The 57671-nt window shown below is 46.8% G+C and carries 41 protein-coding genes (1 of these 41 running past the window's edge); 22 read left to right on the top strand and 19 right to left on the bottom strand.

What is annotated here, in order from left to right; all coding sequences use genetic code 11:
- Together ACXAH1_RS08600 and ACXAH1_RS08595 are read right to left on the bottom strand one after the other, a co-directional pair.
- Positions 1 to 216, bottom strand: the 5' end (the start) of a protein-coding gene (locus ACXAH1_RS08600) for an efflux RND transporter periplasmic adaptor subunit (RefSeq protein ID WP_475195962.1). The gene continues 1053 nt to the left of window position 1, outside the view; the window shows 216 of its 1269 coding nt (coding positions 1-216); its start codon is at positions 214 to 216; the stop codon falls past the left edge of the window.
- Positions 217 to 573: 357 nt separating this feature from the next.
- A complete protein-coding gene (locus tag ACXAH1_RS08595) occupies positions 574 to 876 on the bottom strand; it encodes a hypothetical protein (RefSeq protein ID WP_138544918.1) in 303 nt (100 codons plus the stop codon).
- 138 nt (positions 877 to 1014) lie between these two features.
- On the opposite strand from ACXAH1_RS08595, the gene nhaR reads away from it, so the two are divergent.
- Positions 1015 to 1929, top strand: coding sequence for a transcriptional activator NhaR (gene nhaR, locus ACXAH1_RS08590; RefSeq protein ID WP_253050091.1), 915 nt, complete (start codon positions 1015 to 1017; stop codon positions 1927 to 1929).
- Complete coding sequence (locus ACXAH1_RS08585; protein WP_138551187.1) at positions 1926 to 2201, top strand: Rdx family protein; 276 nt, start codon at positions 1926 to 1928, stop codon at positions 2199 to 2201. Before nhaR ends, ACXAH1_RS08585 begins: the two co-directional genes overlap by 4 nt.
- A 93-nt stretch (positions 2202 to 2294) precedes the next feature.
- Here the strand turns inward: ACXAH1_RS08585 and ACXAH1_RS08580 are convergent, their stop codons facing one another.
- Both ACXAH1_RS08580 and ACXAH1_RS08575 read right to left on the bottom strand, forming a co-directional pair.
- Positions 2295 to 4322, bottom strand: a complete 2028-nt coding sequence (locus ACXAH1_RS08580) for a methyl-accepting chemotaxis protein (protein WP_475195953.1) — start codon at positions 4320 to 4322, stop codon at positions 2295 to 2297.
- Positions 4323 to 4483: 161 nt separating this feature from the next.
- Complete coding sequence (locus tag ACXAH1_RS08575) at positions 4484 to 5410, bottom strand: hypothetical protein (protein ID WP_475195951.1); 927 nt, start codon at positions 5408 to 5410, stop codon at positions 4484 to 4486.
- A gap of 112 nt (positions 5411 to 5522) precedes the next feature.
- On the opposite strand from ACXAH1_RS08575, the gene ACXAH1_RS08570 reads away from it, so the two are divergent.
- The gene (locus tag ACXAH1_RS08570) at positions 5523 to 6356 is read left to right on the top strand and encodes a hypothetical protein (protein ID WP_475195949.1); all 834 of its coding nucleotides are present in this window, start codon (positions 5523 to 5525) and stop codon (positions 6354 to 6356) included.
- Here ACXAH1_RS08570 and ACXAH1_RS08565 read toward each other — a convergent pair.
- The 4 genes from ACXAH1_RS08565 to ACXAH1_RS08550 form a co-directional block, all read right to left on the bottom strand.
- Positions 6308 to 8440 carry an EAL domain-containing protein gene (locus ACXAH1_RS08565; protein ID WP_475195947.1) on the bottom strand — a complete coding sequence of 711 codons (2133 nt, stop codon included), beginning with the start codon at positions 8438 to 8440 and terminating at the stop codon, positions 6308 to 6310. The genes ACXAH1_RS08570 and ACXAH1_RS08565 overlap by 49 nt on opposite strands.
- Positions 8441 to 8523: 83 nt before the next feature.
- Positions 8524 to 9426: a CheR family methyltransferase gene (locus ACXAH1_RS08560; protein WP_475195944.1), complete on the bottom strand. Its 903-nt coding sequence runs from the start codon at positions 9424 to 9426 to the stop codon at positions 8524 to 8526.
- Positions 9404 to 13558, bottom strand: a complete 4155-nt coding sequence (locus ACXAH1_RS08555) for a response regulator (protein ID WP_475195942.1) — start codon at positions 13556 to 13558, stop codon at positions 9404 to 9406. Before ACXAH1_RS08555 ends, ACXAH1_RS08560 begins: the two co-directional genes overlap by 23 nt.
- Before the next feature lie 100 nt (positions 13559 to 13658).
- The gene (locus ACXAH1_RS08550) at positions 13659 to 14624 is read right to left on the bottom strand and encodes a LysR family transcriptional regulator (RefSeq protein ID WP_475195939.1); all 966 of its coding nucleotides are present in this window, start codon (positions 14622 to 14624) and stop codon (positions 13659 to 13661) included.
- A gap of 60 nt (positions 14625 to 14684) precedes the next feature.
- Here ACXAH1_RS08550 and ACXAH1_RS08545 point away from each other — a divergent pair, with 60 nt between their 5' ends.
- Positions 14685 to 15149 (top strand): OsmC family protein, encoded by a 465-nt coding sequence (locus tag ACXAH1_RS08545; protein ID WP_475195937.1) that lies wholly within the window; start codon positions 14685 to 14687, stop codon positions 15147 to 15149.
- On the opposite strand, the gene ACXAH1_RS08540 is transcribed toward ACXAH1_RS08545, so the two are convergent.
- A complete protein-coding gene (locus ACXAH1_RS08540) occupies positions 15137 to 16324 on the bottom strand; it encodes a sensor histidine kinase (protein ID WP_475195934.1) in 1188 nt (395 codons plus the stop codon). The genes ACXAH1_RS08545 and ACXAH1_RS08540 overlap by 13 nt on opposite strands.
- Positions 16321 to 17001 carry a response regulator transcription factor gene (locus ACXAH1_RS08535; RefSeq protein WP_475195932.1) on the bottom strand — a complete coding sequence of 227 codons (681 nt, stop codon included), beginning with the start codon at positions 16999 to 17001 and terminating at the stop codon, positions 16321 to 16323. Before ACXAH1_RS08535 ends, ACXAH1_RS08540 begins: the two co-directional genes overlap by 4 nt.
- A 71-nt stretch (positions 17002 to 17072) precedes the next feature.
- Here ACXAH1_RS08535 and ACXAH1_RS08530 point away from each other — a divergent pair, with 71 nt between their 5' ends.
- The gene (locus ACXAH1_RS08530; protein ID WP_475195929.1) at positions 17073 to 18809 is read left to right on the top strand and encodes an amidohydrolase; all 1737 of its coding nucleotides are present in this window, start codon (positions 17073 to 17075) and stop codon (positions 18807 to 18809) included.
- A 30-nt stretch (positions 18810 to 18839) separates the two neighbouring features.
- On the opposite strand, the gene ACXAH1_RS08525 is transcribed toward ACXAH1_RS08530, so the two are convergent.
- The 4 genes from ACXAH1_RS08525 to ACXAH1_RS08510 form a co-directional block, all read right to left on the bottom strand.
- A complete protein-coding gene (locus ACXAH1_RS08525) occupies positions 18840 to 21419 on the bottom strand; it encodes a family 20 glycosylhydrolase (protein WP_475195924.1) in 2580 nt (859 codons plus the stop codon).
- Positions 21416 to 22291, bottom strand: a complete 876-nt coding sequence (locus tag ACXAH1_RS08520; protein WP_475195921.1) for an ROK family protein — start codon at positions 22289 to 22291, stop codon at positions 21416 to 21418. Before ACXAH1_RS08520 ends, ACXAH1_RS08525 begins: the two co-directional genes overlap by 4 nt.
- On the bottom strand, positions 22288 to 23550 hold the full coding sequence (locus ACXAH1_RS08515) for an MFS transporter (protein ID WP_475195919.1): 1263 nt from the start codon (positions 23548 to 23550) through the stop codon (positions 22288 to 22290). The genes ACXAH1_RS08520 and ACXAH1_RS08515 overlap by 4 nt, the downstream gene beginning before the upstream one ends.
- Positions 23551 to 24135: 585 nt before the next feature.
- Positions 24136 to 27108 (bottom strand): TonB-dependent receptor, encoded by a 2973-nt coding sequence (locus ACXAH1_RS08510; RefSeq protein ID WP_475195914.1) that lies wholly within the window; start codon positions 27106 to 27108, stop codon positions 24136 to 24138.
- Between the two features lie 377 nt (positions 27109 to 27485).
- Between ACXAH1_RS08510 and ACXAH1_RS08505 the strand changes: the two genes are divergently transcribed.
- Entirely contained in the window at positions 27486 to 28352 is an 867-nt protein-coding gene (locus ACXAH1_RS08505; protein ID WP_475195912.1) for a helix-turn-helix domain-containing protein, read from the top strand.
- A gap of 75 nt (positions 28353 to 28427) precedes the next feature.
- Positions 28428 to 29216: a penicillin-binding transpeptidase domain-containing protein gene (locus ACXAH1_RS08500; protein WP_475195905.1), complete on the top strand. Its 789-nt coding sequence runs from the start codon at positions 28428 to 28430 to the stop codon at positions 29214 to 29216.
- A gap of 54 nt (positions 29217 to 29270) precedes the next feature.
- Here the strand turns inward: ACXAH1_RS08500 and ACXAH1_RS08495 are convergent, their stop codons facing one another.
- Positions 29271 to 31772 (bottom strand): ABC transporter permease, encoded by a 2502-nt coding sequence (locus tag ACXAH1_RS08495; RefSeq protein WP_475195903.1) that lies wholly within the window; start codon positions 31770 to 31772, stop codon positions 29271 to 29273.
- Positions 31762 to 32481: an ABC transporter ATP-binding protein gene (locus ACXAH1_RS08490; RefSeq protein ID WP_138551167.1), complete on the bottom strand. Its 720-nt coding sequence runs from the start codon at positions 32479 to 32481 to the stop codon at positions 31762 to 31764. The genes ACXAH1_RS08495 and ACXAH1_RS08490 overlap by 11 nt, the downstream gene beginning before the upstream one ends.
- Between ACXAH1_RS08490 and ACXAH1_RS08485 the strand changes: the two genes are divergently transcribed.
- The 8 genes from ACXAH1_RS08485 to ACXAH1_RS08450 all read left to right on the top strand — a co-directional run bounded on the left by ACXAH1_RS08485 (position 32480) and on the right by ACXAH1_RS08450 (position 46484).
- The gene (locus tag ACXAH1_RS08485; protein WP_475195897.1) at positions 32480 to 33112 is read left to right on the top strand and encodes an arylesterase; all 633 of its coding nucleotides are present in this window, start codon (positions 32480 to 32482) and stop codon (positions 33110 to 33112) included. The two genes, ACXAH1_RS08490 and ACXAH1_RS08485, sit on opposite strands and share 2 nt — an antisense overlap.
- Before the next feature lie 379 nt (positions 33113 to 33491).
- Positions 33492 to 36857, top strand: coding sequence for a M4 family metallopeptidase (locus tag ACXAH1_RS08480; protein WP_475195894.1), 3366 nt, complete (start codon positions 33492 to 33494; stop codon positions 36855 to 36857).
- Between the two features lie 80 nt (positions 36858 to 36937).
- On the top strand, positions 36938 to 38965 hold the full coding sequence (locus ACXAH1_RS08475) for a Hint domain-containing protein (RefSeq protein WP_475195891.1): 2028 nt from the start codon (positions 36938 to 36940) through the stop codon (positions 38963 to 38965).
- A gap of 54 nt (positions 38966 to 39019) precedes the next feature.
- Positions 39020 to 40267 (top strand): hypothetical protein, encoded by a 1248-nt coding sequence (locus ACXAH1_RS08470; RefSeq protein ID WP_253050036.1) that lies wholly within the window; start codon positions 39020 to 39022, stop codon positions 40265 to 40267.
- 10 nt (positions 40268 to 40277) lie between these two features.
- Entirely contained in the window at positions 40278 to 41150 is an 873-nt protein-coding gene (locus ACXAH1_RS08465) for a GEVED domain-containing protein (protein ID WP_253050033.1), read from the top strand.
- A gap of 11 nt (positions 41151 to 41161) precedes the next feature.
- Positions 41162 to 42640, top strand: coding sequence for an internalin (locus ACXAH1_RS08460; RefSeq protein WP_475195883.1), 1479 nt, complete (start codon positions 41162 to 41164; stop codon positions 42638 to 42640).
- 60 nt (positions 42641 to 42700) lie between these two features.
- Positions 42701 to 43768 (top strand): hypothetical protein, encoded by a 1068-nt coding sequence (locus ACXAH1_RS08455; RefSeq protein ID WP_475195879.1) that lies wholly within the window; start codon positions 42701 to 42703, stop codon positions 43766 to 43768.
- A gap of 187 nt (positions 43769 to 43955) precedes the next feature.
- Entirely contained in the window at positions 43956 to 46484 is a 2529-nt protein-coding gene (locus ACXAH1_RS08450; protein ID WP_475195876.1) for a TonB-dependent receptor plug domain-containing protein, read from the top strand.
- A 132-nt stretch (positions 46485 to 46616) separates the two neighbouring features.
- Here the strand turns inward: ACXAH1_RS08450 and ACXAH1_RS08445 are convergent, their stop codons facing one another.
- Positions 46617 to 47480 carry a hypothetical protein gene (locus ACXAH1_RS08445; RefSeq protein WP_475195872.1) on the bottom strand — a complete coding sequence of 288 codons (864 nt, stop codon included), beginning with the start codon at positions 47478 to 47480 and terminating at the stop codon, positions 46617 to 46619.
- Positions 47481 to 48194: 714 nt separating this feature from the next.
- Between ACXAH1_RS08445 and ACXAH1_RS08440 the strand changes: the two genes are divergently transcribed.
- From ACXAH1_RS08440 to ACXAH1_RS08410, 7 genes are all read left to right on the top strand, one after another.
- Entirely contained in the window at positions 48195 to 48917 is a 723-nt protein-coding gene (locus tag ACXAH1_RS08440) for a hypothetical protein (protein ID WP_475195866.1), read from the top strand.
- An 11-nt stretch (positions 48918 to 48928) separates the two neighbouring features.
- The gene (locus ACXAH1_RS08435) at positions 48929 to 49663 is read left to right on the top strand and encodes a zinc-dependent metalloprotease family protein (protein ID WP_253050015.1); all 735 of its coding nucleotides are present in this window, start codon (positions 48929 to 48931) and stop codon (positions 49661 to 49663) included.
- 603 nt (positions 49664 to 50266) lie between these two features.
- Entirely contained in the window at positions 50267 to 51064 is a 798-nt protein-coding gene (locus ACXAH1_RS08430; RefSeq protein WP_475195856.1) for a dermatopontin-like protein, read from the top strand.
- A gap of 544 nt (positions 51065 to 51608) precedes the next feature.
- Complete coding sequence (locus ACXAH1_RS08425; protein WP_475195853.1) at positions 51609 to 52187, top strand: TetR/AcrR family transcriptional regulator; 579 nt, start codon at positions 51609 to 51611, stop codon at positions 52185 to 52187.
- 95 nt (positions 52188 to 52282) lie between these two features.
- Positions 52283 to 52879, top strand: coding sequence for a hypothetical protein (locus ACXAH1_RS08420; protein WP_475195849.1), 597 nt, complete (start codon positions 52283 to 52285; stop codon positions 52877 to 52879).
- Between the two features lie 4 nt (positions 52880 to 52883).
- Complete coding sequence (locus ACXAH1_RS08415) at positions 52884 to 53774, top strand: sterol desaturase family protein (protein ID WP_475195846.1); 891 nt, start codon at positions 52884 to 52886, stop codon at positions 53772 to 53774.
- A 475-nt stretch (positions 53775 to 54249) separates the two neighbouring features.
- A complete protein-coding gene (locus ACXAH1_RS08410) occupies positions 54250 to 55779 on the top strand; it encodes a basic secretory protein-like protein (RefSeq protein ID WP_475195843.1) in 1530 nt (509 codons plus the stop codon).
- A gap of 161 nt (positions 55780 to 55940) precedes the next feature.
- Here the strand turns inward: ACXAH1_RS08410 and ACXAH1_RS08405 are convergent, their stop codons facing one another.
- Together ACXAH1_RS08405 and ACXAH1_RS08400 are read right to left on the bottom strand one after the other, a co-directional pair.
- Positions 55941 to 56300 carry a hypothetical protein gene (locus tag ACXAH1_RS08405; RefSeq protein WP_475195841.1) on the bottom strand — a complete coding sequence of 120 codons (360 nt, stop codon included), beginning with the start codon at positions 56298 to 56300 and terminating at the stop codon, positions 55941 to 55943.
- 107 nt (positions 56301 to 56407) lie between these two features.
- Positions 56408 to 56740, bottom strand: coding sequence for a hypothetical protein (locus ACXAH1_RS08400; RefSeq protein ID WP_475195836.1), 333 nt, complete (start codon positions 56738 to 56740; stop codon positions 56408 to 56410).
- Positions 56741 to 57671: the final 931 nt, after the last annotated feature.

Raw genomic sequence — 57671 nt, 5'->3', positions numbered from 1 at the left:
GACTGAAATATCTCTGACAAATTCACCACGGCGCACTTGTGCGACATGAATATTGTCCATTCTGACAGCGCTCTCACCACTTGCCCATGCAAGTATTTGAGGAACAATAAAATATAATGAAATAATTGCACCAGCGATGATCAGGAAATAGCGTTTATAGTTGTGTTTTTTTTCTAACTGGCTGTCCTGAGCGCTGGTATCATCGATATACTGCATCTACTACGTCCTTGAAAATAAAAAGTGTTGATCAATACCGAGTCTGAAAATAGCAAAAATCAAACTAAATGTCACCAACAATAAACATTTTATTAATATTTTCCTTGTGTGAAAATTTATTTTGGGAACATTATTTACCTTATATGGTTAATTTATACACCGAGTGTTGGACCTTAAGGTCTGGGATGTCGCAAGAAGTGCATTAGTGATGGGGTAAAGCGCGGCCTCCATGCCGCCGCAAGTGCTTGGGAATAACTGTAAATACTGCATAATCGTAATCTAACCTGGACGCCACCTCCTATTTTGCACAGTTAGGGTCAAATAATTTATCTACTTTATTAGAAATACTGTTCAGTCCTATGCGGCTCTGTTGAACTGGCGTGCTAGCAGCAGCTCACTGTCACGTAAAGCACGTTTGATCACCTGCATCATGTTCTTACCTTTGGCCCTGACAGAGACATTCGGCAATCCGGGTAACAACACTTCCACCTTACAAATCGTCAGCATACCGTGACGCTGGCAAGGCTGCTCATCCACATCTATCCGCACTTTGCGGATGTGGGCCGCATAGCGCATAAATTTGTTAGTTGCCAATCTGGAGAGTTGCGACTTAGTCGCCTCTGCAATGCGCTTTCCCGTTGCTCTGAAATTCAGTTTCATAGTGCTATCAACCTTTTGAACAAAGCCAGTCAACAAATTGAAGTTGAACTCATATTGTTGCGTCGTTGAGGTTAATCTACTAATGTATTTAAAAAGAAAAAAGCTGATAAATTCTTAGCAAAACGTCGAATATTACGAATGATTACGAACATAAATTATAACCACCTGTACTATTTCTGGCAGGTAAGCCGTCATGGCAGTATTGCTGCGGCAAGTAAGATACTGCACCTGACACCTCAGACCATCAGTGCTCAGATCACCAGTCTTGAGCAACGGCTTGGCAAACAGCTGTTTTTAAGAGAAGGACGAGGGCTGAGACTGACCGAATACGGGCAACTAACACAGCAGTATGCAGATGACATGTTCGCCATTGCCGAGGAGTGGCTGGAAACGACCAAAGGTGATCTTGCATCGATTAACCGAACGCTGAAAGTGGGTATTTCAGATGCTCTGCCAAAGTCACTGGTATCAAAGTGGCTCGCGCCTTTGATTGACAATGAACGGATTTCAAATCTCCACTGTATTGATGGGCAACAAGCCGAGTTGCTGGCGCAAATGGCCACACATAAACTGGATCTGGTGCTGGCAGACAAGCCGTTAGATGGCGATACCCCATTTAAACTCTTTTGCCATGAGATAGGGAAAAGTCAGATCGGCTTTTATGGCGCGAAACACACTCAGGCCATAAGCAGCGATAACTTTCCAGCCGCACTTGCCGAGACACCCATTATTTTACCTGCGAAGAACAGCCCGGTGACCAGTGCAATTCAGTACTGGCTCAATGAGCAAAAAATCGAGATTTCGGTTGCTGGACATGTAGATGACAGTGCACTAATGAAAGCGCTTGGCCAACAAGGTTTTGGTGTTTTCCCAGCACCTTTGTCTGTACGTGACGAAATTGAACGTCACTACGATGTGAGTTTTATCGGCGCAATCGCCAACGTTTACCAGAACTATTATGCCTTCACACCAGACAGGCTCATCAAAGATTCTATTTACTCGGAGTTTGTTCAGCATGCCCGGGGGATTGACGATAGCAAGGAATTGACGTGAATAAACCTAAAATAGCCATTCACTATTGTGTCCTGTGTCAGTGGTTGCTGCGCAGTGGCTGGCTTGCCCAGGAGCTGTTATCTACCTTCTCTGACGAGCTGGCAGAGGTCGCACTGGTTCCGGCCAGTAAGGGAGTCTTTAAAATTTATTACAATGACACCTTGATTTGGTGTCGCGAGCGCGATGGCGGATTTCCTGAAGCAAAAATATTAAAACGTCGGGTACGAGACCAGCTTGATCCTGAGCGTTCAATGGGCCACATTGATACTTAGGTTATCCTGACTCCGACGCCTTAATGGGGTGTTTAATCCGCTTACCGGCAGATTTAATTTCACGGAGTAGCGATGTTTTAATACCGCTTGATATTAAAGCTTAAAGCGTTCAACTAACTGGGTTAGCCTGGCCGCAAAGCCGCTCAGTGACTCGCTGTCTTCGGCCATAAACCCCATTTCCTGAGAGTTACGAGAAGCTGTTTCCTGCACCTCTTTCATCAGGTCTGCAATACGCTCACAGTGTTCAGCCTGATGATTTGCAGCATCCAAAACCTGCTCACTCAACACCGTCGCCTGCTCAATCGCGTCACTGACTTGTGACATATTACTTGCCAGAACTTCACTTTGCTCTGCGCACTCCTGTACATCTTGTTGTCCGCTTTGAATTAAAGTCGCAGTCGAGTGGGTATCAGCTTGTAATGTCGCAATCATTTTATTGATTTCCTGAGTCGCATTTTGTGTGCGAATGGCCAGCTGTCTCACTTCATCTGCCACCACCGCAAAGCCCCTTCCCTGCTCACCTGCTCTGGCTGCCTCAATTGCAGCATTGAGCGCCAATAAATTCGTTTGCTCAGCGATAGCGACAATGGTGTCCAGGATTTGGCCAATACTCTCGCTGTGACTTCTTAATCCGTCCATCGCACTGACCGACTCAGCCATCCTGCTATTCAGAGACATAATCTTCTGCTTGTTTTGCACGACACTTTGCGCTGTTTCATGGTTCAACGACTGGGCCCGCTTAAGCCCGGCTACGCCATGATCAGACTGTTCTGAAACATCAACGGCACTGCGGGCAATATTCGATGCAATACTGAGCGCATTGCCGGTACGCTCTACCTGGGCCGTCGCTCGACTGGTGAGTGTCTGACTGCGTTCCAAAGATGTGCCAGCGAGACCCTTTAATTCATGTACCTGAGTGTCTATCTCTTCAAGTAAGCCACTCAGATTTTGTTTTACCTGATTAATGTTGTCAGTCAGCGTGCCAAACTCATCATCCTGACGCTTAACTATTTGTCGTGAAAAATCGCCACTCGCAATGTATCTGAGCATCTTGTTTACAGCAGCCAGCGGCGTCAACATAGCGCGGCTGGTGGAAATGGCAATCCCGATTGCAAGCGCTGCAAATACTAATACTAATAGTACGGCCGCATTTTTAGCCTGCTCGATAATCAGATCGGACTCCTGCTGATATAGATCAAACTGGCTTTGTGCATGACTTTGAATGCTGTCAATCTGAGAAAACAGCGCCTGAAATGCTTGCTCTGCTTGCTGGTAGCTCTGTATCGCCATTTTTTGCCCTTCATGACGACGGGCCAGAGCCTGATACAAAATCCCCGGTGATTTTAGCTGCTGAGTTATTTTACCCCATGCTGGCTCAAACTGCTGGAACAGAGGTTCTACTGGCAACCCGGCAGACTGGCGTTTTAGATAAGTAAAGTTGTCACTGATGTTGTCTACTATAAAACCGACATCTTCACGATGAGTAGCAAGGCTGTCAGGCCCAATCTGTGCAAGCGATTGCACATTATTCTCCAGTGTAAACAACAAGTCATCTATCCTGATCCCAGTGCCAGCTACCTCATCTCTTAACCGGCTATCGGATGTTTCAACCAGTTCAATATCCAACATAGCCGAGCCTGCTATGTTCCTTTGCTTAAAGAATTCTGCCACCCCTTGCTGAATATGGGTTGTCGCCTGAAACTGACTCAGTCGTGCTGTAAATAGAGACTCTGATATTTGCTGTAACTCTAAGCGGATCCGATTTACTTCTCGCAAAGGTTGTGTCAGCCGTTGATTGTCTTCAGCACGCGCTTCTAAGTCAGCCAGTAACAATTGAGCCCTATCTTCTGCCTGACTAAATGCCGACTTTACTTGCCTGACACTACTTTCATCGTCCGCACTGTAGGTTTTTGAAACCAGGTTGCGAATTCTTAGCTGTTGTTGCTGAAATTGTTCTGCGGCATGCAAGATAGGCTGGGCGGTATCGGTTACTTTGTGATTGGCATGCTGAATTTCCAGCAGTGCCCAATATGCAAGCCCACAGGCAATGACCAGCAACATACCAATGCCCCCGAAGCCCAGGGTAATTTTGTGTTTAATGGAAAGCCGCAACGGCAACATGGCTATACCTTCCTCTGCTGCCGTCTCCTTTTTCCAGGCGGCAACGCTAAATAATCAAGTTGTTTAATAAAATGTATAACACAAACATAGGAGAAATTGTTGTATTTAGAAACAAAATAACTGATTTTCGTTGCGAAATCACACCAATTCGCGTTACCTGACTACTTGTTGGCATCTTTGCGTATTTGCTCAAGCAAGTCTTCGTCTCCAATCATGCGTTGCATCAGATTGTATACTTGACTGTCGATATCATTGTTGTAGAGCTTCAATATGTCGTTGGCCAGTTGCCGTTTTAAACCCGGATACTGTTCGTCATTGGCTTGATAGTATTGCGCCATCAGACCTTCCGCAGCCGTTGCGCGCATGTAATCGTTACTTTCCTTTTCGACAATATCAAGTAGAGAGCGGGCGATACGCCCGTCTACGACCGGTGTTTGTGCTACCACGTCTAATGCCTGAACGCGCAATTTATCGTCGTACTGACCGCGACTGATTTTGATAACTGCATCTACAGTATCGTAGCTCATAGTGTCCATTTGCGTACGATTAAGTACATACATATTCATCTGCAACTGACCCATAGCGGACAGACGATCAATCACAGGTAAACTCTCATCCAGTACCTTTTGTTGTAACTGTTTAGACAGTTTATCTGCGTACTCAGGGTCAGTCTTTAGGCGCATTTCATAATCATCAGGCAGGTCTTCGTAAAAACCATAGACGGGATTGCTTTCGCGATGTTCAGCTCTCTCTTGCTGCTCTTTCTCCTCCAGGATAGCTAATACCGATTCTTCAAGAGATTGAGCGGCCCCTGGCGCTGAAAACGCGCGATTCTCCAGCTCCAACACACGCTCCTGCAAATAGCGTACTTGTTCTTTCAACTGCTGAATGTGCTGCTGACCTTGTTCAAATGCTTCCGCTCGGTCAGCTGTCAACAGCTCGTTTTGCGGCGTAAGTTGTTCCCGTTCTCCTGATAAGGACAGCTGCGTGAGGCCTTGCTCTGGCGATTGAGTAAAGTGGCTGTAGAGCGCAATGCACAGCGCACTGATTGAAAAAGTAAACGACAGTGTGGTTTTTAATTGTGACATATATTTCCTCTCAAGCCTCGCAATCTACACAAAAAGCATTGCATTTGCATCGAGAATACTGTTAAAAGTTGTACCTCCACAAAACAGGTCGGCAAAGTAACAAGGATTCAGGATGGTAGCCCGCTGGAACACGATCAACATAAGTGCCTTAATCATCGCATTGGCAATGCTCGACCTGCTTTTAACCCTGCTCGGCGTTTGGTCTGTACAAGGAGAAACACGCGTTTGGGTTGTGAGTTTCGAGGCGCTGACTTTGCTCTTACTACTGTCCAACTGCTTAATAATAAGACAATCAATCTATCAACATCAATACGCTAGCAGTTGTCGACTATTTGCAAATATGGCCGTTTTATCCATTTTGTTTTGTCTGGCCGGCGACCTGGTTAATTTCAACCTGACACAAAGTTACTTTCAACACGGCACAGTAGTAAAACATGATTACCTGGCAGATTCTGTGTGGTTTTTTATGCCCGGCTATCTGTTCTTATTTTTGGCGTGCTGGCGTTTGTTGAACTACTCGGGTGTTCATGTGGTTTACTTTATGCTTGCAGCGCTGATCACTGCACTACTGGCATTGTGCAGTTACCTGTCTATGCACCTGCCTGGCAGTGGCTGGTATGTTACGCTCCTAACCGGTAGCTACGCCGTGTTTATTGCTCAGGCCGCCCTGCTGGGTTTTTGCCTGTTGATCCGTTCCAACCTGCCAAAAGTGCCCAGATTCAGCCTGGCGTTTGGTATGATTCTCGCTACATTGGCCGACGCACTCATCGGACAATTTTGGATTTTTGGCAACGAGGGGCAAGGTTACTATCCACAGATCAGAGCAATTAATTGGGTACTTTATATCACTTCACAGGCTATCGTTATTCATTTGCCCACCATTGCACTGGCACAGGCTCACAGTTCAAGCCGTACCTGCGCAGCAGATGCGGGTTTTGCAAAATAATAGCCCTGAATATAGTCACATTTTTGCTCCAAAAGAAAGGCCAGCTGCTGCTCTGTTTCGACCCCTTCTGCCACCACTTTTAAACGCATATTGTGAGCCAGGCTGATAATGGCCCGCACCACCATTTCGCACTTTTCATCTTCTCCCAGCTTGCGAACAAACTCGCGATCTATTTTAAGTGTGTCGATTGGCAGATGTACCAGATAACTAAACGATGAATAACCCGTGCCAAAGTCATCTATCGCTACGGCAATCCCCAGGCGTTGAAAGGCATTAAGAATTTCAATTGCCTGTTGGGGGTTTTGTATCATCATCCCTTCCGTTACCTCTACTTCGATGGCATCAGCCGGTAGCTGATACTTTTGCAGCAAATAAAATACCATTTCGGGCAACTCCTCTCGCTGCAGTTGCTCCATCGACAAATTAACCGCAATGCAGGGCGGGTTGAGCATTTCGGTTCGCCATTTTTTTGCCTGCAAGCAGGCCTGTTCAACAACCCACTCACCTACTTTATTGATCAGCCCCATTTCCTCCAGCTTGGGAATAAAAACATCCGGACCCACCCGATTGCCGTCGGCGGGAAACCAGCGTAGCAGAGCTTCTACCTTGTTGACTTTGTTATTTGCAATGTCCCACTGCGGCTGATAGTGCAACTCAAACTCCTGGTGCTCGATGGCCGCCCGTAGCTTTTGTTCCAGCTCAAGAGATTCCAAAGCTTGCAAATGCAGTTCTTCGGTGAAGAACTGAAAGTTCTGTCCTCCCTGCTTTTTAGCCCGATACATTGCCAGTTCAACGGCTCTGAGTACACTGACGCTGTCTTCACCTGCACCTGGGAAACGTGCTATACCAATGCTCGGGCCAATGTAAATTTCGTTACCCCGAATATGGTAAGCACCCGATAAATGACTGAGCAAATGCTCAGCAAGTACAGCCTCGTTTCTGACATGCTGCTCAATAAAATTCTCCAGCAGAATCACAAATTCATCGCCGCCTATCCGAGCAACAATATCACCATCACTGACCGTTTTTACAATCCGGTGGCCCACTTCCTGAAGTAAAATATCACCCACCTCATGACCAAACTGGTCGTTGATCTGCTTAAAATGGTCTAAATCGAGATGCAAAAGTGAAAATTCCCGACCATGCCTGAGGCTACGTTTAATCGCCTGCTGCAAGTGCTTTTCGAAAGTACTGCGATTGACCAGACCTGTCAGAGTATCAAACTGAGATAAACGACTCAGCTGCTCTTCAATACTGCGCTTTTGGCTAATATCCTGAAATGCGATAACCACACCAAACAAAGTATTGTTTTCATAGATGGGCGTGGCAATAAACTCAGCTGGAAACATGCGTTTTTCGTTATCCTTGAATAACCCGTATGAATCCCGGTAGGTATACCCCTTGGTACAGTGCTCAAATATTTTGCAATTTTCCCAGTTTGCAATCCCAGCAAGCGATGTAGATAAACAGATGAACTCCGCAATATCAGCGCCCACCAACATATTTTCATTTAAGCCCAGTATTTTTTCGGTCGCCGGATTGGTATAAGTGATACGACCCTGTGTATCGACTCCTAAGATCCCCTCACCAATCGACTTTAATAACAGACGGTTTTTGTTTTCAAGTTCCTGAATATCATGAAAAGATTGTAAAAGCTTCGTTCTTTGCTGTTCCAGTTCAAGAAAAACCTGCACTTTGCTGTATAAGGTGTGGGCATTGATGGGTTTAAACAAATAATCGACCGCCCCCACCTCATACCCCTTAAACTCCAGCGCTTCGGTATGATCTGCGGCAGTGATAAAGATAATTGGCGTATGCTTGGTCTCATCATTCATGCGCAGCAAAGCGGCCGTTTCAAATCCATCAATGCCTGGCATCATCACATCCAGCAGAATAACCGCATACTTGTGCCGTAATACCAGCGACAATACCTCATGACCCGACTCGGCAGAATGAAAATTGGCACGCATATCTGCAAGGATTTTTTTCACCACTCGATGGTTTTCGGGCCTGTCATCAACAATTAAAATCGTTGGTTTGGTGCAATCGTCTTTATGCACCTGATTTCGCTTCAGTGCTTCCATAAATCATCCTGGTTTGTTTCATTCCAGCTTCTTTAAGCTTAGTACAAAAATCGCATCTTCCAGCCCGAACCTTAGATATTACCCTAAGTCTTTAGTCCTAGTTTGGGGCCTGGTACTTTACGATAAAGCGTTGCAGCATTGTCCAGTAACTGCCACCGATCACTGGTGTCCAGATAATCGAGATTTTCAAGCCGCCCCAATCCTAAAAAGCCACTATGGTGAAGGCTTTGATCAAACAAATCGACAACCCGCATTTTTAGAGTATTATCAAAATAAATCATCACATTACGGCAAAGTATCAACTGCATTTCTCCGAACACCCCATCGCAGACCAAATTATGATTGGCAAACACGATATTTCGAGCCAGCTCCATTCGAATCTTGCTGCTGTGGTACTGAGTCGAAAAGTACTCATGAAATGGCGTATCTTGTGATATGGCCAGCTGATTATAGTTTTGTTCTCCCTGCTGCATGATTTCTTCAGTAAAAATACCTACTTTAGCTTTTTCCAAGATACGGTCATTAAAGTCGGTCGCATAGATTTTTGCCCTGTCATATAGGCCATGTGCCTTTAGCAATATAGCAAGAGAATATACTTCCTCACCCGTGGCACAGCCGGCATGCCAAATTTTAAAGTAAGGGAAAGTCTCTAATACGGGGAGTACATGTTGCTCCAAAGACTGAAAAAAGACAGGATCTCGGAAAAACTCCGTCACACTGACCGACAGCTCCTGAATCAGTTTGTGCATGTACCCTTTTTCATATAACACTTTGGGGATTAAGTGAGAAAAATAGGGCACGTCGTCCATGAGCATACAGTTTTGCAGTCGCCGGATCAGCGTACTGCGAGCATACTGTGAAAAATCGTAGCCACTGCGCTGGTATAGTACATCCAGCAGAATGTCGACTTCTAACAGTTGCTCTGGGGTTAGCCTTCTCTCAGGATCTTTGCCCTGCGTGAGGTTAATGGAGTCTGTCACTTGCATTTTGCGTTTCGTATAGCCAGATTTTCATCATAGAAATCAATACATTGATATCAACCGGCTTAGCAAGGTAATCACTGGCTCCGGCCTCAAGACATTTCTGTTTGTCCTCGCTCATCGCCTTGGCGGTTAATGCGATAATGGGGAGGTTCTGGGAAATATCTGCACGAATGTGCCGCATGGCTTCAAAGCCATCCATTACGGGCATCATAATATCCATCAGGACCAGGTCAAATTGTTCACTTTGTTGTAGCTTTTCCAGAGCCAGTTGACCATTGTCTGCCATGGTCACGGTCAGGCCTTGCTCTTTCAACAGCTTGGATAAGGCATAGGTGTTTCGCAGATCATCATCGACCAGAAGTACATGAAAACCTGATAAATCAACGGGCTGGCTGATAATATCATTTTGCTTTGAGGCTATCACACTGGGTGGCAACTGCTGCTCTACTGAGTGTAAAAAGAGCTCGACTTCATCTTGCAAGCGCACCGGCGCGTGATCGGTTTTCAGTACAATTTTATCCGTAAAGCGCAACAATTGATGGTACTCATCCCGACTTAAATCTTGTGCGGTATAGACTATAATTGGCGGCAGTGTCAGGCCCGATTCGGCATCCATTCTTTCAAGCAATTCAAAACCCGATATATCCGGCAGATTCAAATCTACAATACAGCAGTCTATCTGATGTTGTTTCAGCACCAGCATGGCTGTGCCGCCATCATTGGCAACATGTAGCTCTAATCCTTTTTGCTGCAAAACCTGCTTAATCACTTTACAGGCATCGGTATCATCTTCTACTAAGAGCAAATGCTTAATGTGTTTTTGCAACAAGACCTCGAACTTTGCAAAAACTTGTTCCATTTGCTCTAACGACACGGGCTTGGTTAAAAAGTCGATGGCACCTTTTTGCAATGCTTTTGGGTCTTTATTTTTGCCCGAAACAATATGTACCGGGATTTGGCGCGTTTTAGGCTGCGACTTTAAGGTGTCCAATAACATCATGCCATCCATATCCGGCAGTCCGATATCCAATATCACCGCGCTGGGCAGCGCTTGCTGTATCATGTTCAGTGCCTGCTCAGCTTGCGAACACACTAGCGGGTCAAACTGATGTTTGCGGGCAATATCAGATAAAATACTGGCAAATTGACTGTCATCTTCCACAATCAAAACTGTACTATTGCGTTCGGGGGCTGATGCGGGTCTGACATCTGTGGTGACCATAACATCAGCACTTAAAGATTGCCGCTCAGCCAGCAGTGCATCATCATGCGCTTTCACAAAGTCGTTTTGCTGAGCGACCTGGTTTGCTGGTAAATCCGGTTGAGACTGTGGCTCACCCTGCTCTTCATGATCGGGTTGTTTATGGCGCGGAATATACAAAGAAAAGGTACTGCCCTTATTCACCTCGCTGACCAACTGGATCTCTCCGCCCAGTAACAGGCTGAACTCTCTCGAAATGGTCAATCCCAAGCCTGTACCTCCAAAAGCCCGACTGGTTGACCCATCTGCTTGCTGGAAAGCTTCAAAAATCGCTTTTTGCATGCCTTGCTCGATTCCAATGCCCGTATCTCTCACTACAAAGCTCAGACAGTTATCCGGCGTCAATGTTGAATTATTAAACTGAACGTCGCCGGCAGCGGGTTCTATACACAGCTCCACAAAACCTTGTTCCGTAAACTTGAAGGCATTGGACAGTAGGTTTCGAAGTACCTGTTCCAGTCTCAGCTCGTCTGTTTCTATGTCCTTCGGCGACAGCGCAGAAACCGTGATTTTAAACTCAAGATTTTTTTCTTTTGCAACCGGGTCAAACTGTCTTTTTAGTCGGGCTACAAAACTGTGTAAATCAACTCGGTCCGAAATCAATTTAAGTTTACCCGCCTCGACTTTTGACAGATCCAGGATCTCATTAATTAAGGTCAGCAAAGACTGGCCACCGTTATAGATCACCTCAATGTCCTCAAGCTGATCTTGGGTTAAATTACCTTCTGAGTTCCGGGCTAAAGACTGTGACAGTAATAGTAAGCTATTGAGCGGCGTTCTCAATTCGTGAGACATGTTGGCCAGAAACTCAGATTTGTATTTGCTCGATACGGCCAGTTGTTCAGCACGATGTTGCAACTCAATTCGGGCATTTTCAATTTCAATTTTTTGCTTTTGCAAGGTGTCTGTACGCTCTGTAAGCTCAGTATTGGTTTGGGTAAGCTGGCTTCTTTGTTCTCTGAGCTCTTCTTCCGAGCGCTTGAGCTCCTGTGTTTGCTGCTCCAGCTCCTCATTGGCGGCTTTAAGGTCTTGCTGCTGAGATTCAAGCTCTTCCGCTTGTTGTTGCGACTCTTCCAGCAGCTCTTGCAATCGCCCCCGAGATTGAGCGGATGTAAGCGCCTGAGCCTGTTTATCTGCGCTTTGCTCGAGCCACTCTATATCTATAGCTTTGAAAGGTTTAGTGTTCCCGAGTAAAAGTACCCCCAAAACGGCGCCATTTTGTAATCTGTCGACCAGGGGGACCGCGACAATGAATTTAGCCGCAGAGTGACCGAGCCCGGATTCAATCTCAAGCGGTATATGATCAGCGGGTAAATCAGAAAAGCACATCACCTTGCCTTCTAACACCGCCTGACCAGCTAAACCTTCACCAGCCATAAACTCGTTGCTCGCAGAATTGCGATGTTTATATGCAAAACTACTGACAAGCTTAAAACCGCCCCCCTCTTTTGCGTACAATACGCCGACCTCAGCCCCGGTATGTTTGGTGCAAAAATCCACTGAAGCCTGATAAATATCTGTAACGGTCCGAGCGCCAGTCAACAAGTCAGAGAACTCAGATAACCCCGCTTTTAACCAACTCTGCGACTCTAGCTCCAGTTTGCTCTCTCTTAATTTCTTGGTCATCGAGTGAAGCGCTTTGCCCAGCTGGTCTTGCTCCCCTTTGGGCACAAAGTCTGCCTGGTAGTCGCCGTTTTCTATTAACTTCACATGTTGCGTGATTGCTCTGAGTGTTTCTGTCATACGTGACAAAGATTTTGACAACCGAACAATTTCAATGCTGCCTTGGAGCTGAACATTGGTGCTAAAGTCACCATCAGCGACTTGCTCTGCAACTTCAATAGACTGGCTGACTGATTGCCCTATCTGCTTATTGATTAGGTATGCGATGAAAGTTGTAATCAATGCTGCCAGCACGAGCGCAATGACAGAGAACAAAGACAACTCAGCTAAACTGTGTTGATTAGACATGAGGCTGTTGTCGGCAAGTCGTTGCTGGGCTATCTCTATTTCTATCAGCTGATTTTTGAGTGCGCGCGTTAACGGACCTAACTGCTCTTGCCAGATACTTTCAGCCTGATCCCAATTAGTGCTCCGCCTGAACTCGAACATGTCTCTTACCAACCCCCAGTATTCGACACGTAGGCGTGTAATTTTCTGAAATTGCATTATTTGTTGTTCATCCAGCAATGCCTGTTGCTGCTGAACGCTTAACCAGGCATCTTCATGCCACGAGTGATATTCCTCAAAGTCCCTGAAATAGGACTCCTGATTACTGAGTAAAAATGCTTTTGCAGCGCTCATTGCACTCGCGAAGCTGGCCCTAAAGTCGGCCAGGTGTTTAAGAAGCTGCTTGCGCTGCTCTCCTCCAGCGAGTTCTTCTTCTCGCTCTATCAACAAGGTTACCGCATTTTGGATCCGCTCAGCTCTGGGCATTGCCTGATTGAACAGAATTTGTAGCCCAGGAAAGTTCTCTTCGGTTTGAGCCACAGCTTCTATTTTCTGCTGCACTAACCTGGCTTCGCCCAGTTTTGCTTCCAGTCTTACAACCTGATCACGATTCAAAGCAGATAAAGATAGCCGCTTTATCTTGAAAAGAGATTCGTCGATGTTTTGCCAGGCCTCGCGCCTTCCTTGCAGGTGCTGCTGACCACCACCTGCCATCCAGGATTTCAGCTCGAGTTTAGAGTCCTCAAAATTCGATCTCAGCGCCTGCATATGCTTAACACTGGCCAGTTCATTGCCACTAAAGTGAGTGCTGCTGCGCTCCAGCTCAGCAAGCTGAAAAAGTGCCGCAATAACAATTGCAGCGGGGATCAAAAAGGCGAGTACAAACCCCGCACTAATGCGCGTACTTAACGTATTTAACTCCATTATTCCTTCTCTCTGTAAAGCGCCAGTCCATTTATTCTGGAAGTGTTCACTCAGAGTATAGTCATGCAGCCAAAAGTTGGGGCAATTTTCTGCCTAAAATTCACCCGATTGATGAGAGAGAAAATTCTAATTTGAGCCACTCAAATAAAGCCACCATTTCTGGCCGGAGCCATTGGCATTTGGGGGCTACCAGATGGTAAGAAAATGCCAACTTGATTGGTTCAACCGGGAGTTGCTCTAACTCTCGACGATTCAGGGCATGATGTACAATGTGGTGCCAACCCAGGGCCATACCCTGACCATGTTTGGCCGCCCCTATCGCCAGACCCACATGGCTGAAGGTGTTAACACGCGGCACCCGAGCGTCTGATGGGTTAAAGCGATTCAGCCATGCTTCCCAACCAAGATTTGCTGGCGCATCCTCGACCCCACCACGATAAGCCAGTAAGGGCACTTGCCCAATCCAGTCTCTGACCGAAGACAAATGAGGATATTGCTGGCGAAGCGTCGGTGAAATCACGGGATAGGTATACTCATCGGCCAGCCAGCGACTGTCCAAATTAGCAAACTCTCCCCGACCAAAGTGCAGATGACCATGAACCCGATTGCTGGCGAAATCGGCCAGCTGGTCCATTGCTATCAGCTCCAGTTGAATGGCGGGCAGTGCTGTGTATAAGCGACTGAGCCTGGGCAACAGCCAGTGTTCCAGTAATGAAGGGATCACCGCAAGAACGAGAGTCTGCCTGTCAGTTTGCGCCTTAAGTCTGGCCTGGCGGATCCCTGCGTTGATTTGTGCCAGTCCGTGATTGACATCCGCCTTTAGTAACTTGCCTGCAGGTGTCAATATTACGCCTTTGGATTTTCTGTAAAACAACTGCACATTGAGCTGATGCTCCAGTTGTTTCATTTGGTGGCTAATCGCGCTGGGGGTTTTGTGCAGGATCTGACCGGCTTTGGTGAAACTCAGCTCAGCTGCGACCACGGCAAAGCTTTGTAGTGCAGTCAGCGAAATATTTGCCTCAATCATGATGTGAATATACTTAACAACAGGTTGAGTTATTATCACTTTTACTCATAGCAAATCAACTCCATACTGATGTCAGTCATCAAAATCTGGAGCAATAAAATGTCCCAATATCATGCAACTATTCGTTGGCAGCTCAACCACAATGAGCGTTTTACTGAACAACAATACAGCCGCGCACACCACTGGCAATTGGGTGGCGGAGCGAAGCTCGCAGCTTCTGCATCACCACACATCGTGCCACAGCCATATTCAGTGCCTGAATATGCGGATCCGGAAGAAGCGTTTGTTGCCTCTTTATCTAGTTGTCATATGCTATTTTTCCTTCACCTGGCTGCAAAATCAGGCTTTGTGGTGGAAAGTTACGAAGATAGGGCTGTTGGCACCCTCAGTGAAGACAGCACGGGTAAAATGGCCATGACCCAGGTCATTCTGCGCCCCGAAGTAACTCTGGCCACACATAATACTCAAGACCAGATCAGCCTGAACATGTTACATCATCAGGCTCATGAGCTGTGCTTTATAGCCAACTCTGTTAAAACCGAGGTACTGGTTCAACCGGTGTAACCGGAAAAATGGATCGTCAGCGTAAATTGCTGCTCCGAATGCGAATGAGACTGTTCCCGCCAGCCAAAACATGCACATACGCGGGCAATAATTTGGGTACCTAACCCCTGACCGTGATGTGCTTGTTGTTGACCCACTCGATTGGAAAAGGTCATGCCACTATTATCCAGTGTTACAACGAGTGTGCCTTCACCATGTTGCAGTGCGTTTTTGCCCAGCTGCGTCAGGAGTAAGGTCAACAGACGCAGCTGAACTGGCTGGCTGACTGGCTCTGTTGGCAGATTCAGATCTATGCACAGACCTTGTTGCTGCCAAGTCTGTTGCCAGCGTATCAGAACCCCACCCAGTTCAGTTACTGTCAGACGTGCCTGATCGGCTCGGCACAGCAACAAAATAGCCTCACTCAGCAAAACCAGATCCTGACCTGCTTGTTCAAGCTGAGTTAATAAAGGTAAAGCATCTAAAGGCAGCTCATCCAGCTGCCCAAATCGTGCCAGCGTATTTTGGATCTGTGCCAGCGGCGTATTAAGTTCATGACTTAAAAAGGCGGAATACAGCCGCTCCTGTTGCTGGGCATAGTCTTGTGCGTAAGCATCAGTGGCAGCGAGAATAGACTGAGAAGCAAACTCCTCAAACTGGGTTAGGTTGCTATCCGGTGACTTCAAAGACGCAGTGAGTTGTTCAGACTCGCGCACAATACGTTGATGAGTAGGCCACCATATTAGGGCGGCAAGCACAAACAGCGCCAGCGTCAGGGCAATAAACACCACCAGCAGGCTGGGCGAATCCTGCCCGGCAATGCGATGCACAATGTACAGCGGTTCGGACGGCATCTCTGCATAGCGCAGAATATACACATAGTCTTCACCCAGTGTGAGCAACTGTGTGAATTCCCGAGTCTGTTCGTCAGGCCCCAACCCATGACGCTCAAAAGTACGCTGATAGTCTGTGGGTAGATCTTGCCAGAGACCCATGAACTTGCCGGTATCCTCATAAGGTAATTTTAGCTGGCCCGACAGCACCACCTCCAGATCCTGATAAAGATAATATTCTGACGTGCCATCCCAGGCATAGTGATAAACCTGACTGGCTACCCAAACCCAGATCAAAGAAAAGATGCTAAACAGCAATAACAATCGCCTGGCCAGATACCACCTGAGCGTTTTTTGCTTCATGACGCGGTTTCTCTCAATGCTACGCCCTGTCCCTTGAGCGTATGAATCACTGACACTTCATCCCCCTGGCTCAGATTATGTCTCAGCCTGGTTATCAATGACTTATACATATTGTTGTTGACTTCACTGTCCGGCCAGATATGGCGCAATATTTGGACTTTACTGACAGGAGCCGGAGCCTGCTCAGCCAGTAATGCGAGCAATTGCCATTGCTGGGGCGATAACACTATGGTGCGACTGCCTCGCCGGGCAATTTTTGCCGAAAAGTCGATATGCAGATCACCCAGCTCAAAGACCTGATTTTGTTTGCTTACTTTACCCGCTAGTAACTTGACTCGCACTGCCAGCTCCGGAAGCGCAAAGGGTTTGGTTAAATAATCGAGTGCCCCAGCCTCAAATGCAGCCAGCTTATCATCCAGTGCCGTTGCGGCAGTGCAGAATAATACCGGAGCGTCAAACCCCGCAAGTGTTTGTTGCAACAAACTCAATGCATTACCATCAGGCAATGCCATGTCCAGAACAATCGCATCGTATTTGTCAAAAGCGGCATTTTTGGCCGCAATCTCTTTTGCGCTGGCAAGCGTTGCGGCATAATCCACCTCAATCCCTTCTACGTTAAGAAAGTCGATGGTTTGCGCAGCCAGAACCGAGTCGTCTTCAACCAATAAGATCAGCATTTAACCTCTATACTGTTACCTTGTGGTTACCATGCTATTGATAGTGTATCGGCATCAACGAGGAGTCAACAATGCGAGTAACAAAGATGATCACCAGCAGCTTTCTGATAGCCGGTTTAGCCCTCAGTGGCTGTAACTCAGACAATCAAACAACGAGTCCAACTACGAAGCCGACAAGCACCCCGAATGTAGTGCAGACCAATGATATTAATAGCGCCACCATGGTCTTTACCAATGGACGAATATACACAGTGAATACTGAGCAACCATGGGCACAGGCCGTGGTGCTGCAAGACAATAAAATTGTCCTGGTTGGGAGCAATGAACAAGCTCAGCAGTATATCGGCGAAACCACACATCATATCGACTTGCAGGGCAAGATGATGCTACCCGGCTTCCATGATGTGCATATGCACCCGCTTGAGTCAGCCTCGGAGGCGACCCAGTTTACGGTGCCTGCCGCAGCAACCGCCGGTGAATACATAGACGAAGTAGCTTACGCAGCCAGCCAACATCCCACGGCTGCCTGGCTGATCGGCTATGGCCATGAGATATCAACGCTGCTGGAGATGTCTGATTCTCCGTTGGCAGTACTCGATGAAGCAGTGCCTGACCGCCCGGTGATCATTATGGAACAAACTTCTCACTCTATGTGGGTAAACAGTAAAGCACTGGCGCTTGCTGGCCTGTCTGCCAGAAGCATTGACCCTATTGGTGGGGTGCTGGGTCGCGATGAGCAAGGGGCGCTCAATGGTATTTTGTATGACAATGCGGGCAACCAGGTCATGGAGCTGGCCATGCAGTCACTTCCGGAAGCTGCACAGAGTGACTACCTGGGCCTGATTGAATACACCATGCCTGAGCTCAACAAGGCAGGCATCACCTCCATCAGTGACGCGCGCACCTACTGGCAGCGTGGTCATCTGGAAACCTGGCAGCGCGTTGCGAAGGAAGACAAATTGACACTGCGCGTCGCGCTGGGGCTATGGGCTTACCCACAAATGAACGATACCACCCAGTTGGCGAAACTTAAATCTTTGTACCAGAGTAACCCAGCCGAGCTGCTACAGGTTAACCAGGTCAAATTCTATATGGATGGTATTTTAGTCAATACCACAGCCGCGATGCATGAACCCTACCTGGAAAACTGGCTGGAACTGGATGGTAACCGGGGGCTGAATTACTTTTCTCAGGCACGACTTGAAAAGTACATCAAAGCGCTGGAACCAACGGGCTTTGACTTTAACATCCACGGTATTGGTGACCGTGGTATTCATGAAGCGTTGAACGCCATTGAAAAAGCTTCAAATGGACAAGCCCGCCACAGAATTACCCATCTGGAGGTCATTGACCCTGCTGATTTACCACGCTTTGACAAGCTGGGGGTGATTGCCGATGCACAAGTTGCCGGCGACTTTACAGATCCGAGCCACTGGCCCGACACCATCCCCTTAATTGGGGCGGAGCGGGCGCAGGATTTGGTGCCTATTCGCAGCCTGGTTGACAACAAAGCCACGCTCACCTTATCAAGCGACTGGAATGTCAGCCCGTTTAATCCGTTCATCGGATTAAGCAATGCGGTTTCTCGTCAGCCGCAGGCCATTACGCTGGCACAGGCGATAGAAGCCTACACGCTTAACAGCGCCTATGCCATGCGCCAGGAGCAACGTGTCGGTAGCATTGAAGCCGGTAAACTGGCAGATCTGGTGGTCATTGACCGGGATTTATTTGAAGCCACGGCCACACAGATCCGCAATGCCCAGGTAGTCATGACACTACTCGATGGCGAAATTGTTTATCAGCGTTAGGCCATATTGGGGCTACGGTTAGCCCCTTTTTTAATTTTCCAGGGGGCTAACTGTTGGCTCAACCGGCGCAGGTAAAGGCAATGCCCGGCCTGCTCGCGACTCATCCGCCAGGACCGCACGCACGGCATTTACGGCATCAAAGTCCAGTTTCGGGTGATAGTTTACCCAGCGGCCATTAATCAGTGCCTCCAGTTTAAACCCTGGTAATTCACTAAACAGGTTAAGTGTACCGTCATCACGCCGGTTTGCAGCCACGGTAGGAATACGGAAAAAGCGCCCCTGATGTGTCAGCTTGGGGAGTTCCCGATAGCCTAACAAGGCCACAAAACGTTGCCAGTCCTGTTCACGCAACTGCCGGTTTTTAGCCTTAAAGTAGCCACTTTTATCATCAAAAACCCGACCACTCTGATAAGGTACAGCCCAGGCAGGCTTATGCCAGGCACGTTCGGCCAGAGCCAGCAGACGCGGGTACAACATGTATTCGGCTTGTAAATCGTCCCGGATCATCTCACTCCACAGATGTCCTTGCATGCCAATATAACCGGCGCCTTGTACAAGACCTGATTCTTTGTCATCTGCACTATAAGTATGCGAAAGCACGTCACGCCAGAACTCTGCATGAATCGGCAAATTATCAGGCATAAACTCAAACACTTTACGAGTATCTAGCGCTCGGCTCGCCCAATGATTGCCGCGTTCGTGGGGGTGAGACTGGTATGGAAAATCAAAATAAGTGACATCCGACAGTGACAACACAACATCCCAACCCAGGTTAGCCTGTTGATGGGCAACCTTGTGGCCTTGCTCACTGAGCGTGCTCCAGACATTACTTTGCACACGCTTTGGCATCTTCTTGGGGTCCACATCGCTCAGACCATCACTCCAGCCCGCTACTGTGATCCCTTTTTCGGCCACCATAGCAGCGACTTTCTCTATGAAATAGCCGTTCATTGAGGTAATGGTTTGTTCCTTATTCAAGGCCTGACACGCTGGAGATTCCAGCCAGGCGCCGGCAGTTTCGTCGGCACCTATATGGTAGGTTTTCAACGGCACTCCCGCCATCTCATGCATACGCTGAAGTTCTGTCAGTACCTTGTCAATAAATCGATAGGTGGCGGGTAAACACACATTTAGCGTGTTGTCATGGTAATGCTGAATAGATGAGTACGTCGTGGTGTCGGCGTCTTCCACCAGACGATATTTATTGGCCGCTTCCGCTTTACCCTTGGCCATCAGAGAGCGGTAGCGTGCTTCCATGGATGCGATGGCGGCCCGAGAGTGACCAGGCATATCCAAAGAGGGAATAACCTCTATGTGGTGCGCCTGTGCAAAGCGCAAAATATCGCTATAATCCTGCTGAGAGTAATGCCCATTTCGCGGCGCCCCCGTGCCCGTTCCTGCGCCCAATTGTGGTAACAAACAACGCGTTTCACTGAGATCAAGGCACCGTAATCCGCCAACTTTTGTCAACTCAGGCAGACCTGCAATAGCCAGCCGCCAGCCCTCATCATCAGCCAGATGCAAGTGCAGCTTATTCAGTTTATACGCGCCCATCTGCACTATGGTATCCAGTATAAATTGCTTGGAGCGGAAATTACGAGCGCTGTCGATATGCAGCCCCCGAAACGCATAACGGGGCGAATCCTCGATGGATACACTGGGGATAGTCAGTGTTTTCAGGTCCATTAATCCTATTAACGTTTGCACGCCATAGAAGGCTCCCGCGGCACTGGACGCCCTAATGCCTATGGCGTGGGTGGAACTGTTCAGTTGGTAACCCTCTCGTTCAATTGACAATGAGGGATCGACAGTGACTCTGACCGGCAGCCCCTCTTTGGTCTGCTTAACGCCCAGTTGAGCAAGTCGTTTACCGGCCATTTCCAGCTGTGCCAGATTAACACCTGCCAATTCAAAGTGAACGCCTTTGTCCAGCATAATCCGTCCCTGAGACACCACCTTCAGCTGTCTGGGCATGGGAATGACACCCTGCGGTGCATGGGTAAACTCAGGCACCGACTGGTGCTGCGCAAGATAGGCCGAGCCCATCCAGGGAGTCTGATCTTTATCGCTCACCCGTAATTGATTATAGGAGTCGAACGGCGCAAGGTAAGGCTGCTGTTCCAGCAAAGTATGCTCATCACGAACCGGCCGCGTACTGGCAATCACTCTGGGGGTCAGATTGTGCGATTGGTCCGCCAAAATATAGTTGGGCATAAACTCAGAGCGCGTGATCTGTGAGTTTTGCGTATAAAAACGCACTATATGCTCATCACCCGATGAAAATCCACGAAACGCAGCTGTGGGTGTCAGACGATGTAGGTCACCATTTAAGTGCTCAATCTTAAACAATGCCGACTCAACCTGGTATATGGGCATCAGCTGACTGAAATAAATAGCCCAATCAGACCCCGGATAACGTACCCGTGAGCGCAATCTTAGCTCAGATAAATAACACTGTTTAGCAGGTTCCGGACAGTGTTTTGGCATCGAGTCAATGAGGTGGTAACGGACCTGGAGTGTATCCGCAATTTCATTCAACTGTCCTTGCGTCATTGCCAGAGCCGCCGGGGCACTCAACAGCGCCATAAACAGGCAAGCTAACTTCTTCATATTCCCTCCGAAAGCTGTTGCTGAAACAACTTATATGCACCACGCAGTGCTGCGTGCTCTAATGTACCGGCGGCTATTTCCAGTCGTTTAAACAACGCCGGATGTGTTTGCCTGGCCAGACTTTGCCACATAGCACGTTCAAATAAGCCATACGACTGACTAACAGAGCCACCCAGTACTATTTTGTCCGGATCAAAGGCCAACAAAGTTTGCGCCAACGCATATCCCAGGTGGCTTCCAAATTCATCAAACAGAGATTGCGCATAGCGATCTCCTTGTTGTGCAAGCAATGCCTGCTCAGCGCCATTCGTCCCGCGCTTCAGAAAAAACTGCCCACTGGTGTAATGCTCCAGTATCCCGTCTCGATATGGAAAACTGCCAAACTCCCCCGCGGCGCAATGCCTGCCGCTGTAAAGGCGACCATCAAAAACAAGCCCGGCACCGAGCCCGGTTCCCAGGCACACGCCCAACAGATTAGGAACAGGTGTATGCAAGCCAGTGCCCGACAGATAGTGATGACCATAACAATATTCACCCATAGTAAAACAGTTAACATCATTGTTAACAACTACAGGAAGAGAAAAATACGCATTTAATTGAGCAGCCAGAGGTACATCCTGCCAGGCAGGTATATTTACGGTCTCCAGCACAGTGCCACTGCTGAGATCAACCATGCCGGGAACACCAATCGCTATACCACAACACTGTGCAGTCAACTGCTCTGCAACAATTCCTGTGATAAAGTCACTGACCTGTGACTTGGTTGCTGTGGCAGGCACACTATAGCGACGGGCATCATAAACACCCTGCTCATCAACCCGGGCAACCTGTGCCTTGGTTCCACCCAGGTCAACACTGACTATCATACTCATTGGTTTGCCACTTCCTGTTGCTCAGTTGAAAGGGCTTTCTTTCGCCAGAGAGGTTTAATGGTGTGGTTTTTCACGATAGGTTTTGCCCACCATGCAATCCAGGCAATATATCCCAGTGGCAACAACAAAATAAAACATGCCAGTTGCAACGAACCACTCAGCTGAGTCAGAATACCAATCAAGGGGGAGGCCAGCGCACCACCCACTATCCCCGTGCATAACACACCAGAGACAGTGCCATGACCACTTGGCACAGAGTTCAATGCCAAAGAGAACAGTACTGACCACATCACAGACAAAAAGAATCCGGACAACGGAAATGCGAGCAATGCGGTCTGCGCACTGCCTGTCAGAGCCACAACCAGGCTCATCGCCGCCCCCAGGCAAAACAACATAAGCACCAGTTTTGCATCAAGTAGTTTCAGTAGCAGTAAACCCAGCACACACCCCAGCGTCAGCATCATCCAGAAGCGGCTGATCACTTGTGCGCTCTGAGCTGTCTCTATTTGATGATAGGTCTGCAAAAACACCGAAATAGAGTTGGCGATGCCCTGCTCCAATGCCACATACGCCACAATGGCAAAAAAGAACCGTACTACAACAGGGTCACGAAAATACACCATACAAGCCTTTACACTCAGCTTTTCCTCATCACTGCGTTCAACTGCCTGCAACCTGACCAGACTAATCCAGATCAGCATCACCACACTTAACAGTGCAAACAACCAGTACATGCTGAGCCAAGGCATGGATGAAGGGATCCAGCTGAAATCAGCAGGAGACGCCTGTATTTGAGTGGCGAGCGTGACGTACACCCAAGGCGACAGACTCGCAGCTGCACCAAACAGTAGCTGAGCCAGTACAGAGAACACAGCAAAGTGCGCGCTGCCGCCGCTGCGCCTAAGCAAGGGGTTAATAGCAACCTGCAACATTGCCATCGCGGTGCCAATCAAAAATAGCGCCAGCATAGCGACTAAAAACACGGGTGCTACTGCAAATAACAGCGCACCGGAACCGGCCAGCACAAATGCTCCAAGCATAACGCGCTTCTCTCCAAAGCGCTGAACCAGCAATCCAGCAGGAATGGACATCACCCCATAGGCGATGAAAAATGCAAAAGGAAATAAACCGGCCAGAGTCAAACCTATGTTAAAGCTGCTTATCAGCTGCGGAAATATAGGACCGAGAATATTGGTGAAAAAGGACACCATAAAGAAGGTCACCAGTACCAGGGCAACCACGACGTAATTGGGTTTCATGTGTCTTACCTTGTTATGAACTGAGAGATAAAAAGGCGGTGACTAGTTTGGAATCAGTTTGTGGGCAGACAAACTCAATGATCCAAGGGGATCCTGCTAAGGATAGCCACCGCCTTAACTCGTTGGTAAGACTAGTGTGCCGCCATTGCCAGCACTGTAGCGGCACAATTCAAACAATTGCTAATACTTTTCTAGTGCGGTTGATGACATTCAATGACGCTAAAAACGGGGTAACCATCAGTAAGCTTAGCCTTCTTATCAGACGAACCATATTGACCCATCAGAATGAAAAGCAAGACTAAACTATTATTCAACTTGCCATATGAAAAAGTTAATAAATTATACTCTTTAGGTTCTTTAATATGAGTGAAGCGCATTATCGACGTCAATCCGCGACTCATATAGTTCAGGTGTTGCCATTTTTTCATTCGACAACGATGGGGGTTGGTAAGTTTCTGAGTTTTAAAAATATATTGAGTGAGAAAAAATCATCAAGACATTGTCGTAGAAGCATGTTCACAGTGCATTTAATTGATACAGCCGGAAAGAAAAGGCCTGAACTACCTACTCAGGCCCGAGGGAGAATTACCAGCGACCGCGTACACCCAGTGTCAGACGACGCTCGTAGACATTTTGTGAAATACGGTTGTCTTTCCATTGTGCGTAGTTGGATTCGTATTCCTCTGTCAGGTTACTGCCCGACATGTAAACAGTCAGATAATCAGTCACATCATAGCTGGCTGAAACATCAATGTAGGTGGTTGGTTCAGTCCAGATGGCGGTATCGCCCATACCACCAGTGGTGGTAACCTGAGCCAGGCGCTTAGAGCGATGGTTTGCAGCTAAACGGAACTGGAAGCCATCTTTTTCATACCAAAGTACAGCATTAGAAGACTCTTTAGAGTTATCTTGTAATGGTAACGCTTCACCATAGAAATCCACCCTGCCACTTTCACTGTCTGAATAGGTATAGTTGAATGCCGCGCCGAACCCGCTCCAGAACCCTGGCAGGAAGTCAAATGCCTGTTGGTAAGTGAATTCAGCACCATTCATCGTACCACCCTGGCCATTTACCTGACCGGTGACACTCACTTCACGACGTACAACTCCATCCGCATCGGCCAATGGCATTGTCCAGGTGCTGGTTTCAATGAAGGATTTCAGCTGAATGTTGAACACACCAATGCTCACCAATGCACTTGGAGAGAAGTACCACTCTAATGCCACATCGGTATTTGTTGCTCGCCAGGGTTCAAGCTCGGGGTTACCCTGCATGGTCGCGTTCGTTGCAATCAACAAGTCTGGCGAAATACCTTCACGTGCAGCCAGATCGTCGCCAGCACGTGAGCGACTGACCTGCAATCCACCTGCAATCGCGCTCAGGTCAAGGCGTGTCATGGTTTTGCCCCAGGCAGAGCGGAAGATGACGTCATCACTCAGATTAACCGCCAGGTTTAATGACGGCAGGAAGTCACTGAATGACTTGCTGGTATTAATATCACCGGCATCTGCAGCCACAGAGCCCGGACAGTTAACACAGATAGAATCACCAATCACGTTTTGTAGTATATCCAGATCCGTTTTAATGTACTGGAAACCCACGTTTGCGGTGTAGAGGTCAGTGGAGAAATCTGCGCGCCAGTAGAGCGTTTGTGTCTCTTCTTCAACTTCATAGGTGCTGCCTGGTACGCCGCCTTTCTTGTTGCCCGGATAAAGCTGATTCTGGAACGCAAACGGATCATCCAGCTGACGGGGATCAATGAAGAAATAGCTGCCACCATTCACCGGACCAAAGTCAGAGACTTGCTGGATCCAGCCTTCAGGCAGTTTATCGAACGTATACGGAGTGTCATAACCCATGGTCAGGTCACCATCAGATGCACTTGGCACACCGCCGCTACCGTCAGTATCAAATGCCGCCAGGCCCTGGTCTTTCCACATAACATCGACACTGCCTTCACCAACTGGATTGCTAAATGGAGCCAGCAGCACATACTGCTCACGTGAAACATCACGGTTACCCAAGCGAGCACCAAAACTCATCTTGGTCAGTGAGCCCAGATCATCGAACAAGTACTCACCATCCAAACGGATGATATCCAGGCTGGCATCTTCATTGAAGTTGTTTTCGGAGTAAGTCGACACCACCGAGTAGCGATTCATATTAGAACCAAACACTTCGCCTTGCAGCTCACTGGGTGGAACCAGTACCGGATGATCGCCCTGATAATTCAGCCTGACCGGCACAGTGCCCGGACCATAACCTCCCGGGTTTACGGCAATCGGGCCGTTGCCTTCATTACGACGCAGATTATGCGCCAGACCACTGGTCATATAGCCCTGCGCAACGTTTTCAGTATGCATGCGCTCTGCATCCGCTGTAATAACACGCATCTTGCCCGAAAAGTTGCCGTCGCCTTTGTAAGTCAGCTCGAAATTGTAGTTGGTAGACTCACGCTCATTGGTATGACTTTCCGAATGCGCAACCACACGCGGTGCATGCAGGGTAATGTCCTGAGCCGTGTACAGGTTGTAACCGCCATCCGTTTTACCCCTGTCGATGGCATCATGCTGCTCTTGCCAGTCCCAGTGACCACCCCAGGCATTGTCGGCCATCAAGCCACGTTGGCGGTCTGCATCATCCATTTTTGTATAAAAAACGTCTGCGCTCAGTTCAAAGTTGTTACTGAGCTGCGCCTGGAAACTCAAACTACCACCGGTACGCTCACGCTCAGTAAACCTGTTAACCATCCCGTAACTCACATAAGTGAATTCTGCATCATCGGTATCCCCGTCACCATTGATATCACCTGCAGGACAATACCAACAACCGCCGTCCTCTTGCGGCGCATAACCCCAGCCGTGGTTGGTCGAACCAAAACGGTAGTTCGCCAGGTTCACTTCGTCTCTGGTCAGGGTTGCCAGCACCGCAAAACGATCTGCGTTATAGCCCGCTGCAATCATCGCTTTAGGGTCCGTTTCTTTTGAATAAGAGCCCCGTGATGCTTCAATCAATGCCGCACCGCTAAACCCTTGCTCCAAATCAAATGGCTTGCGCGTCTTAAGATCAACCGTACCAGAAATCCCCCCTGCGAGCGTATCTGCGGTAGGCGATTTCATTACATCCATCGCACCAACAAGGCTAGACGGAATATCCGTAAAATCAGGCTGTACTGTGGTCAGTGAGCCTGCACTTAGAAACTGCTCGCCATTAAGTAGCGTTGTAACCTGTGGCATACCCCGGACGTTAATCGTCGAGCCTTCACCAGCGCTACGACGGATCTGAATACCCGGAACCCGTTGTAGTGAATCAGCAATGGTGACGTCGGGAAGCTTACCAATGTCTTCCGCAGTGATAGAGTCGACTACTCCATCGGCAAAGCGTTTTGTGTTCAGGCTTTTTTCTGTCGAAGCGCGGATCCCTCGAACTTCAATGACTTCAACAGACTCCTCTTGCTCAGCCTGAGCTGGCATGACAAAAGCGGTGCTCGAAATCACTGCGGCGGTTACCGCAAATGAAATACGAGACAATCTGAATGCTGCATTACAATGTTTCATCTCTTTCCTCTTATTCTATATTCTTAAGATGTACGTCTGACGAAATAATCACCAGGCACTTTCCCTATTTGAACAGGCTTGTACTTTATAAGTTTGCATTTTCAAACCCATATCGGTACAAACCTATCAGATAACAGCGCTGTCATTTTGTTTCTAGTACTTAGTAACGAACTAGGTACATGCATTATGCATGCTTTCCTCTAACCTTTGTTAATAAACTGTACCTTTTTAAGCGTAATGCATAGAATAATATTACAAGATAAGTGAAATGCATCACCATTTAGAGACCAAGGCGTGAATATAACTGGATAGAGCAAATTATGACGTAAAAATATGTCTGTACAGCCATCAGTCGATTTATGTAAAGGAGTAATGCCATGAAAGCAATGTGTGAAAAAGTCATTCCGTCTCATAATTGTTCATGGCGATACTGCCTGTATCAGCTAGAAGAAATTCCTTTTAACTGGCACTATCATCCTGAATATGAAATTTGCCTGACTTTAAATAGCCAGGGAATGTGCCATATTGGCGATCATATCGCATCATATGGAGATCACGACCTGGTGTTAATGGGCCCGGAACTACCACACACCTGGCAGTCCCGTGACAATGCAGATGGCAGTAAACATATTGTGCATGTTGCGCAAATTCCGGCTCCCTGGTTACAGCAACAGCTGCAACAAAACCCTGAACTTCAGGGGTTACACACCTTGCTGGACCACGCCAAATGTGGTTTAAGTTTTGACACAGACACAGCTAAAAAAAGTGAAAAGCTGTTTCGGAAAATGCAAAATGCCACTCCGTTGGAGCGCTATATTTTACTCTTTCAACTTCTTAATCTGATGGCGGGCAGTCAATACCACACCCTTTCAACCATGGAATTCAGCTTTGCCAAGCAGCTGGACCCCGCCAAAGATAAGTTTGATCATGTGATCAATTACATCTATGACAATTACACCGAACCTCTAAGTGCCGAGCTTTTGGCCAGACAAGCCCATATGAGTACTAATCATTTTCACCGTTTCTTTAAAAAGCGCACCGAGTGCACGGTCACCGAATTCATCAACCAATTGAGGATTGCCAAAGCCTGTAAACTGCTACTCAAAACCAAAGCCCCAATCACAGTAATCAGTGATCAGTGTGGATTTAATAACTTGTCTAATTTTAACCGTCGCTTTCTGGCAATCAAGCAATGCACACCCAGTCAGTTTCGTGCACGAGTACAGCAAAAAGCACTGATATAAAAAACGGTTCAGGCTAAGGTAAGTTTGTGTTTCTATGATGAGCGCGAGCAAATAAAAATAACTAAGGATATACCTATGCCAGTTCTCTCGTCTCTTTCACTTGCCCCTTTGGTAATGGCGAGTGTCATTACTACCGAGGCAACACTGCCAGCTTGTCAGGATGGGCAAGCCTGTACAATGGCGGTTTATAGCGAGCGCACCCAACAATGGCAATTTGTAAACAAAGCGCGTGCAACTCAGGCCTACACGCCATTTTCAACCTATAAGATCCCCAACACCCTGATCTTGTTGGAAACAGATACCATCAAGCCCGGGCAAGGCTATCAGATAGATCATGCCAAGTATCCAGCCAAATCATGGTGGTTTGATGCCTGGCGCAAAGAGTCGATCACACCTGAAGAGGCATTTAAATACTCTGCATTACCCCTATATCAGACCTGGACAAACTTGCTTAGCAAACCCCTGATGCAACAGTATTTGGATGACTTTAACTATGGGAACCGCGACATCAGTGGTCCACACGATAAGTTCTGGCTGAACAGCAGTATAAAACTCAGTGCAGTAGAACAAGTCGAGTTTTTACGTCGATTGCAGTCGCATGCATTCAAACTAAAGCCCACTACCTACCAGGCGTTTAGTAAGATTTTCTTACAAGAGCAAACCGCAGACACAAAACTTTATGCCAAAACAGGGACCGGCCCGGTCACAAAAGGCAAGTATCTGGGGTGGTATGTGGGCATGATTGAAAACACTCAGGGACGTCATTACTTTGCTTTCAATATGGATGCTAAGACTTTTAAAGAAATGGCAGCAACGCGAGTCGAAATTGCTAAAGCGACGCTGCACGAGATGAAGATATTGTGAGCCCGCCGTGGCGTGTGATACTTGCACACACCACGGCATTTCGTCACAAGACGACTAGGCCACTTTACGTAACAACCCCTGGGTATTTTGCCGCATCGTATGTGCCACCATAAAATACCCTATCAGTGCCACGAAAGATGCGCCGGACAGCGGCCCTAAAAGCCAAACGTAAGGGTGCAGACGACCCTCAACATCAAACAGTTGCTGCTGAATGATCAATAAAGTGATATCGCTCACTAACGCTGCCACGAAACCCGCAAGTGCCCCCAGTAATAAAAATTCATAGAGCGTCGCAAGTTTAATCAATCTTCCTCTGGCCCCCAGCGTACGAAGAATAACCACCTCCTGCATACGTTCTGCAAGACTGGCTTGCACCTGAGAGATAAGGACCAACGCACCGCTGATCAATACAATAGATAATACAAACCCGATTGCCAGCGACACCTGAGCTATCATCGACTGCACCTGAGCGATGTTATTTTTGATGTCAATCATGCTCACGGTGGGGTACTGCAATAACATCCGGCTGACCGGACGCACATGGTTTTCTTCCAGTTTGGCCGCGGTGAAATAAGTCACCGGTAGTCGTTCAGCCATTGCCGAGTTAAAGATCATCACAAAGTTTGGCTTGAGTGTTCCCCAATCAACACTGCGAATGCTGGTTACTTTCGCCTCAAATGTCTGGGTGTTCACTAGGAAAGTTAGCGTATCTCCTAACTCAATGCCGACCCGCTCTGCTGTCCCTTCAAATACTGACACCTGCAATTCATCGGTTCGCTCAAACCACTGACCTTCCAGTATTTCGTTACCATCTGGCAGCGTGTCCGTCCAGGTCAGGTTGAGTTCACGACCCACGCCACTGCGCGCATCCTCTTGTTCCTGTTCCCCTTCTTGCTTGGATACCCGACGCGCAAACGCCTCTCCGTTTAAAGCATTGACTCGACCCCGAAAGACCGGATAAAACGCCTCATGGTGAATGTTCTGTTCAGCAAAAAACTGCTTAAACTGGTCAACATCGCGCTCACCAATATTAATCATAAAGGCATTGGGCGCATCCTCAGGTACCTGCATCTGCCAGTCAGAAATCATGTCGTTTTTCAGTACGAACAGGAACAACATAAGCTTAATCGCCAATGCAAAACTGATCAGTTGCACAGCATTTGCGTTTGCCCGCTTTTGCAAGGTCGCAATGGCTAGAGACCAGCTGTTCCCCGGGCTCAGGCCAAGTTTACGACCCGCACTGAAAAATAATCGAGACAAACCAAACAACACGGCCATCAGAGTGGCTGTGCCGGCAAACAGCAGTAAGGTGGTTTTGATATCGCCACTGAATAGCCACATCAGCATGAATATGGTACCAACCGACACAGCCATATGTATGCGGCTTACAGCCAGTTTGTCACCCAGACTTCTTCTGAGGACCCGCAAAGGAGGAATGTCAAACAGGTCCAATAGCGGTTTGAGTGAAAACATCAGCGCGCACACCACCCCGATGGCAATAGACAAAATCCACGGGCGAGGTCCGGCAGCCGGTAGCTCATTAGCGACAAAGCGTGTCAGATAGTCAACGGCGACCTCCTGCAAACCATACCCAATTGCCAATCCAATCAGTAAAGAACTCACAGTGACCAGCGACAAGTGCATCAAAAATATCCGTTTGATTGTGTCGCGGCTGCCTCCTAAGGTTTTCATCATAGCAACCGGATCATACTGACGCTCGCAGTAGCGTTTGGCAGATACCGCCATTGCCACCGCAGCCAGCATAATGCCAAATAAACCCGCCAGCAGTAAAAACCGTTCTGAGCGTTCCAGATTTTCACCTAAGGGGGATTGCCGGTCTTTAACACCCTGCCAGTTTTGGTTTTCTCTCAGTTGAGGTTTAAGCCAGTTATAATATTCTTTCAGGAGCTGCTCATCGCCTGCGAATAGTAAGCGATAAAAAACATCACTGCCGGGCTGTACAGCTTGCGTGGTTGGTATGTCGGCAATATTCAGTAGCACACGTTTATTGCCAGCTAACGAGAAAAAGGCAGAATCAGGTTCCTGTACCAGCACTTTTGTGACGGTAAACATACCCGCACCAATTTCTACCTGATCACCCACCTTAAGGCCAAGCGTGTAAAACAGGCCTTCACTAAGCCAGGCTTCTCCTTTAGCGGGCGCCGCAGCAATGTCATACTGTTCACCTTGCAACGTATCTCTGAGTGTGATCTTACCGCGCAACGGATGGCGATTACTCACCGCTTTGATCGACCCTAGCACCAATTCATCATTTACGAATAGCATGGAGTCGAAGAAAATATTTTGTGCCGTTTCGAGCCCAAAGTCTTGTGCGACCTTGAGGTAGCGCGCATCTAACTCATGGTTACTCGATAGGCGACGGTCCGCAGCAATGAAGTCGGCAGATTTCTGTTCAATGTTGAGCCGGATCCGTTCTGTGACTGAGCTCAGACTGAAGACCGTCAGTACCGCCAAGGCAATAGCGGCAAAAATGATGGTCAGCTCACCACGGCGCAGCTCGCGAAAAAACAATCTCAGCGCCAGTTTAGCCCACATGTGCAGCTACTCCTTCTCCGTCACGGATCTTTGCCAGCTGACCGCCTTCGATATGAATGATGCGGTCACACTGTTTTGCCAGATCTTCGTCGTGTGTCACTAAGATTAAAGTTGTGCCATGCTGCTTGTTTAAATCAAACAACAGGCTTTCAATTAGGTGGCCATTTTTTGAGTCCAAATTCGCGGAGGGTTCATCGGCAAACAGGATTTTTGGTGTTCCGATGAATGCACGCGCGATGGCAACACGTTGTTGCTCTCCCCCCGACAACTGAGAAGGATAGTGGCCAACCCGATGTGCCAGGCCCACTTTTTCCAACAGCGCCTGAGCTTGTTCACGGGCATTTTTTTCTCCGGCCAGTTCCGCAGGCAGCATCACATTTTCCAATGCTGTGAGGCTTTGCACCAGCATAAACGACTGAAATACAAAGCCGACTTTCTCGGCTCTGAGGCGTGCGCGCTGCTCTTCATTGAGTTGGTGAAGAGCTTCACCATCGAGATAGACTTCCCCTTTGCTGGCAATGTCCAAGCCAGCAAGCAAACTAAGCAATGTTGATTTGCCCGAGCCAGATGTGCCCACCACTGCCACTGACTCCCCTGACTTGACAGAAAAATTGATATCGCTAAGGATAGTGAGGTCACCCTCAAAGGTACTGACGGTTTTACCCAACTCCTTAACCTGAATAATATTTAACTGAGAAAGCACTGACATGATGCGATTTTTCCTACAACTGGTGGTATTGATCTTCGGCACACTTTTAGTATTAAAAGCGAACGCCAACGATACCAAAATTATGATCATTGGTGATAGCTTAAGCGCCGGTTATGGTCTCAAACAAGCACCGTCCTGGGTTAATTTGTTACAAAATAAATACGAGGCAGAGCAAAAAGCGATCACTCTGGTCAATACCAGTGTCTCGGGACAAACTACAGACAATGCACTGCTCACGATAGACAAACAACTTGAAAGCCACCAGCCCAGCCACGTACTGATAGAGCTGGGTGCCAATGACGGCCTGCGAGGGTTTCCGCCTAAACTGATCCGCAAACACCTACGCGAGCTGGTTGACAAAAGCCTGGCAGGTGGGGCCAAGGTGGCGTTAATGCAGATCCAGATCCCACCAAACTATGGTCAGCGCTACAGCACCCTGTTTGCCGATAGCTACCCACTGGTAGCAAAACAAACCGGGGCCTATCTAATGGATTACTTTATGCTGCCCATTGCAGCAGATCGCAGCTTGATGCAAAACGATAATCTGCACCCCAATGAAAAAGCTCAGCCTCTCATTCGGGATTTCATGTATGAGCGCATCGCACAATGGCTCGCAACCGCTGCAAAATAACCATCCAATAAACCCGCAAAAATGATTACTTGATCTACGCATCGCTGCAAAAGTAGATCAAGCTGCCCCTCCGCCACTGTCTTTAACAGAATTATCACATCAAAAAGATTACAAAAATAAGAAATTTTTATTCCAATGGTCGCAATCCACAATTAGCTATTCCTTAAGCTGTAGAAACAAAAACAATGACATGGGAAGACACTTTCCACCAAATTATTGCAGACTTAAAAATAAACCCAAAAGAAACACAAACTGAACATAAAATAAACATTTGCAACAATTTATTTAATTAATATACTATCCAGCACTGACATTAGAGTTTTTCACCTAATCAAGGTCATATAAGGCCATATATTGACACTCATTAAGGACAAACTGCATGAAACATTTGGGGTACTTATTTGGTTTAGGTGTTGCTGCGCTGCCCATTTCCAGTGCACTCGCTGACATCAAATCTCAGTCACTGCATAACAAACAATTTCTGTGGGACGACCTGAAACAGGTTATTTCACAAGGTCATCCTCACTCATTTTCAGCGTCAACACTTGAGGCCAGCAGACTAACCGCGGAAGAAACAGGACATAAAGTTCACTATAAATTAACAAAAAGAACCGAGGCTCCTACTGTCTATGAACACTATCGTGCTTATGTCGGAAATTATCCGGTGTTATCAAGTAACCTGGTGATAGCACGCAATAACCATGGTGAGATCCGCCAGGCGATGGGCAGTTTAATCTCAGGAGTTGTACCTCAGGGTCGAGCTCAGTTTCACGACATGGCACATACTCAGCTCAGCCAACACATTGAAGCACTGCCTGAACTAAGTGATGTTACCAAGTATAGTTACGAAAAGGCCTTTTTTATCAAAAGCGATGTATTGGTCCCTGTCATAGAAATCTTGGCGACATTTAAGGATAGAAAAGAAAAGATACTGCTCAATGGCGACGATCTCACTGTCGTTTCTAAGTCTTATAATATGTCGTTTGCGTTTTCTCCAAACTCACTGAAAGACGCAGGGTATGTTGCCGGTGGTGGCATCGGTGGTAACGATAAGCTAGGCGCAATCTGTTACTCCCCCAGCCCCGACAGTATGCAAAACTGTACCAGCTATCAGTTTGATGAAATTGCCCCTCAAGGTGCTGAGCTCAGATTTGAAGACCTGAGCCAGAACGCTATTTTTTCTGAGTTTAATGGCTACCCATTCATCGTCAAAAAAGAAAATAACAACTGTATTTTAGATAACCCTTATGTGGTGACTTACGATGCAACTGTCTCCGAAACGACTCCGGTTTCTTATGTCTGTCAGACAAATAACGAAAACTTTGTAAAACGCGAAATTGACCAAACATTTGACGCCTACTACAGCTACAGCCCGGCAAACGAAGCACATTTTAACGCTGGCCTGGTTATGCAGTATTTCCACACACAACTCAAGACTTTGTACCCACAGCAAAGCATTGACTGTGACAGCAGTGGCTACTGTATTAAACCACTTTCCCAGAAAGTAAACAGAAACACCATTTTTGGCACTAACTCCGCTTCCTGGGATGGTGAGTTTGTTAACTATGGCTCAGGCAACGGTGGATATGAGTATTTTGCTCTGACAGGTATGAGTATAGCGGCACATGAAATTACCCATGCCATTACCGAGTGGAATTCAGGGCTGAGCAGAGAAGGTGTCGACAATGCAATTAACGAAGGACTATCCGATATCTCTGCGATTGCAATACTCGACTATTATCAACATACCGCATCAGGCGCTTACACACAATCTCAGGCATTTGCTGATCAATTTACTGACCAAACAGGGTTGTACACTAAGAACCGTAAGTGGTGGTATGGCTGGGATGTGTTCCCACAGGATAAAGCTGCACGTTTCTTTGAGTTACCTTCCTGGGATGGCCGAAGCATAGATCACGTCAAGGATTTTACCACAGCTAAAACAGGCCATGACAATGGCGGTGTATTGAGAAAAGCGTTTTACGAGCTTGTCAAAACCCAAGGCTGGACCATCCAGCAAGCCTATCGTTTATTTTTGCGCGCCAACACGTCTGGCTGTGTATTCTCAGGCATGTCTTTAAATGAGTTTGGCTTCTGCCTGATTGATCAAACCGCCCACATTCAAGTCGGCAATAAATCTTTGAACCAGATAAAATCAGACGTATCTCTCAGCCTTGCTGGAGTCGGTATTTCTACAGGTATTGGCCTGTCGACATTGGATGCCGATGCATGGCTTAACTACAACCAGGCCAGCTATGATTTAAGTCGTATCAATCAAGATACTATCCGCAGCATTGACGTGAACTGGGGAGACGGCCAAAGCGAGAGCTGGCAGCGCGATAGTGGCACGCCTATCTATCCCTTTTTACAACGTAGTAAACAGGTTGTTGAAGACACCCTGATCCGATTCTCTGTCAATGTAACTACCGAAGATCACAATGGTAACCAGGCAACCCAGTCGGCGTACAACCACTTTTATAGCCGCCCTGCAGCATTGCGCTGTGAGCCATTTATGAACAACGCTGTATTGCACACCAACACTCTGTCTATCAATAACTTTACTTTGTCGGGGCTCAACGCCGGATACAGAGCGAAACTAGACACACCATGGCCCGTCGCAAAACCGAGAGAGCACACTCTGAGCTTTGCACAGGACCTGAGCGGCAAACGTGTTTCCGTGTACTTTGATGGCAACAAAAACGGGCTGATGGAATCGAATGAAGCAATACTGTCAAATCAAACCATCGCAGGGAATAACGTCAAGTTCACGCTTGATCAGCAGACTAATCGTGGTCTTGGCCTGCTGCGTGTCGCTATTACTAACAATGAGTTTGACTATTCCTTGTTGGATGCCTGTGGTGTTGCAGACAACGCTCAGGTTGTGGACGTGATGATGGATGTCGACTCTGATAACCTGCCGCTGATCTCTGATTTTGAGGTGCAGTATCTAGATGGCAATCGGGTCAAATTCACTAACACCTCTCAGGTCAATGACGCAAAAAGCCCACAATTCTTTTGGCAATTTGGTTTTGATAATCGTACCAGTACCGCTCGAGATCCCGGGATAATTGACTATCCAGCAAACGGTGGTCAATTTGATGTATCGCTACAAATACAGTACGCCGATCAAAGTGAGACAGATACCAAGCAAACCCGTATCTCACTGGATCCCGTAAACGCTTGTCCAGCCAAAATCAGTGACGGCGCCAATGCAGATGTTATCTATATCGACGACATGAAGTTATTTAATTACTCAACGCAGCTTGCCAATGTCCCATCCGCAGCAGGGTTCAACCGTGACGGGTACAGTCTGAACACTTTAAACGGCACCGACATTAAGAGAAGAACCTATATCAGCGTCGAAATCATGACTAATCTCATGCCTCGTTCTACTGCCGAAAACTTACTGCAAAACGGTAACCGTGATGTGCGCTTCACCATTTGGCTGGATGCAGACGGCAACGAGGAGTTCGCACCTTCTGAATCCGGGTTAGACAACGATCCAAACTACAACTACTGGATAGACAATAGCCAGTGCACCACAATTTCCGGTTCTGAATATTGTCGGATCAGCGCCACAAAATCACTGACACTGCCCAATGTCAGCACCTGGGATTGGTCAAAATGGTTTGTATTGCGCTCTAAATTAGAAGAGCGTCCCACCAATGACTATAAGTCAGATGCTTGTAACAGATTTAATTACGGTGAAATTGAAGACCTCAAAATCAAAGTCACCCGATATTAACTAAAACCGCTCGCAGTAATGTAGGCAAAGGTAACTTTGCCTACGAGCTACCTCATAAAACCACTCAAAAAGGAAACTTTATGAAACTTGTTAGCCTAGCAGTTATCGCTGCTTTGGGAGGGGCTTCTCTTGCTACTGTCGCGAGTCCTTTGTCCGAAAATAGCACCGCTTTACCTAAGTCTGCTTTAAAATTTCAGGCATTAAGCAGTGCAGAAAAAGTACAACAACGACTGAGTAAGCATGGCCTAAATAAGAGTAACCGTCCGCATTTATTCAACCTGCTGGACAAACGCGAACAGGCGAAAAAATATGGGCTAAAAGCTGCTCAGACAGAGCAACTTAGCAGTCTGAACAATAGCATTAGCTCAAATTGTAACGCGGATAAAGTGTGCTCATTTTTCAAACACATGGGTTTGAGAGCTGTTAAAGACGCCACAGGTACAGAGTATGTGATGATTTCAGCCATCAACAGTGAAGTTGCGTCGACGACCTATACCTTTATCGATATTGCGCTGATAGACGAAAATGGCCAGGACATCACTATCCCGCGTTTTGCAGAGTATTATGGCGAAGGGATTTCCAAAAAGCGTATGGACATAGCTTCGCTTGGTAAGCTCAGCGATATCATGCCAAGACTACTTGCTGCAGAACAAATTTTCGCTGATGCCTGGGTGACTGTGGTATACATCGATGAAAATGGCAATGAAGTTGCCGAAGACAAAAACACCATCGTTGAATATTCTAAAGAAACTCTGTTGGCCGAGTTAGGCTATGAGAATGCGCTTTCAGCCAGTCAGAATTTAAAACACGCCACGGCATCAACTCAGGCATGGACTGAAGCACTCCCCTCGTCATCTGTGCCAACTATACAGCAAGGTGCGATTCTGGAAAGTGCCGTTACCAACCCGGTTGATCTAAAAGAGATCAATGCCGACCCAACACTGGACCGAATCAAAATCTGTCTGAACCGTATGTACAATGACTGTGATTACGACGCTGTCTACCCTCACGGCACGCCTAATGATCAATTAAAGGTGCTTGTACCTTTTTCTGGTTATCGTGATGTCATGGGTAAAGTGACCAAAATCTATCGCCCTGACTGGAGCACCAAAGACGTCACCTATGACGCCAATGGTAACCCGAGCTATACCATCAAACCTGCGGGCACCCAACCGATGGGATTGTACCATGGCACCGAAATTTTTATTCAGACGAAAGAAGGTGGTGGCGCATCCAAGTTAGGGGGTTACCAAGGCTCTGAGCACCTTTTCTCAGATCATATTTCATTGAAATATTTGCAAAAGCAAGTCGGTGACAACGTCTACGATTACACTCGCATCTCATGGAACATCCCGCGCTCAAAAGGGGTGTTTGGTGATGCAACGCTTTATGGACGTTATGCCGATGCACACTGGATCATGAACTTATCGGTTGAAGTTGAACAAGAAATGCGTGGCAGAAAACGCCTGCGTAATTTCACCTACGTTGTGGGCAGCACAGACATGCCTGAAGAGCAAACCTGGACAGACATTGAGCATCCACCGATGCAAATGGTGTATAGCTGTCTCGCGAAAGGCTCAATGATCATGTTGGCAAATGGTAAGCAACTACCAATCGAGCAATTGCAGGTTGGCGACCTGGTACTTGGCGCCAGTCAGTTTGCTCCAAACTCACACATGCCACTTGAAATCAAAGACGTATCAATCGGTGTTGAAGCTCTACCTATGATCAAGATCACCACAGATTCAGGCAAAGAGCTGTTACTTACTGAATCGCACCCTGTGGTCACTCAATCTGGTGTCTCAGCTTGGGCCAACAAGGTTCAACAAGGTGACCGTATTCACACCACCAATGGCCTGGAGCTGGTCACTAAGATCGAACAAGTGAAATATGAGGACAATGTTTACAACCTCAAACTGGCCCGCACCTCGGATGATCCAAAGCACATTACCGGTGAAACTTTCTCAATGTTTGCAAATGGTCTGCAGGTAGGCGATCTGGCAATGCAAAGTGACAATGAATTTGAGGACGAAGTGGAAACAGCACAAGACGTTCTAAATCGAATTCCTGAAGCTTGGCACAAAGATTACCTAAACAGCATCCAGTAATCAGGAAATAAACCAGTGAGGCCTCTTAAGGGGCCTCTTCACGGAGTGAACACAATGAATAAAAATCAATTCATTTGCCTTGCGCTGGCACTAACGACATCCCAGGCCCTCGCGCAGGCAACCAAAATACCAGAGAAACTCAGCGAAATAGCCCCCCTCTCAGCAGAGGCAAAAAGCATCGATTTAGTGCCACTCGGTACAGCGCATCAAAGTAAAGGCGATGTCTTACTGGGCATTCAGTCAGTGCAGGGCATGGCCGTTGAGCACTTGGGCAATACCAGCATCGACTTTCGCGTTGGCGTTGATCTGAGATATGAACAGGCGCTCAAACTCATCGATGGAAAGGTCGATGCTGGCTTCAAGTTCCCGGCTGTGCGCGTTGATGCGGGCGCAAACTATGCAAAAGATATCAGTGCCGACCGTTACACAGGTACCTATACCGTGTATTCGTCGGTCAAACCTAAGTCTCGTATCTTAATGCCAAGTTCAGACCAAGGATATCAACCAACGCAAGCGGCAATTGAGCTGGCGCAAGCTTATCCGGGTAACAAGGCAGCAAACCTCGGTGATGGCTTTGTACAGGGCTTTGCCTATGGCTCCAACGTCGTGATCAATATGAAGATTGATTATCGCAATGAGGAAGACAAACGACAGATAGGCGGCTACCTCAGTGTCGACTGGATAGGTAAGGTTAAGGTTGATGGCCAGCTCCAAAAAATTGACGAGGAAAAAAGGCAGTCCGTTAAGATTTCCATCAGTGGCTATCAGAGCGGTGGCGATCCAAACCGGCTGTTGAACATCATTCCAAATGGCATTATGCGTTGTACGCTGCTGAACCCGGAGCCTTGCTTCAACCTGTTCGAAGCCGCCGTGAACTACTTGAAATCAGATTACATCAACCAGTTTAATTCACTGGATGATTACAACATTACTGATAGCTATGTCACACAATACCTGGACTCTGGCGCAGGCTTGCAACAGTTAATCCCAGACGCAGGCTATACCCCAGTCAACTACCTGACAAAGCTCGTTATTAAAGAACTGACTTCTCGCTGGATTGAAGAACGACTGACTTACCGCAGAGCGAAGAATTTACAGCGCTACTATGCCGCGCAATTCAACGCCGAGCAGCTGAATCAACTGCAGGAAATCGAAACATCCAGTCGCGCCAATGCTAACTTGTTCGCAGATATGGTCGACTATTGTGAACGTAACCCTGAAGGCAATTACTGCCTCGACTATGAGTCAGGTAACTTAGCTTACTATCGCGACTACAGCGCTATCAGCGACGTATTAAAGTAAGGATACCATTATGAAAAAGTTTTCTATAAGCACATCGATTGTGTCTGCCGCTCTGGCTTTACCCCTGCTGGGTGCCACAGCGCAGGCGCAGGATCTCAGCGATGCTCAACTACAGGAAGCCCGTTACAGCGAGCTTGGTGACATGCTAACAGTTACAGAGGCTCAGGGCAGATTCGCCTGGATGCAAAAATGCTACGACGGTTTACTCGTTGAACTATGGGAACAGATGTTCGATACCCGTGACATTGTCAGCAAAGAAGAGAAATTACGCCAGCTTAAAGAGCTATGGCTGTCGGCAGATAAAATCGCCGCGGGCAAAGCCCAGTATGTGACCTTTGCAAATGAAGATTTCAGCAATCCTTATAACTGGGTTGCTGGCACCAGTGATAGTCAGGCATGTACGCTTATGCCGCCAGAGTATCAACCTGTGGCTTTAAAAACCACTGTGCTGTCACATAACTACTGTGACAATGCCAGTTTTGATAACGAGTGGGAATGGATTTCCAAAGTAACTATTGAGGACTTCGAACATCAATCTGGCACCAAAGCACACACTATGGTGTCTGGAAAAGTGGTGACGCTGCCCGCAAACCGAAGCGTCAAGGTATCTATCACACCGGGCAATCTGGAACCTGATTTTCCTTCATATGTGGTTGCACGAGTCTGGGTTGACTGGGATCACAATGGTCAGCTGGACAACAGTGAAATGGTCTACAAATCTGCATCAGATGGGGTGTTCAGATTTACCATGGACATTCCGGCGGATGTGCCCGAGGGCACCACATTGATGCGCATTGCAACCGATGCGGGTGGTGGCTCAGACAACGCGTGCTCCCGTATTCAATATGGTGAAGTCGAAGACTACCTTGTAACGGTTCGTTAAGGAAAGATGATATGAAACCTATTTATTTATCTGTTTTTGCACTGGCAATAGCAGGACAAAGCCTTGCTGCACAAGAAAAAGAGGCGAACATTTCAAGCGCCAACTTGTCTGGCTCTGTGATCTCGGGCCTGATCAACGATCATGTTGCCATGGGTACAGCGTATGACAGCCAAAAGAAACGCTTTCTTAATGTACAGCCTGTAGCAGGTGTGATTGATGAAACCTTTGGTAACACCGAGCTTAAGTTTAAAACCGGCATTGATATGAGCTATGATGACATGCTTAATACCTTAAACGGTAGTGTGGATGTCGACGTTAACTTCCCGGTTGTTCGCGTCTCTGCGGGTGCGTCTTTGGCCAAAGAAATGGCTTCCAGCACTTACTCAAGCTCCTACACCTTTAGCGCCTCAAGTACGCCAAAAAAGCGTCTGTTCTTACCTAAAGACCAAAACCAGGGCTATACCCTGTCTCAAGTAGGCAGTGATGTTGCCAACAACCATCAGACCAAGCTGCAAACGCTGGTTGGCGATGAGTTTGTAACCGGCATTGAATATGGTGCAAACGTACTGGTAAACCTTAAGATCGAATACGGTAGCAACCAAGACAAATCAGACATTGGCGGTTATCTGGATGTTGACTTATATGGTGGTGTATTCAACGTAGGAGGTCAACTTAGATACCTCAAGGATGAAACCAAATCTTCTGTGAAGATCACGGTACGTGCCATCCAGCAAGGGGGCGACCCAAAGCAGCTGCTAACCATCATACCAAACAACATCATCACCTGTTCACTGGACAATCCAGAGCCATGTTTTGATATGTTCTATGAAGCCGTGAAGTATGCCAAGTCTGGTTTCAACTCGCAGCTCAATTCATTGAGTGATTACAATGTGGTGCGCTACTACACCACGCGTTACGAGAACTCTTCACTGGCGTTACGCGCGTTAGTGCCTGAGTATCAGATAGTCAGAAATGCAACCAAATGGCTGATCAGTGAGCTTGAGGATGATTTCAAGCAAGCTATTTTGGACGAGCAGCGTGCAGATAAGCTACTCAATAGCTACTATGCCTACTTACCCGCGTCACAACGCCTGGCTGTGGAGCAGATCAAAGATCTGGCTTATGACAATGCCTGGTTCTTTTTCAATGCCGCACAGTTTTGCCGCGACAACCCATTTGGTTACGCATGTGAAAACAAGGTGCAGGAAATGAAGAGCGCCTGTGTGCAACGCGGTAAAAACTGCCCGGCCACCTACAATGTGACTGACTTGCAATTGCCAAGCAACGATCAGCAAGATTGGAAGCAATGTGAGTTGGCAAGACAAGAGGCCGTGCGCGCCGGCATCGTCACTGAAGAGCAAAGTGCACGTTTCAGAAACATGCGCTGGGCTCCGACTTTCATCGACGTCACAGCCCCGGCTCGCGGGATCCTGAACTGGCGTTTGTGTGAAGGCGCTCTGACCACTTACGGTACGGCGTTTGCGCAATAACCTGCCATAATTAATCGCAATGTGCTTGAGCACATTGCGATTTCTTTTCAGGGAGCGGATATGAAAAAGTTTTTACCTTTACTGGCTCTGGGGTGCACATTCGCAGCACATAGCCAGGTCTACTACAGTGAAAAAGTCGGTGCTAATGACCTTGGCCGGGCTTTTGACCCAAACATGCATCAGCTGAGTGATACTTGCTTACAAGGCACGCCTGTGCTGCATAATGAACTCAGTGGCAGTCTGGATTATTTCCAACGCGTTGACGAGACCTTGATCAAACGCCGTACATTCGGCGAGGTACATGGTGGTGTTAATCTGTTCATTATTGCCGGTAGCGTGTCAACCTCAATGACACATCGTAATGCCACCGATCAACGCACACTTACATCGCAGCTTCATCTCAAATTTGATGAAGGCTATAGCACCTTAGAGGATCGTCAGGTAAAAACCGGCGTGGACCTCAAAAACTGCGGTAGCCACTTTGTCTATCAGGTCAACTATGGCCGCGACCTGTTCGTCAACACGCGGCTACACTTTAGGACCGAAGAAGATTATAAACGCTTTGTCATTAAAATTAAGATACGTTTGCTGTTTTTCAAAAAGACCATCACCAAGGTCAAAGAAATCGAAAAGTATGCCGAAAATGCGGTATTCAGTGTCGATGTGAACTCAAATGGGCCATTACCAGCTAAGCTGCAGCAGCAACTCAGCGAGCAACCGACCTATTGCCGTGGGGGTAACATTACACCCTGCCTGCAAACTTTGGAAAAACTCGTGGCATATAGTTTCGACCCCAATGGACTCATGTTGGATTTGGCCGGCTTAGACAAAGTGCCTCGCAGCTTTGTGGTAAAAAGCTTCCAGGATTCAGGCCATTATGGTGCCGCTGACTGGGCATCTGTGATGAGTAATACCCTGTATGAAACTACCTGGCGGTGGGCTGAGCATCAATATGGTGAAGCAGTCAGACATTTGGAGCGCACCAAAGCGTTCTTAGCGGTGGCCAGTGAGGCCGAAAAACCCGCACTGGAAGCCCAATTTGAAGCCGCCCAGGTAGCACTCAGCGATGCGCAAACACTACGTCAAACCTGCCTTGAATCGCCCTGGTTAAGTCAGTGTGGGCCATAGATACGCATGTAATTTTCTCACTCAAGTGGCTAGTCTTCTTAGCCACTCAACAGGAGTTGCTTCATTGAAATGAATAAAATTCATCTTCTACTTTAGTCCAATCCGATTGCACTCAAATTTGATTTATGTCAACGTCTGCTCAACAAACACAGAATAATTACATAACATCAACAGAGTAGTAGAAGTGATGACAACGACTATTAAACTTTCGCCAGTTGCACTGGCACTCTTTGCGTGCTCCGCCGCGATGGCTGAACAAGCCGACGAACAAAACATAGAAACCATCTCAGTATTGGGCTCTAAGGTCTCCAACCGGACGGCCACCGAGTCGACCTCTCCCATAGACATACTGGATACCGATCAACTAAACAAAGGCGGCTTTACTGAATTAGGTCAGAGTCTGCAATCCATAGCACCCTCATTTAACTTTAGCCGAACTCAAGTTTCGGATGGCTCTGACTTGTTCCGCCCGGCAACATTGCGTGGCCTTCAGCCAGATCAAACTCTGGTTCTGGTCAATGGTAAACGCCGCCATACTCAGGCCATCTTTGGATTATCTGGAACAGTTGGAGCCGGTGCCGCCGGCACAGACATGAACTCCATTCCTATGATGGCGCTGAAAAATGTCGAGATACTCAGAGACGGCGCCGCGGCGCGTTATGGCTCTGATGCCATAGCGGGTGTTATCAACCTTTCTTTGAACGACAGCACCGGTGTCACGACAGGTTTTGTACAGGCTGGCTCGACTGGCGAAGGCGATGGGGATACCTATTCTCTGGGCCTGAACCGAGGGTTTGATTTGGGCAGCCAGGGCGGCTTTATCAATGTCTCCTTAGAATATCGCGATGCCGATGGTACCAACCGGGCCGAGCGTGATACAGGTGGCTCCTCAACCACCGCCCCCGGCACTTTATCCGATGATGTACGCTGGAAGCAGGGCAATTCTGACAGTGAGTTTATCTCAGTGTTCTACAACGCAGCGCTGCCTGTGGGTGATAAAGAATTATACTCATTTGCCGGCTTCTCAAACCGGACTGCTTTAGGTAACGGCTTTTACCGCGATTTTAATCGTGCAGAACGCAACGTCCCCCAAGTTTATCCGGATGGTTTCTTACCGCGGATCGATAATGAAGCTGAAGATCTGTCCTTCGCAATTGGTCTGAAAGGCGATATCAACCCAGACTGGGCATTCGATGTATCCAGTGTATACGGCGAAAACCAATACGACTATTCGTCATCCAATACCATCAATGCATCTTATGCAGCAGAATACCTGGCTAACAACCCTAATGCATCTGCACAAGACATTGCCAGTAATGCCGGTCCCAGAGGCGGCTATTCGGGCGGTTTCAGATTCGACCAGTGGACCACGAACCTGGATATCAGCGGCATTATTGACATAGACGGTGGCGAGCCGGTTTACCTGTCTGTAGGTGCCGAATACCGCAAGGAAAATTATGAGATAGTCCCCGGTGAGGTAGCCTCTTATGCTTGTGGCATATCAAATTCTGACCGCTCTTTCCCGTCTATCCTTGATGCTGAAATTTTCGCCGACTGTGGTTTTCAGGCTTATCAGGGGCTCAGGCCGGATGCAGCCAATAAAGCCGAACGCTCCAGCCATGCCATTTACATAGAAGCAGAAACCCTGCTCAATGAAGACTGGCTGATAAGCGCAGCGCTGCGCTATGAAGACGTGTCTGATTCAAATGATGACACCATCTGGAAACTGGCAACCCGTTATGAACTGACAGAAGATCTGGCACTACGCGCCGCAGCCTCAACGGGCTTCAGAGCTCCGTCGCTACAACAGTCGGGTTATACTGCCTTTACCACTTCGCTAGGTGGAGACGGCACACTGGCTACCTCTTATACAGCAACCGCTGGCTCACCGTTCCCCGCCGCGCTTGGCGTAGATGGCCTGCAACTGGAATCCTCGGATAATTATAACTTAGGTCTGGCCTGGGATGTCAGCAATGATTTGTCTGTCACTTTGGACTTCTATCAGATCAAGATTTACGACCGCATCAACCTCGGCAGCTTTATAGGCGTAAACAGCGATGAGCTGGATGCTTTCCCGGCTGCCAACGCCGCATTAACAGCCTCTGGTGCCGTGCAAGGTAACTTTTTCTCTAACTCGCTTGACTCGACAACCCAAGGGTTTGATTTAATCGCCTCCTATTCACTGGCTCTGGCAGCTGGTGAGTTGGACATCACCTTTGCAGCGAATAAAAATAAGACCGAGATTGATAAAGTTAACGCGCCTCAGGGTATTCCTGACAACATTGTACTTGATGCACAAAGACGCTCATTCCTTACTCATGGTCAGCCAAGAGAACGCGCCACGCTCACCTTTGACTACCAGCAGGACGACTGGAATACCCTGCTGCGCTTTAATTACTTTGGTAAAACTGAAGTCAGCTACTTTGCTGGCGGACACATTGTGCTGCCAGACTTCTTGTCGCCAACCAACAGCTGGCAGGAAACCAGTGTAGTTGAGTCGGCCGTTTTAGTTGACATCAACGCGGGTTATCAGCTGACAGACAGCATTGCGCTGTCTGCCGGCATTGATAACCTGTTCGATGAAACACCAGATGAGCTAGGCGAAGATGAGGTACTTAACTTCATTACCAATGGTGCGATGCGCTACCCATTGCGCGCTTTGCCCTACGGTTTTGACGGTATGACTTACTACGCTAAGGTGAGCTTTAGCTTCTAAACATGAAAAGGGGTGATAGTCATCACCCCTTTCCTTTTAGTACAGGTATGCAAAGGCGTTCTTCGCAGAAAAAGTTCAAACAGGCTGACAAATTCTGTATGTACCCTTGCTTAGCATCACTTAGGCGACTTATCATCCACCAATATTAGATGAGACCCTCTGGCTCATTTGCGTATCCTCTGCAAACTCGCTCATACCCGGGCGCTTGTAAAACACTGTGCGGGTGTAGTTTGAAATAGCCCAGATCACCCCTTCTCTGTCCACATCAATATTGTAAAAAGCGCCAAACTGAACCAGCTCACCATGGTTCAATGTATACACACTCTGCGGGCCATCATTGCTGCCATACACGCTAGCAACCAGATAAACCTGACCACTACCCACCGCAATGTCTTTAAGTGTGCATAGCTTTCCACACACAACTGATTGCTGCTCCCAGCTTACCCCATTAAACTTATATAACTTGTCACTTTCGGTGATCGCCCAAATTACCCCACCCAGTGCAACATCAATTTTGGTAATGAATTCGTTGTCAATTCGATAACTGCCTTCGAAGTTTTCTGTAGTGTTATTGAACTTCTTTAAAGTGCCATCTCCGTTAACGCAGTAAACATGATCTACCGTGAATGAACTGACATCCTTCGCTCCCCAGCAGCCGGTCACAGGCTGCCAGTTACCTTCTTGATATCTGAATGCATTGCCACTTTCAGCAACGCTGAATGTCGCGCCTTCGTAGTATGCATAGCCAGGATCATTGGGTGAAGTACCAAATTGGTAATGAAAGTACCCACCAGAAGCCGCAACCGCTTTTTGCCCATAAGGGAGGGCGATTTGTTGCCAGGTACCCAATGAGTCATCTTTTTGCACATAAGGTATGCCCTGATGATCAATCGCAACACGCACGGGTGAATTAACATGTCCTTCTGCCAGTACGGTTGCGGAAGAAAGTGTGGCCGATGCGATAATTAGAGCCTGTGCTATGTGTTTTATTTTCATATCCTTACTCCTGTAGATGACTGGCTTTAAAAAGGCACAAACGCTACTGAGCGTAGCAAAATCTCTGCACCCAAAATCTAGCCAGCGTTATTTTGGTAACATTTTTAACCATGCATGTCGCTCGCAACCTTGATTTCAATCAAAGGTTTGTAGTAGTTCCTAAAATTAATACTTCTGTCAAGAAAGTGACTAATCTGGCAATAAATTATCAGATGCAGGGCTCCCCCTTGGGCGATACTCCGTTGCGCCCAGTCAGCAGTTGAGGAGAGTTTCATTAAACACCGATATAATAAAAACGAATAATATATTCCCATGAGTTTATTTATAAACCTCATTAATATCTCACATGAGAGTAAATATTTGTTCTTTTTAATAACGACGCTCAAGTGTAGATAGCTGTAAACAGATCAAAAATTCGCTACAGATAACTCTCGTAGGAACAAATGGCGCCACCGGATAAATATTAAAAGCAATAAATACAAAAACATAGAATCTAATACTTGATGTAATTAACCCGTTTTTATTGCTTTTATTTGTTCTGTGGCTGCCATTTTTTGCACTGATTTTGTGACTAATACTTATTCATTATCAGCAATAATGGTTCGTTATATCATAACAAAAACATCACAAAAAAAGAACTTTGCAACTTAATTGACACATTTGTTAACTTTAATTATATTCACTTCCCTCTCCCAGCCAACCGAAGAATAAAAAATGAAGAAACTGACTTTTTCGCTTATTTTAATAGGCATATTAATATCATATTGGCTTTTTTCCGGACCAAACTCAGAAGTTCAACATATTCCACACACGCAAAAAGATGCGTTAATAGTGAATAAAAACGTAGATAAGGCAGAGCCCCTTGTTGTTTCAGCTTCACCTAAGCAACACATAGAAGTTGCCCAAAATACAACAAAAGAAATAACGCAGGACGTGGAGCGATTACCGCAAGATATTGGAGAAATAGCATCAATCTCTGATAGCGCCAAAGCCATATTGATAGAAGCAGGCGTGCTGGTAAAAGATATTAGTGAAGAGGCCTATGTCGAATTCAACCTAGCTGCCATGCAGCAACTGGAGGTTGGCGATACCTTTGACTTAACTATCCCACAGACCACCGAAATGCATCGGGCAGAAGTCACTCAGGTAGATGTATTTCCCAACGGTGACAAAAGTGTTTTTGCAAAAGTAACCGGCTCGGATAACCGCTTTCATAATTCGGTAATGACAGTGGGCAGTGATGCCATTTACGGACAATTCACCGTACCTTCTGGCAACTATGTTTTTGAATCCCATGGAAAACATGGCTGGATAGCCGCAAAACGCGACCTGTATAAAAATCATGTAGAGCACACGCCTCAAGAGCGTGCGCCTGCAGAAGGGGCTAAAGATCTCTTTTCCCCGCCTATCAACACTCAAACAACAAGTAAGAAGTAAGGAAAATCAATATGAAAAAAGCAATCTTGGCGTCGGCGCTCACCTTAGCCTCAGGTTTCACTCAGGCGAACACAATCGACATTGCTATCCTGTATAGTGATGAAGCAGCAGCCAATACATCAAACATCCAAACGAAGATTAATCAGCTGATCTCATTTTCGAATCAGGTGTATAGCCAAAATGAAATTAACTTAAGACTTAACCTGGTTGCTTCAGCTTCTATCGGCAATGCGCAGGTAACAGCCGACGAGAACTGGCTAAACGCACTGACGGACAGTACATCCATCGCACAATATCGTGATGCAAATAATGCTGACATGGTTGCATTATTAGGTGTTGGTTCATCTGCAGGCAGCAATCTCATTAGCTGTGGTATTGCCTGGGTTGGCCAGGGCAGCAATGGTAATTTGTATTCGTCTCAGGTCAACAAGATGTATTCCATCACTGCTGTTGACTGTGGTGCAACCACCTTTGTTCATGAGTTAGGCCACAACCAGGGTTTAACACACGCTCGCAGACAGGGTGACACATCGGGTGGTGTATACCAAGATGGTATGGGGCATGGTGTCTATAATGTATTTACCAGCATCATGGCATATCCGCATGTCTTTGGCAGTGCAACGCAGTATGACTACTTTTCAAACCCTAACTGGACAGCAAACGGCTATCCTTTCGGCGTTGAAGGCGAGTCGTACGCATGGAAAACTGTGAATGCAACAAAAGACGACATTGCAAACATGAAATAACACGCTGCCTTTATCTTCTATCAGGCAAATAGTCTTTGAGCGCTCGATGATGGGCGCTCTTTTTGTGTCACCAGATTACATGAAATTGAAAGTGACGTCTGTAATAAACCCGCAACGGCGACGCGCAAGAACTGCCACTCGTAATTATGCACATATGCACCAAAAGCCTGAGCTTATCTCGTTACATCAATCAATTTGACACTTTTCGGGCATGCCTGTACATACTTTGTACCCTCTAAAACGTTCTCAGCCACCACCTGTACACCCAAAAAGTTAGCCCCAAAGGGAGCATCAATATAATAAAATAGAATAAGGCACCTTTTATTACCAATTAGCCAATAAAGCTAAAATTAATTGAACAACATAACAAAACAAACGGATGACAAAAAAACGTTATTAGCTTAAGAAACAAACACCCCTGTCAAGAAAAAACACATATCCTCAACAAACAACAATTTCAGTTCAGTGTATAAATATCAGTAAGACACAAAATAGAAACCCAAGGTTAATATAAATGAAATTGACAATTTAAACACCAAAACATCAAATATATCCCGATTCAACTGAATCACTTTAACTAAAACCCTAAAAAGGATTATTAAGATGAAAGTTAGTTCTATTGGAAAAATTGCAACATTATGTTTGGCAGTAGCTACAACGGGTGTATTTGCAGCTCAGGACACAGCAGATTATATGGAGTATAACCTGGGAGACAGCATCTACAGAATTCCAGCGTCACAGGCTAACAATATCGATGAAATCATCACATTAATTGAAAGCCGCAATGACGTTTCTGACTATGGCGTTGTGACATTAAAAGCTGACATTCCGAATGCTGAACTGTCAACATCTGACTTCTCAATACAAGCAGGTGGCTCACTTCGCCTGTATAGTACGTTCAACGCAGGTTACCTGAACGACTTTGATGCAGTACTATCATACACATGTCCTAGCAACATGTTTATCAAGTCAATCTCAAGCTACCACGACAATAAGAGAGAAGACCGTCGTTTTAACATCGAGTGTGGCAAGTACACTACGTCTGGTGGTGCACGCCTTTACCGTAAAACAGTAAGCTGGACCGGCTATGTAAACTCGTACGATCAGGCTTTCAACTATACCTGCCCGGCAGGTAAGTTCTTGGTTGGTGTATACAGTGTACACAGCAACAGACATGAAGACCGCGTATTCAAGTTCGCCTGTGCCGCTATGGCTGAGTCTTCAGCAAATGGTTTTGCACTAAGTGCTGAAACATGTTCGAACGTAGGCCCAACTAACTTCGATCAACCCTGGCACCTGGGTTCAAACGGCGCGCTTGTAGGCATGGCTAGCCGTCACAGCAATTCTCACGAAGATCGCGAAACAAGTGTTTCTTTCTGTACTTCAGTATCTGACTGGTAATAACAGTTAGCATGCAGGCATTATGCTGTAGCCTGCTTTAAATTTAAAAAGCTATAATATAAGACTAAACCACCACTACAATACAACACTTACATAGTTAAATTAAAAACCACCATTTTATTTTAAAATAAAGCCAGACGGGCAATAAAACCATCATGAACCTATTTTCATAGATGACCTGTATTATTTTAGTGAGTAACCCAGCATGGACCAACTCAGGTATATGGCCAGTTTGGGTAGGCAAAACATGATGCCGCTACCAAAGCCCATAATAATATCGTCAACCAGTACATACAGGGCTGCTCACTTCGCACATAGGGCTGCCACAAATAGCTGACCCCTCTTATCAAGTCATAGAGCAACCACAACAATAGTCCAAAACCAAGCCAATAGCTCCACGGCAACCCCATCCACATTTGCAACTTCCCCACTATAGATTTTCACAATGACAATTTACACCATAACTTGCAACCTTGTTAATTGTCAACATGACAATCAAAACCTCTGTTGATATAGTGACTGAAATAGCGGAACAGGAGAAACCATGGCAAGACCAAGTATGGCGGCACAACGCACTGAAGAGATACTGGATGCACTTGAAGCCTGTATTTTGAAATATGGGATCCAAACAACGTCACTTGAAAATATCGCAGAAACCGCGGGAGTGAAACGCACCATTTTGCGCCATTACATCGGTAATCGTGACGATATCATTTGCGCACTGAGTACCCGGCTACGCTCCCGGTATTCTGAACAATGGCAACAAGTTTTGCACTGGCTTCCCTCGACGAATAAGATTGAATCAATCATAGATGCTTTATTCACTGTCGGTTCTCAGGAAAGGATCAACGCAACTATTATCGGTGAAGCCATCTTCTCAGAAGCTAAGCGTTTGCCAGCTATCAAACAAGATCAGACCAGTATCATGGATGAGTTTATTACGATTATCAGCGATGTTTTACGTCACGAATACCCGGATTCTGACCCAGATAAAGTGGAGCTGGTTGCCCACGGAATTTACGCGAATTACCTGCTGTCAGAATCTTTTTTACCTCTAACCCTGGTTGATCAGGTTTATAAGCTCAAAGCCGCCTCCAAACTACTTTGTACCACACTGGCGTAAATCGATCACTTGAAAGAAATAAATTTTCACATTGACAATTTAACACTCGAAATTTAGGCTATGCTTCATTCGTCACACATCGATAGGATTTTGATATGAAGCTAGCCAGCTCTTTGGTAGTCACAGGGATCATTGCCATGTCAGTTTGGGGGGTTGCTTTACTACAGCCAATGCCTGTACAAGCTCTGTCCTCAGCACACCCCCATTCAACGACTCAGAAACAATCCCCCCTCGCGGCAGCACGCTCGAATATAGTGACAGAAGAACAAAACACCTTACAGGTTACTCTTGATACACTGATTATCTCCGGCAATACAGCAACTTTACCTACAGATAAAGTGCAATGGCTTTGGCAGGAATTTAATACTAATACGGCCTTAAATAGCCGGTTGATCAAGCAGCCCCTCGCGGTCTATGTTGTGTATAAAAACTTCTCAGCTAACTTTGAGCAAGCCACTGTTACTATCGGCTATTCCATCGATGCCCTTTCTTCTGCAGATGACACCGTCACGCTCGACGCTACGCGCTATGAACAGCTGTTATCAAGAAAAAAGCATAGCGTTCAAGATATTGCATTAGCATGGCAAGAAATCGATTATCGAAGACCAATAGAAAGGGTCGTTGAGATCCATTACCTGTCAGATCACAGTGCAATAACGAGCTCTGAATTACTGGTAGATTATGGAGAGTAACCCCATGGAATTGTTAACCTTTCCTATATCAGAAGACGATATCTGGTGGCTCGAAGTCTTTATCAACGACTGGTTTTTAGTCATTGCATTGGGCTTGTTCATTGTTGAAATGCTCAGGTACGCCTGCAAAAAGCAATTTACCAGAAATCTGCTTGGCGACAGTATTGCCAACTTTGTGACTCTTGGGCTGTTTATGTTTTTGGTCGCGCTGATTGCGATGACTTATGTTGGTATATTTTTCTACGTTTATGATAATTTCAGAATTGTAGACCTGCCACTTACACCCTGGACCATATTGTGCTGTATTGTGCTGGCCGATCTCGCTTATTACTGGGAGCACCGCTTTTTACATAAGAACGGCTTTGCCTGGGCAACACACACGGTTCATCACAGCTCACCACATTTCAATATTTCCGTTGCTTATCGTCATGGTCCAATGGATTGGTTTTTCCCGCTGTTTTTTTACCTGCCACTGGCGCTTATGGGTTTCCATCCGTTTATCATCTTGCTGGCCGAGGTGGTCGTGCAGGTCTATCAAACTTTATTGCACACAGAAACCGTAAAGAAACTGCCCCGCCCGATAGAAGCCATCTTTAATACTCCTTCTCATCATCGGGTGCACCATGCGACGAACAAACAGTATCTGGACAAAAACTATGCGGGCATTTTTATTATCTGGGACAAGCTGTTCGGTACCTTTGCCAGGGAAGAAGCACAAGTCAGATATGGCGTCTTTCCACGAGTGAACAGCGTAAACCCGTTTACCATTTTTTTTAGCGGGTACGCAAAGTTGTTCAGGCAAATCATTAATGCCCCAAGCTGGACATACAGATTTAAGTTACTGATAAAGCCGCCTATCTGGGCCTGGCAACAAGAACAGAAAAGCAAAAAATAGATTAAAATCAGTGGGTCAGACTTTTACAAAATTAAAGCGTGCGCTGTATGTCATATCGACCACCTTGAGCGCGAAACAGGTTTCCAAAATCTCAAAAGGAAACCTTTCCCATTAACGCAATTTCACCTCCAAACAAGACGGAACAGACTATTCCGATGCTGATATCACCGTGTCTTTTGCCAGTGCAAAACTCACAAACAACATTTTTATCAGATAGTTACTGACAAACTATATCATTCAGTCAAAGTAGAAAGTGAGAAATACACTTGGCTACTTATAACCAAACTGCTCAATTTTAAATCAAATTGTTATTTACATAAGTTTGACAATTCATACATTAAACGCAATATTTAGACCGTTCCAATCAAGGGAGAGTAAACTTACTCGGTTCAAAATGAGATGAACTCCATTATTAATTAAAAAACCAATTGGAACGATACAAATTACACTACAACATGTAAAAGAGAGCAACAGGATGAAAACACAACACTTAAATCCACTCACGCTGGCATTGTGCCTAAGTGGAGCGCTTATAGCTCCGTTAAGCTTCGCAAGTACCGACCTGACTCAGCCAAATGCAGGGATTATCACCGCCAGTGGGGAGAATGGCACAGCTGAAGGGCGCAGCAAGGCATTTGACGATTCTCAGTACAGCAAATGGCTGACCTTCACGCCTACAGGCTGGATAGCTTATCAGTTCAATACCCCTCAGATAGTATCGGGTTACACATTGACTTCGGCCAACGATGCGGCGAGTCGCGACCCGCAGGACTGGCAATTATTGGGCTCTAACGATGGCAACACCTGGCACGAACTTGATACACAAACCAATCAGATCTTTTCTGCACGCTATCAGACTCGTCAGTATAGTATTACGAACAATCAGGCCTACCGCCACTACAAGCTGAACGTCACTGCCAATCAGGGCGCGGGAATTTTGCAGCTGGCAGAAATTGAATTGCTGGGTGGAACGACACCACCGGGAGATTCTCTGCCACTCACAGACAGCCAGTCGCTCAGTAAAGGGAGCTGGCAGCATTATGGGCCATTCAATGTAGCGGGAAAGGTCTTGGCAACCACCTCAGGTAGCGGTGATGCCGATTTGTATATCGGCCTGGGTAGCCAGCCAACCACCAACAACTACCAGTGTGCCAGCACCTCGCCCACAGCTGCGGAATCCTGTCAGGCTCAGGGCAACAACTTGTATGTCTCCGTTTATGGCTGGTCTGCCACCCGTTACACCATCAATATACAAGAACAAAGCGACAATGGCGGCGGTAATTGGGATAAGCCGGTGGTCGATTTTGTTGATATGAACCCAGAAACTGCGGGCTCGCAACTGGTGAAGCGCATCATCAGCGATCCGGCCGCCCATATGGCAAAGCGTTGTGTAGATGTGGCCAAAGTGCTCTATACCGATCCGAAAGAATCGCAACGTTTCAGACACCTGCGTTTTGAACTCAGAGAAAAAGACGCCTGGGGCAACGACTTTGTGGCCTATAAACTCGGCCAGGGTGGGTCCGGTGAGATGACCATTGCCGTCAGTACTAAGCATCTGGAAAAAGTCTACCGGGAAGGAAACAGCGACGACAACGCGATCCGCGACGAAATTGACGGCATCTTATTCCATGAGGTTACCCATGGCTATAACAACTCTCCAATAACACACGACGGTTATGGTGACGGCGGTCCTTACTGGGCCTATACCGAAGGCCTGGCAGATGCTGTGCGGATTGGGGCGGGTTTTCATAAAACCAGACAACCGGACATCACCAACCCTAAAAAGTGGCTAGGCGGATACACCACTACCGGCTTCTTCCTGCACTACATTAAACAGGAAAAAGACCCTCTGTTTATCCGCAAGTTTAACCAGTCGGCGGAAGACTACACCAACTACACCTGGTCATTTGACCGTGTCTTCACCGATATACTGGGTATAGGCGTAGAGCAAGCCTGGCAGGATTACGTGCAGTTTATTCAAAACGGCGGACAGCTTCAGTACTAGTAAATAGCAAAAAGCCCGAAGCCTGGATAGGCTTTGGGCTTATGAGGGTTCAGCTGCTGTTACGCACTTTAATAGTCAGATCGGGCATATCATTCGTTATGTGCACCGCACCACTTCGTTTTTACACAGTAAAGCTCTCCAAAGCGCCAATTATAATTCGTTTATTGTATGCCGCCTGAAAACAATACGGACTTATCTATTGGACCTTCTGTACAAATCAAATGTGCTGTTACGTATGGCCAGTGAACGCTTTTTGCGTGAATCACAAAGCCCTGTTTCATTGTGTAGTCTGTCAGTTCAAATGAACCCGGGCATAGCTCGGCGGCTCTGCGCACCAGTTTCATCCTTAAACTGCCATATGATTCGGTATCTCTGCCGTCCACACGAACAAGAAAGCGGTTTTCACTGAGCACTTTTTCAGAATACCCATTGGCACCATTCTCGGGATACCCTGAGATGGGTTGGTAGTTACTACAACCTATTATTCCAATAGATAAAACGAGTATTAATACCTTAAGCAAGTTAACTCCAAAGATGTCTTTTTCCTGGTTAAAACGCAGAGGCACCTGTATTTAACCAGTCTCAGCTCCATCCGCACTTTCTTAGCTGACGCGAATTGAAACCCTTGTTATGCATTTTTCTGAGCGCTACCAGTGAGCTTAAACAAGTAATATAAAGCAGCAATCAAAGGGGGATAGAAAGAAAGAATAAAAATAATACCTGCATATTTCTCAACTAAATCCTCCAAAACGAACAAAGATGCCCAACCCGTAAACACAGGTATCACAATGGCTGCTATGAGCATTTCGAGACAGCGCTTAAATTCCTGAACCCAAACTTCAGAATCCCCTTGTACTATAGCTCGCACTTTTCTATATACTAGAACCAATAAGACAAATAACCCCATATCGAGTATTGCGCCTATATAACCTTCAAACCCAAAGTAATTCAAAAAATCCATGTCCTGCTCTCTGATTGCATAAAAAATGAGATGAACCTCTCTTTCCTGGCACTTGTGCCACACTAAAGGTACCAAACGATAACCTGGTTCTGTCCATCCTGAATAACATTAAAATCACAGAGTATCAATACAGCAAAATTTACTCAATCTTGACTGAATATAAAAAGTGGAAAGGCTACTGTCTGGATGTAATATCTCTTAGAAAGCATCTCGTTTTTTAAAAACAACCCAAACCTTGCTCTTTTACCGAAGAACCACTCTCAAACTTAGTGTACAGAGCTATTTGGTCATCAAATGACGATTACCGCATCTAAGTTTATTCGTCTTTTCGTTCTGGCTGAGGGGGAGATAGTAATGCTACAGATGCAATTTATGAAGCAGCCATGCACTTGCGATTTCACAGTGAAAAACTATGAGTGCCAAGCTATTATGATATTTTAGCATTAGGAAGCTGGGCTTAGTCGAAAGGAGATTTTTCGCTCTATGCCTTCACAACATTATGCGCTCCTGCTCCTATTTTAGATAGCATCCGTTATTAACGAAAAGACTCATATAACACAGCCAAGCAAGCTAACAATACAAGACCTCCTAAAGTGATAAGCTTTTTCCCCCTTTGTTTTTTTACTTCATCACCTGATAACTTTTCAAGCTTCAAAACATATAATGAGTAAGCAGGAAAGAGCAAAGCAAAGCCTAACCAAATAGAGATATAAAAAAGACTTTGGGTAAGCAGTGACGATGCACCCAATACAATTAAACTAAGCGGCAATATTTTTCTGTATGACTCATTTACACCGCCAGCATCGCATGAAAATTTACCACAAATTCTACAAGTGGCAGTGTAACTCCACCCAACCTAGTACAGCTCATTAGTAGAATTATGCTGCCTCAAGGTAGCCAACTGGAGTCATGTCTTCCAGCGCATCGTGAG

This window comes from Pseudoalteromonas sp. AWH4_217 (genome assembly GCF_056161105.1).
Note: the sequence above shows the minus strand (reverse complement) of the source record. Positions and strands in the feature narration are given on the sequence as shown.

Bases quoted from the DNA above. Each gene is read 5' to 3' on its own strand.
- ACXAH1_RS08595 (WP_138544918.1), bottom strand. From the start codon at position 876: ATGAAACTGAATTTCAGAGCAACGGGAAAGCGCATTGCAGAGGCGACT.
- nhaR (WP_253050091.1), top strand. From the start codon at position 1,015: ATGATTACGAACATAAATTATAACCACCTGTACTATTTCTGGCAGGTA.
- ACXAH1_RS08580 (WP_475195953.1), bottom strand. From the start codon at position 4,322: ATGTTGCCGTTGCGGCTTTCCATTAAACACAAAATTACCCTGGGCTTC.
- ACXAH1_RS08575 (WP_475195951.1), bottom strand. From the start codon at position 5,410: ATGTCACAATTAAAAACCACACTGTCGTTTACTTTTTCAATCAGTGCG.
- ACXAH1_RS08570 (WP_475195949.1), top strand. From the start codon at position 5,523: ATGGTAGCCCGCTGGAACACGATCAACATAAGTGCCTTAATCATCGCA.
- ACXAH1_RS08565 (WP_475195947.1), bottom strand. From the start codon at position 8,440: ATGGAAGCACTGAAGCGAAATCAGGTGCATAAAGACGATTGCACCAAA.
- ACXAH1_RS08560 (WP_475195944.1), bottom strand. From the start codon at position 9,426: ATGCAAGTGACAGACTCCATTAACCTCACGCAGGGCAAAGATCCTGAG.
- ACXAH1_RS08555 (WP_475195942.1), bottom strand. From the start codon at position 13,558: ATGGAGTTAAATACGTTAAGTACGCGCATTAGTGCGGGGTTTGTACTC.
- ACXAH1_RS08545 (WP_475195937.1), top strand. From the start codon at position 14,685: ATGTCCCAATATCATGCAACTATTCGTTGGCAGCTCAACCACAATGAG.
- ACXAH1_RS08540 (WP_475195934.1), bottom strand. From the start codon at position 16,324: ATGAAGCAAAAAACGCTCAGGTGGTATCTGGCCAGGCGATTGTTATTG.
- ACXAH1_RS08535 (WP_475195932.1), bottom strand. From the start codon at position 17,001: ATGCTGATCTTATTGGTTGAAGACGACTCGGTTCTGGCTGCGCAAACC.
- ACXAH1_RS08530 (WP_475195929.1), top strand. From the start codon at position 17,073: ATGCGAGTAACAAAGATGATCACCAGCAGCTTTCTGATAGCCGGTTTA.
- ACXAH1_RS08525 (WP_475195924.1), bottom strand. From the start codon at position 21,419: ATGAAGAAGTTAGCTTGCCTGTTTATGGCGCTGTTGAGTGCCCCGGCG.
- ACXAH1_RS08520 (WP_475195921.1), bottom strand. From the start codon at position 22,291: ATGAGTATGATAGTCAGTGTTGACCTGGGTGGAACCAAGGCACAGGTT.
- ACXAH1_RS08515 (WP_475195919.1), bottom strand. From the start codon at position 23,550: ATGAAACCCAATTACGTCGTGGTTGCCCTGGTACTGGTGACCTTCTTT.
- ACXAH1_RS08510 (WP_475195914.1), bottom strand. From the start codon at position 27,108: ATGAAACATTGTAATGCAGCATTCAGATTGTCTCGTATTTCATTTGCG.
- ACXAH1_RS08505 (WP_475195912.1), top strand. From the start codon at position 27,486: ATGAAAGCAATGTGTGAAAAAGTCATTCCGTCTCATAATTGTTCATGG.
- ACXAH1_RS08500 (WP_475195905.1), top strand. From the start codon at position 28,428: ATGCCAGTTCTCTCGTCTCTTTCACTTGCCCCTTTGGTAATGGCGAGT.
- ACXAH1_RS08495 (WP_475195903.1), bottom strand. From the start codon at position 31,772: ATGTGGGCTAAACTGGCGCTGAGATTGTTTTTTCGCGAGCTGCGCCGT.
- ACXAH1_RS08485 (WP_475195897.1), top strand. From the start codon at position 32,480: ATGATGCGATTTTTCCTACAACTGGTGGTATTGATCTTCGGCACACTT.
- ACXAH1_RS08490 (WP_138551167.1), bottom strand. From the start codon at position 32,481: ATGTCAGTGCTTTCTCAGTTAAATATTATTCAGGTTAAGGAGTTGGGT.
- ACXAH1_RS08480 (WP_475195894.1), top strand. From the start codon at position 33,492: ATGAAACATTTGGGGTACTTATTTGGTTTAGGTGTTGCTGCGCTGCCC.
- ACXAH1_RS08475 (WP_475195891.1), top strand. From the start codon at position 36,938: ATGAAACTTGTTAGCCTAGCAGTTATCGCTGCTTTGGGAGGGGCTTCT.
- ACXAH1_RS08470 (WP_253050036.1), top strand. From the start codon at position 39,020: ATGAATAAAAATCAATTCATTTGCCTTGCGCTGGCACTAACGACATCC.
- ACXAH1_RS08465 (WP_253050033.1), top strand. From the start codon at position 40,278: ATGAAAAAGTTTTCTATAAGCACATCGATTGTGTCTGCCGCTCTGGCT.
- ACXAH1_RS08460 (WP_475195883.1), top strand. From the start codon at position 41,162: ATGAAACCTATTTATTTATCTGTTTTTGCACTGGCAATAGCAGGACAA.
- ACXAH1_RS08455 (WP_475195879.1), top strand. From the start codon at position 42,701: ATGAAAAAGTTTTTACCTTTACTGGCTCTGGGGTGCACATTCGCAGCA.
- ACXAH1_RS08450 (WP_475195876.1), top strand. From the start codon at position 43,956: ATGACAACGACTATTAAACTTTCGCCAGTTGCACTGGCACTCTTTGCG.
- ACXAH1_RS08445 (WP_475195872.1), bottom strand. From the start codon at position 47,480: ATGAAAATAAAACACATAGCACAGGCTCTAATTATCGCATCGGCCACA.
- ACXAH1_RS08440 (WP_475195866.1), top strand. From the start codon at position 48,195: ATGAAGAAACTGACTTTTTCGCTTATTTTAATAGGCATATTAATATCA.
- ACXAH1_RS08435 (WP_253050015.1), top strand. From the start codon at position 48,929: ATGAAAAAAGCAATCTTGGCGTCGGCGCTCACCTTAGCCTCAGGTTTC.
- ACXAH1_RS08430 (WP_475195856.1), top strand. From the start codon at position 50,267: ATGAAAGTTAGTTCTATTGGAAAAATTGCAACATTATGTTTGGCAGTA.
- ACXAH1_RS08425 (WP_475195853.1), top strand. From the start codon at position 51,609: ATGGCAAGACCAAGTATGGCGGCACAACGCACTGAAGAGATACTGGAT.
- ACXAH1_RS08420 (WP_475195849.1), top strand. From the start codon at position 52,283: ATGAAGCTAGCCAGCTCTTTGGTAGTCACAGGGATCATTGCCATGTCA.
- ACXAH1_RS08415 (WP_475195846.1), top strand. From the start codon at position 52,884: ATGGAATTGTTAACCTTTCCTATATCAGAAGACGATATCTGGTGGCTC.
- ACXAH1_RS08410 (WP_475195843.1), top strand. From the start codon at position 54,250: ATGAAAACACAACACTTAAATCCACTCACGCTGGCATTGTGCCTAAGT.
- ACXAH1_RS08400 (WP_475195836.1), bottom strand. From the start codon at position 56,740: ATGGATTTTTTGAATTACTTTGGGTTTGAAGGTTATATAGGCGCAATA.